This window comes from Burkholderia sp. 4NA327C6 (assembly GCF_005502655.1).
Classification (GTDB): domain Bacteria; phylum Pseudomonadota; class Gammaproteobacteria; order Burkholderiales; family Burkholderiaceae; genus Burkholderia; species Burkholderia contaminans.
This window is the reverse complement of record NZ_SCNZ01000008.1, coordinates 168,434-215,974: the sequence shown is the minus strand read 5'-3', so window position 1 is coordinate 215,974 and position 47,541 is coordinate 168,434. Positions and strand designations below refer to the sequence as shown.

At 66.2% G+C, this 47,541-nt stretch carries 41 protein-coding genes and 1 pseudogene (1 of these 42 running past the window's edge); 13 read left to right on the top strand and 29 right to left on the bottom strand.

Features of this window, described 5'->3' with window-relative positions; all coding sequences use genetic code 11:
- The 3 genes from FFS49_RS11465 to FFS49_RS42570 form a co-directional block, all read right to left on the bottom strand.
- A partial coding sequence (locus FFS49_RS11465; protein ID WP_137951004.1) for a nicotinate phosphoribosyltransferase occupies window positions 1-1,101 on the bottom strand: 1,101 nt, incomplete at its 3' end.
- A 210-nt stretch (window positions 1,102-1,311) separates the two neighbouring features.
- Complete coding sequence (locus tag FFS49_RS11460; protein ID WP_046546546.1) at window positions 1,312-1,761, bottom strand: CBS domain-containing protein; 450 nt, start codon at window positions 1,759-1,761, stop codon at window positions 1,312-1,314.
- Between the two features lie 210 nt (window positions 1,762-1,971).
- On the bottom strand, window positions 1,972-2,796 hold the full coding sequence (locus FFS49_RS42570) for a hypothetical protein (protein WP_224755697.1): 825 nt from the start codon (window positions 2,794-2,796) through the stop codon (window positions 1,972-1,974).
- 27 nt (window positions 2,797-2,823) lie between these two features.
- Here FFS49_RS42570 and FFS49_RS11450 point away from each other — a divergent pair, with 27 nt between their 5' ends.
- The 4 genes from FFS49_RS11450 to FFS49_RS11435 all read left to right on the top strand — a co-directional run bounded on the left by FFS49_RS11450 (window position 2,824) and on the right by FFS49_RS11435 (window position 5,206).
- Window positions 2,824-3,039 (top strand): hypothetical protein, encoded by a 216-nt coding sequence (locus FFS49_RS11450; protein WP_105815642.1) that lies wholly within the window; start codon window positions 2,824-2,826, stop codon window positions 3,037-3,039.
- Window positions 3,040-3,283: 244 nt separating this feature from the next.
- Entirely contained in the window at window positions 3,284-3,712 is a 429-nt protein-coding gene (locus FFS49_RS11445; protein WP_105815641.1) for a hypothetical protein, read from the top strand.
- A 127-nt stretch (window positions 3,713-3,839) separates the two neighbouring features.
- Complete coding sequence (gene phaZ, locus FFS49_RS11440; RefSeq protein ID WP_105815640.1) at window positions 3,840-5,054, top strand: polyhydroxyalkanoate depolymerase; 1,215 nt, start codon at window positions 3,840-3,842, stop codon at window positions 5,052-5,054.
- Complete coding sequence (locus FFS49_RS11435) at window positions 5,042-5,206, top strand: DUF4148 domain-containing protein (protein WP_137909830.1); 165 nt, start codon at window positions 5,042-5,044, stop codon at window positions 5,204-5,206. The genes phaZ and FFS49_RS11435 overlap by 13 nt, the downstream gene beginning before the upstream one ends.
- A gap of 276 nt (window positions 5,207-5,482) precedes the next feature.
- On the opposite strand, the gene FFS49_RS11430 is transcribed toward FFS49_RS11435, so the two are convergent.
- The 18 genes and pseudogenes from FFS49_RS11430 to FFS49_RS11340 form a co-directional block, all read right to left on the bottom strand.
- Entirely contained in the window at window positions 5,483-6,364 is an 882-nt protein-coding gene (locus tag FFS49_RS11430) for an endo alpha-1,4 polygalactosaminidase (RefSeq protein ID WP_171026754.1), read from the bottom strand.
- Window positions 6,365-6,710: 346 nt separating this feature from the next.
- Window positions 6,711-8,078 (bottom strand): chitinase, encoded by a 1,368-nt coding sequence (locus tag FFS49_RS11425; protein WP_224755698.1) that lies wholly within the window; start codon window positions 8,076-8,078, stop codon window positions 6,711-6,713.
- A gap of 430 nt (window positions 8,079-8,508) precedes the next feature.
- Window positions 8,509-9,219, bottom strand: a complete 711-nt coding sequence (locus tag FFS49_RS11420; RefSeq protein WP_223274397.1) for a lytic polysaccharide monooxygenase — start codon at window positions 9,217-9,219, stop codon at window positions 8,509-8,511.
- A 386-nt stretch (window positions 9,220-9,605) separates the two neighbouring features.
- A pseudogene (locus tag FFS49_RS11415) lies at window positions 9,606-9,860 on the bottom strand (LysR family transcriptional regulator); the annotation flags it as partial.
- 51 nt (window positions 9,861-9,911) lie between these two features.
- On the bottom strand, window positions 9,912-10,796 hold the full coding sequence (locus tag FFS49_RS11410) for a GNAT family N-acetyltransferase (protein WP_105815638.1): 885 nt from the start codon (window positions 10,794-10,796) through the stop codon (window positions 9,912-9,914).
- 81 nt (window positions 10,797-10,877) lie between these two features.
- Window positions 10,878-12,065, bottom strand: a complete 1,188-nt coding sequence (locus FFS49_RS11405) for a M20 aminoacylase family protein (RefSeq protein WP_105815676.1) — start codon at window positions 12,063-12,065, stop codon at window positions 10,878-10,880.
- A gap of 73 nt (window positions 12,066-12,138) precedes the next feature.
- Complete coding sequence (locus tag FFS49_RS11400; RefSeq protein ID WP_105815637.1) at window positions 12,139-13,596, bottom strand: aldehyde dehydrogenase family protein; 1,458 nt, start codon at window positions 13,594-13,596, stop codon at window positions 12,139-12,141.
- A complete protein-coding gene (locus FFS49_RS11395; protein ID WP_105815636.1) occupies window positions 13,593-14,870 on the bottom strand; it encodes an FAD-binding oxidoreductase in 1,278 nt (425 codons plus the stop codon). Before FFS49_RS11395 ends, FFS49_RS11400 begins: the two co-directional genes overlap by 4 nt.
- A 133-nt stretch (window positions 14,871-15,003) precedes the next feature.
- On the bottom strand, window positions 15,004-16,329 hold the full coding sequence (locus FFS49_RS11390; RefSeq protein ID WP_039356189.1) for an FAD-binding oxidoreductase: 1,326 nt from the start codon (window positions 16,327-16,329) through the stop codon (window positions 15,004-15,006).
- Window positions 16,330-16,337: 8 nt separating this feature from the next.
- Window positions 16,338-17,066, bottom strand: a complete 729-nt coding sequence (locus FFS49_RS11385; protein WP_105815635.1) for a cupin domain-containing protein — start codon at window positions 17,064-17,066, stop codon at window positions 16,338-16,340.
- 120 nt (window positions 17,067-17,186) lie between these two features.
- Window positions 17,187-17,636, bottom strand: a complete 450-nt coding sequence (locus FFS49_RS11380) for an AraC family transcriptional regulator (RefSeq protein WP_039356183.1) — start codon at window positions 17,634-17,636, stop codon at window positions 17,187-17,189.
- A 23-nt stretch (window positions 17,637-17,659) separates the two neighbouring features.
- Window positions 17,660-18,937: an FAD-dependent oxidoreductase gene (locus tag FFS49_RS11375; RefSeq protein ID WP_105815634.1), complete on the bottom strand. Its 1,278-nt coding sequence runs from the start codon at window positions 18,935-18,937 to the stop codon at window positions 17,660-17,662.
- Window positions 18,938-19,136: 199 nt separating this feature from the next.
- On the bottom strand, window positions 19,137-21,023 hold the full coding sequence (locus tag FFS49_RS11370; protein WP_105815633.1) for an ABC transporter ATP-binding protein: 1,887 nt from the start codon (window positions 21,021-21,023) through the stop codon (window positions 19,137-19,139).
- Entirely contained in the window at window positions 21,023-21,979 is a 957-nt protein-coding gene (locus tag FFS49_RS11365) for an ABC transporter permease (RefSeq protein WP_039356174.1), read from the bottom strand. Before FFS49_RS11365 ends, FFS49_RS11370 begins: the two co-directional genes overlap by 1 nt.
- Before the next feature lie 30 nt (window positions 21,980-22,009).
- Complete coding sequence (locus tag FFS49_RS11360) at window positions 22,010-22,963, bottom strand: ABC transporter permease (RefSeq protein ID WP_105815632.1); 954 nt, start codon at window positions 22,961-22,963, stop codon at window positions 22,010-22,012.
- A 79-nt stretch (window positions 22,964-23,042) separates the two neighbouring features.
- A complete protein-coding gene (locus FFS49_RS11355; protein WP_105815631.1) occupies window positions 23,043-24,626 on the bottom strand; it encodes an ABC transporter substrate-binding protein in 1,584 nt (527 codons plus the stop codon).
- Between the two features lie 705 nt (window positions 24,627-25,331).
- Complete coding sequence (locus FFS49_RS11345; RefSeq protein ID WP_039356168.1) at window positions 25,332-26,870, bottom strand: methyl-accepting chemotaxis protein; 1,539 nt, start codon at window positions 26,868-26,870, stop codon at window positions 25,332-25,334.
- Window positions 26,871-27,067: 197 nt separating this feature from the next.
- Window positions 27,068-27,736, bottom strand: a complete 669-nt coding sequence (locus FFS49_RS11340; protein ID WP_039356165.1) for a haloacid dehalogenase type II — start codon at window positions 27,734-27,736, stop codon at window positions 27,068-27,070.
- 479 nt (window positions 27,737-28,215) lie between these two features.
- On the opposite strand from FFS49_RS11340, the gene FFS49_RS11335 reads away from it, so the two are divergent.
- From FFS49_RS11335 to FFS49_RS11305, 7 genes are all read left to right on the top strand, one after another.
- Window positions 28,216-29,076, top strand: a complete 861-nt coding sequence (locus FFS49_RS11335; RefSeq protein WP_105815629.1) for a GNAT family N-acetyltransferase — start codon at window positions 28,216-28,218, stop codon at window positions 29,074-29,076.
- Window positions 29,077-29,087: 11 nt separating this feature from the next.
- Window positions 29,088-30,014, top strand: coding sequence for a glyoxylate/hydroxypyruvate reductase A (locus FFS49_RS11330; RefSeq protein WP_105815628.1), 927 nt, complete (start codon window positions 29,088-29,090; stop codon window positions 30,012-30,014).
- 160 nt (window positions 30,015-30,174) lie between these two features.
- Window positions 30,175-31,575 carry an aspartate aminotransferase family protein gene (locus tag FFS49_RS11325; RefSeq protein WP_105815627.1) on the top strand — a complete coding sequence of 467 codons (1,401 nt, stop codon included), beginning with the start codon at window positions 30,175-30,177 and terminating at the stop codon, window positions 31,573-31,575.
- Between the two features lie 91 nt (window positions 31,576-31,666).
- Window positions 31,667-32,158: a winged helix-turn-helix transcriptional regulator gene (locus tag FFS49_RS11320; protein ID WP_006749694.1), complete on the top strand. Its 492-nt coding sequence runs from the start codon at window positions 31,667-31,669 to the stop codon at window positions 32,156-32,158.
- Between the two features lie 109 nt (window positions 32,159-32,267).
- Window positions 32,268-33,740, top strand: coding sequence for an NAD-dependent succinate-semialdehyde dehydrogenase (locus tag FFS49_RS11315; RefSeq protein ID WP_039356144.1), 1,473 nt, complete (start codon window positions 32,268-32,270; stop codon window positions 33,738-33,740).
- 132 nt (window positions 33,741-33,872) lie between these two features.
- Complete coding sequence (locus tag FFS49_RS11310; RefSeq protein ID WP_105815626.1) at window positions 33,873-34,469, top strand: TetR family transcriptional regulator; 597 nt, start codon at window positions 33,873-33,875, stop codon at window positions 34,467-34,469.
- A 50-nt stretch (window positions 34,470-34,519) separates the two neighbouring features.
- A complete protein-coding gene (locus FFS49_RS11305; RefSeq protein WP_105815625.1) occupies window positions 34,520-36,001 on the top strand; it encodes an MFS transporter in 1,482 nt (493 codons plus the stop codon).
- 93 nt (window positions 36,002-36,094) lie between these two features.
- On the opposite strand, the gene FFS49_RS11300 is transcribed toward FFS49_RS11305, so the two are convergent.
- Window positions 36,095-37,570, bottom strand: coding sequence for an HD domain-containing phosphohydrolase (locus FFS49_RS11300; protein WP_105815675.1), 1,476 nt, complete (start codon window positions 37,568-37,570; stop codon window positions 36,095-36,097).
- A gap of 283 nt (window positions 37,571-37,853) precedes the next feature.
- Between FFS49_RS11300 and FFS49_RS11295 the strand changes: the two genes are divergently transcribed.
- Window positions 37,854-38,429, top strand: a complete 576-nt coding sequence (locus FFS49_RS11295; RefSeq protein ID WP_105815674.1) for a DUF308 domain-containing protein — start codon at window positions 37,854-37,856, stop codon at window positions 38,427-38,429.
- 221 nt (window positions 38,430-38,650) lie between these two features.
- Here FFS49_RS11295 and FFS49_RS11290 read toward each other — a convergent pair whose 3' ends face one another.
- The 6 genes from FFS49_RS11290 to FFS49_RS11265 form a co-directional block, all read right to left on the bottom strand.
- Window positions 38,651-38,977 (bottom strand): hypothetical protein, encoded by a 327-nt coding sequence (locus FFS49_RS11290; protein ID WP_105815624.1) that lies wholly within the window; start codon window positions 38,975-38,977, stop codon window positions 38,651-38,653.
- A gap of 143 nt (window positions 38,978-39,120) precedes the next feature.
- Window positions 39,121-40,410 (bottom strand): hypothetical protein, encoded by a 1,290-nt coding sequence (locus tag FFS49_RS11285; protein WP_137909921.1) that lies wholly within the window; start codon window positions 40,408-40,410, stop codon window positions 39,121-39,123.
- Window positions 40,411-40,918: 508 nt separating this feature from the next.
- Window positions 40,919-41,503, bottom strand: coding sequence for a hypothetical protein (locus tag FFS49_RS11280; protein ID WP_105815622.1), 585 nt, complete (start codon window positions 41,501-41,503; stop codon window positions 40,919-40,921).
- Between the two features lie 374 nt (window positions 41,504-41,877).
- Window positions 41,878-42,681 (bottom strand): hypothetical protein, encoded by an 804-nt coding sequence (locus FFS49_RS11275; RefSeq protein ID WP_105815621.1) that lies wholly within the window; start codon window positions 42,679-42,681, stop codon window positions 41,878-41,880.
- A 174-nt stretch (window positions 42,682-42,855) separates the two neighbouring features.
- Window positions 42,856-43,827, bottom strand: coding sequence for a LysR family transcriptional regulator (locus tag FFS49_RS11270; protein ID WP_105815620.1), 972 nt, complete (start codon window positions 43,825-43,827; stop codon window positions 42,856-42,858).
- A 643-nt stretch (window positions 43,828-44,470) separates the two neighbouring features.
- Window positions 44,471-45,121 (bottom strand): GntR family transcriptional regulator, encoded by a 651-nt coding sequence (locus FFS49_RS11265; protein ID WP_224755699.1) that lies wholly within the window; start codon window positions 45,119-45,121, stop codon window positions 44,471-44,473.
- 53 nt (window positions 45,122-45,174) lie between these two features.
- Here FFS49_RS11265 and FFS49_RS11260 point away from each other — a divergent pair, with 53 nt between their 5' ends.
- Entirely contained in the window at window positions 45,175-46,341 is a 1,167-nt protein-coding gene (locus FFS49_RS11260; protein WP_105815618.1) for a pyridoxal phosphate-dependent aminotransferase, read from the top strand.
- 204 nt (window positions 46,342-46,545) lie between these two features.
- On the opposite strand, the gene FFS49_RS11255 is transcribed toward FFS49_RS11260, so the two are convergent.
- Window positions 46,546-47,541: the 3' portion of an MFS transporter gene (locus FFS49_RS11255; RefSeq protein ID WP_105815617.1), read on the bottom strand. The gene runs 351 nt beyond the window's last position; the window shows 996 of its 1,347 coding nt (coding positions 352-1,347); its start codon lies off the right edge, out of view — the gene reads right to left on this strand; it ends in the stop codon at window positions 46,546-46,548.

Below are 47,541 nucleotides of genomic sequence, written 5' to 3'. Positions count from 1 at the left end.
ATCCGGGCCGTATTGCCGGAACACCTGCTTGCGGCCCGGCAGCGTCGCCTTTCCTTCCGAGCGCTTGCAGCGCGCCCGGCCGGCATACTCGACCAGCTTGTACGCGCAATCGAGGCAAGGCGCATCCGCCGACGTGCTCATCTGCGTGCCGATCCCGAAGCCGTCGATCGGTGCGTGCTCGCGGACCAGCGCCTGCAGCCGGTGTTCGTCGAGATTGCCGCTCGCGAAGATCGTGGCGTCGGCGAGGCCGCCCCGGTCGAGGATCACGCGAACGTTGCGCGCATGCGCTGCAAGGTCGCCGCTGTCGATCCGCACGCCCTTGATGCGGATCTGCTCGCGTGCGAGCCGTCTCGCCAGTTCGACCACCTTGTACGCCGCGCGCTCCGTGTCGTACGTATCGATCAGCAGCATCGCGTTGTCCGGCTGCGATCGCGCGAAGTGCTCGAACGCGAGCGTTTCGTCGTCGTGTGCCTGAACGTATGAATGCGCCATCGTGCCGTACGCGGGAATGCCGTACCGCAAGCCGGCAAGCAGGGTCGCCGTCCCGGAGAATCCCGCCAGATAGCTGGCGCGCGCCGACAGCATCGCTGCCTCCGCGCCGTGCGCGCGCCGCAGGCCGAAGTCCACCAGCAGCCTGCCGTGCGCGGCCAGCGTGACGCGTGCAGCCTTGCTTGCGACGAGCGTTGCATAGTGGAGCAGGTTCATCACGCGGCTCTCGACGAACTGCGCCTCGCGAAGCGGTGCCGTGATCCGCAGGATCGGCTCGTCGGCAAAGAACACCGTGCCCTCCGGCATCGCGTCGACCGTGCCCGTGAAACGGAGGTCGGCGAGCGATGCGAGGAAGTCCGCGCGAAGGCGCCGGGTTCCGGCCAGCCGTTCGAGCACGGCGGCCGGCATGCGCAGTCGCTCCAGGTAATCGAGCACGGGCGAGAGTCCCGCCGCCATCAGGAACGCGCGCGGTTCCGGCAGCGCCCGTACGAAGAATTCGAAGCTGGCCGTGTCGTTCATGCCGGCATCGAAGGCGGCCTGCAACATCGTCAGCTCATACCAATCCGTGAGCAACACGTCGCTCGCGTTCGCATCCTGCAAGAATCCATCCATCATCCGTTCTCCCGCGAGGCACGCCGCATCGACGCCGGCGGCCCGGTCGGCACAGCCCGGCATGGATTGCCGCCCGGCGCCCGAATTGCGCGAGATCAAGGGGCCGCGGCACGATCGCCGGAGCCTGTTCGCGCCCGCGCGGCGTTGACCGCGATCGACGGCATGTCCGCGGCACGACCGGCAGCGCAGGTGATCCGGTCGCGCGCCGCATCATCCACGCTGCTTCTCCTCGAAATACGGCTGACGCGCCGCCACGAGGCGCAATTCGTCGAGCAGCGCGGCGGCCGCGCGCAGCAGATCGTCGAGCGACACGATGCCGACCAGCTCGCCGTCATCGCCGACCACCGGCAGCCGGCGCACGCCATGCTGGCGCATCCGTTTCGCGAGCAGCCAGAGGTCGTCATCGACGTTCGCGACCGCGACGGGCGCCGACATGACGTCGCCGACGAACAGTGATCCAGCCGGTGCATCGGGGCTCACCACGGCGAGCACGATATCCCGGTCGGTCAGCATGCCGACCGGCTCGCACCGCCCTTCCCGTTCACGTACGACGACCAGGTCGCCGGCGTGGGCATCGCGCATCATCGCGGCCGCCTCGACGACGCTCGTCTGCGCGGAACACATGGCGACGTCGCGGGTGCAAAGCATCTCGGCATTCATGTTCCCTCTCCCTGCCCGGGCGACGCGGATCGTCGGCCGACGCCGCCCGAAGGTTCACGCAACGGGCATTCGATCGACCGTATCGTGCATGGCATCGATCTCACCCGACGTCCCTCTTCAGTTCGCCGCCGTTTTTCATGGTCATGGGCTGCTGCCCCATCCCATGACGACAACCGTAGATCCGGCAGCAGCGTCAGCGCTTGATACAGGTCAGCGTGGCGCACGCCGAGGCGTCTCGCTCGCGGTCCGGCCCGCCATCGTGAAATCGGCATGGCGACCGAGTCGCGGCCGGTCGCGCTCCGCGAGACGCGACACCATCTGCAGCCCCCGGTCCGACAGGCGCACGTGCGCGTCCGCGAGCGGCGCGGCATCCAGCCGGACGAGGCCGCGGTCCGCAAGACAATGAAGATCGGCAGGGTCGCCCTGCTGGCGTCGCGGCTCGCTGGCGAGCACCATCAGGATCGCGATTTCGTGGGGACTCAACAGGGAGTCGCCGTCGGTGTCGACCGGACGATTCCGGTGCGATGCAGCGGGCGGGACGTGCGGCGTCGGCTCGCCGGGCGGCATGACGATCTGAAGACTCGACGCGTGCGCGAACAGGGAAGGCATGATGGAGGCCCGTATCATGAACGTGAAGACGCAGACGGCACGGTGCATGTCGGCCCTCGATCGTGACCGGCACGCGCGAACCTCCATCATCGCGCGTGCCGCGCGAGCGGTCTTGATGCAGGTCATCAAGCGCGCGAACGCTCCCTCGACTACCCGCGATTCGTCTGACGCAATGCCCTCCGGCGCCCCGATTCGCGTGCCCGTCAGGAACCCGTCAAGTTGACCGATTAGCCTTTCATCGCCCGATCGAAACATCGCGATACCGTACGCATCCTCACGCCGGTTTTTTCGGGTGTTCGCTCCCGCTCTCGCTACCTCAACGAAGTACTCCGAATCACTTGGTTTTCTCAGATGAAACCGACGTCGTGTCCGGCTTGCGTGAGCTTGAGTGAAATCAATGCGCAGCGGACAGCGGGATTCCACCATGCATCATCGTCCTGGAGAGGTCCGTACATGAACTGGTATTACGAAGTCGAACGCGAACTCGCCCATATCGAAGGATCCATTCGCCTGCTCGAACAGACACGAGACTACTTCCAGACGAAGACGTCGATCAACGATCCCGCGTACTGGCGCGCAAGGCTGCACGCCGTCAGGGCGACCGCCGAGCAGGACAAGACGCTGTTGCGTCGAGCCGACGAGATCCTGGCGCTCCTCGAACGATTCTGACTCGTTCTCGCCGCCCGTTTGCGTTCGCGATGCGCAACGCATCGGACGATTCGGGCGACATGAATCCGGAACGGATGGCGCGCCTCGATCCATCCGTCGAATCCCTCCCGTCGGCGCGCTCGGTCGCATGTGGATCATGCCCGTGCAACCGCGATTGACCTCCGTCAACGTTCCATCTCGGCATCGCTCATAGATTGCAGGGAAGCACGCGGGACGATTCGCTCCGCGAAACCGGAAGCCGACCATGCCGAACGAAACCGACGCACGCCACGCGTTGCTCATGCATCTTGGCAGCATCTTGCGAACGCTCAGTTGCGTGCTCGAATACGAGCCGGACGACAGGACGATCGACTCGCTGCTGACGGCCCAGCCGATGCTCGCCGACGTGCCGCTGCTGAATCACGTGTTCGCGCACATGACCGTGCGCGAATTCACGCACGCGGTGCTCCACGCCTACTGCTTGTGGCCGCAGCGCCTGCTCGACAACCCGCTCGACCGCGACGCACTCGCCGAGCCCGTGTGCGCGTGGCTGTTCGCGGGCAACCCGGGTGGCTGGGCGCGCTACGTCGCATCGCTCGGCGCCGCGATCCCGTGGTTCGGCCAGGGCCTCGCGCCGTCACCGTCATCCGGCGCGAGCGGAAAGCGACGAGCATGCGTCGAGCGGCGTCCATGACCTGCTCCGTGCTTGCGTCCAGGATCCGAAGATCCGCTCCCCGACGCTGATGCAGGTCAACCCGCCACCGCGCCATCAGGCGACAGTAGACCTGTCCGAATTCCCGGCGGCTTCTCGCCGACGCGCCATGTGGTATGACCTGATCGAACAGCAACGGCAATGGTTGCGGACATGGGACGCGGCGGCACGATTCGCGCGCGGTTTCTGGCCCGGTGCGGCGGCGGCAAGTTACGCCGATCTGCTCGAGCCCCTGCTCGACCTGCATACCGGCGCGCCCCGGTTCGCGATCGAAGCGATCGCCCCGGACGGACGACGACTCGACGTCGACGAAACGATCGCCGCCCATACCCCGTTTTGCTCGCTGCGCCGTTTCACGCGCCCCCGTGCGCCGCGCGTGATCCTGCTTTGCGTACCGCTGGCCGGCCATGCGGCCGTGATGATGCGCGAGACGGTCGAGACGCTGCTGGCCGATGGTGACGTGTGCGTCACCGACTGGATCGATGCGCGTGACGTACCACCTGACGCGGGTCGATTCGGCCTCGACGAATACGTGGCGATGCTCGACGGCTTCATCGATGCGCTGCTGGCCGACGCTCGGCCCGTGCACGTCGTCGCCGTCTGTCAGGCGACGGTTCCGTCGCTCGGCGCATTCGCGCTGCGCGCGCAACGCGGAGCCGCCGTGCCGGCGAGCCTGACGCTGATCGGCGGTCCGCTCGATGCCCGGATCAATCCGAGCGCACTCGGGATCGCAGCCAGCTCGCATTCGCTCGCATGGTGCCGCTCCACGTTGATCGACACGGTGCCGCCCGGCTATGCCGGACACGGGCGGCAGGTTTTTCCGGCCTATCTGCAGCGCGCCGAGATCTCGATCGCGTACCCGCAACGCTACATGACGCTGCTCGATCGCTACCGACGCGCGGTGACGTGCGGCGATGCCGACACACTCGCGCAAGCACGCCGGGCCCTGCGCGAATACCTGACGCTCCTCGACATGCCCGCCGAGTACTTCCTCGATACGGTCGACATCGTGTTCCAGCGCGCCTGCCTCGCAACCGGCACCTGGGACGTTTGCGGCCGGCGTGTCGATCCCGCCGCGCTGCGCGCCGTCGTGCTCACGACCGTCGAAGGCGGGCGCGATGCGGTCACCGGTGCCGGGCAGACCCATGCCGCACTGGCCATGTGCAGCGGCCTCGCGGCGGATGCGCGGCAGCGCGTCGACATCGACGATTGCGATCACTACGGGCTGTTCACGGGCGAGCACTGGCGCACCGACGTTCATCCCGCCGTGCAGGGCGCATTTGCCCGGGCCGAAAGCGGCCGGCGGCACACGTGCGCGGCATGACGCCGGCATCCGGTCGATGCGGACGCGATCGCACGATTCCGCGCAACGGCGGCGACGGCAAGACACGCGAGCAGGTCCGGCGAGCGCTGGCGCAGGCCGAACGGGTGGGCGAAATGAAACGCATCGACCGGTTCTTCGGCAGCGGCAGCTGATTGCCATTGCGCCGGCCATGCCATGCGCTGCGCTTTTCGAAAGGGACCGTCGCCGATGCAGGTCAATCCGGGAATCGAACGGGTGGTCGCGATCGGCGTACGTCGCTCGGGCCCAACGCGCGATCGACGAAGTTTGCGGCGCGCGATGCGGCGACGCTGCGACCGCACGCGCCGGAGGGCTCTCGCGGCTCGGCGAGCCGGTGCCGGGCGCGACCCCGGTTCACGGCCATGCGATCGGCCCCGATCGCGAAGCCGCCCGTCATCCGCCCCCGCCGCTCACTCGAACCGGCAAGCCGCGCGCGGCAGCGCCGAGAGCGTGTCGCTCGACAGTTTCAGAATGCCGTCGAAATTGGCCTGGTTGTCCGCCGGGCAGAAATCCGCGAGCTTCATGCCGTCCGGGCGCGTGTACTCGACATTGAACACGGCCTTGTTCAGCGCGACGAAGCTCGCGTAGTCGCCGCACTCGTGGAACCTGTTGCATTGCTCGTTGAGCGCCCAGTCGGCCACTTTCGCCATCGCGACGGCGATACCCGAGCCGTTCTTCAGGCCCATCGACATCCCGCGATCGTGCGCGGCGGCGATCAGCGCCGTGTTGTACCGCAGCTGATCGTCGCGCGTCAGCGGAAAGCCCGTTTCCTGGCGATAGCTGTCGTCGAGGTCCGGCTCGATACCGTCGCAGCCCTTCTTCTTCGCCTGGTCGAGCCGCGCCAGCATCAGGGGCATCAGGATCGCGGTCTGGCGAATGTCCAGCCAGCGCTCGTGATCCTCGTATCCTTCGACGGGGTTGCCGAGCACGCTGTCCGGAAACTTGCCGGCGTCGCCACGCGTGTCCTCCCGCCCGCCCACTTCCATGTAGCAGACGACATAGATGCCCTTCGCTTTCAAGCGCTGGATCGTGCCGGCATCGGTCAGCTCCATGTCGACGTCGAACATCTTGCGCGGGTTGTTCACGCCGTCCAGCACCGTCTCGTTGATCCGGTTGCCGTCGATCTGCCATTGCCAGCTCGTGCCGGGCACGAGCGGTTTCCACGTGGCGACCTGCGACGCAGGCGCCGAGGCGGCAGCGAACGCGCTGCCGGGCACGGACGAATCGGAGTCGCCGCCGCATGCCGCGAGCAGCAGCATCAGCACGAATGAAGCGAACGATCTTGCGGACATGGCGAATCCTTTGCTCTGTTGGCGGCTTGTCAGGATGCGGCGGTGCGAGGAAGACGCGTGCAGCGCGATGCGGGCGATGTCGCGACCGATGCGGCATCGGTACGGGAATGCGCGAGGTACGTGCGGATGGTAGGCGGGAACACCCCGCCCATCTGTTCCGATTTGTCGAATTTTGTCGTCACGGCGGCCGCGATCCTGCGGTTCAGCGCGCATTCGGGCGGCAACGGCGGTTCAACGCCTGCACTCGGCGATGCCGCCGGTAGCCGATCGCGAGAGCCGGAAACCATGCGAAACTTCGTCGCCATGACACGGGCGCCCGCATGGTCTCCTTCCAGCCCGGCTGCGTTCACTTGCCGGGCGCGAGGCCGTTGGCAAACCGGTTCGTATAACCGAGCGTCCCGACACCGCCGATCGAATTGCACGTCGACGATGCGGCGCCGGGCGGACAATCGACGTCACGGTCGAACGACCAGAAGTGGACACCCGCGAGACCATTCTGTTTCACGAACTGCGCAACCGTGTCCGCATCTGCCGGCGTAAAGGTTTCGCCGACCACATCGTTGCCGCCGATCATCGGCGTCAGCTCGATCTGGCTGTACGGTACGCCCCAGCGATCGTGCAGGTTCATCGCCGCCTGGATCGCCGACTGGCCCATCTGGCAGGTGCCGTTCGCGACCACGCAGTTCCCCGCCCCGGCCGACCCGTAGTCCATCGTCATCAGGTCGATGGTGTAGTTCTTCAGGCCGGCCGCCTGGATCGCCTGCATGACCCAGTCGCCATACACGTTGAAGCTGTCGGGAGCGCTGGCGCCCCAGGAGCTGGCCGTGGTCGCGCCCGGCTGCGAAGGGGCCAGTGTCGCCAACGTAAAGCTGAAACGCAGGCCGGGATATTTCTGCTGGGCGACTGCCACGCGCCGGACGAGATCGTTGATCACCTGTTGCGTCTGGCCGCCCTCGATATCGAAGTCGATCCCGATCAGGTTGCTCGATGCATAGCGGTCGATGAAGGCCGCCATGCCCGCATCCGTCCCGCACGAGAACATGCCGGCCGCGCCGCCGGTGGAAATCACGTAATTCACGTTGGCCGCAGTGAAGAGCGGCACGTTGGCAGCCGCCATCGCGCCGCCGTCGACGCCCGCCCAGTTCTCGCTGCCGCATTCACCGGTCGCGAACGCGAGCGTCAGCGTCCGCACGCCGGGTGGCAGCACCGACAGCACCGGGCTCAACTGACCCGTGACGTTCGTCGAGATGACGTTCGTGTTCCAGTTCATCGAAATCGTCGCGTCCTTGTACGGGCTGTAAACGAATGCCGGCGCCGTGCCGGTACCCGCCCCGCCCGCCGCGGCCGCGCCGGTGCCGAAAGACGACCATGCCAGCAGAAGCGCCAGCGCGCCCCTCACGGTCGATCGCTTCATGATTCCAGTGTCTGGGTTGCGCTTCATTTTCATTCTCATGCCCTCGTCTCGTTTTACGCATGACCGGCACCTGACGTGCACGCCATTCGTGCCGGGGAATATTTCAGGGAGACGCATTTCGCCCACACGGGCGTAACGGGAAATGGAAACCCGCCACACAGCATGGACAGCCAGCGTCGGGACACTTGATATGGATTGCCAAATAAACATCGCGATCGGATCAAATCGCGGCGTCCCTCCGGTGATGGATCTCGACCTTTCACCGCCACGCAACTGCCAGCGGCGGCGCATCGGGTTCATGGACCGCGCGATGCAAGCGATATCGTGAAGTTGTCACGGCAACCTGAGATGACGGATCTGCCGCAATGTGGCGATACCGATATTTCGCGCCCCGATGTAGTGATGCTTCACTCCCGAGCCATCGCTTCGCTTTGTTATACTACATAATCATCAGGCAGCAACCCTGGAATCGATTATTTTCGCCAATATCGAAACCTGAAATATTCAAGCGATTGCATTACCCTTTTGCAATTGTCGCCATTCGATAATTCAAACAGATATCGCGCAGCCATCTGGCTGATTGTTCAAATAGACGAAATGCAGGCGATGCGATCCGCCGCACGACGGGATCGCGCGGGTGGCAAGAGAGGCATTCGTGGCGCGCTTGCGCAAGCTGCGCCGGTATTCATGACGCCCCGGCCATCGCCGGGCGCGTCATGTCGCGGCAATATCAGAACGGGCTGCGAGTCGTATCGCCGTTGGTGAACGTCGCGTCGACGACCTGATAGAACGCCATCGCCGTATCGGCGACTTCCCAGACCGCCAGGATGACGTGGTAACCGCTACGCATCGGCAACCGGCACTGGTGAATGGTCGGCTGCTGTGGCACCAGGTTCGCGTTCGGGTCCCAGTATGGCTGGCCGGGATTCTGGATCGTGCAGAACGGCGTGGGCTCGAACTGCGCGCGCGTGAGCTTTTGCGACGGGTTCCAGTCGGCGCGGGTAATGAAGTAGTTCCAGCGACGCGTCTTGTGCACGGCGCTGAATTCCCATTTGAAATTCTGCAACGCGCCCGGCCGCAGCGGGATCTTCTGCCAGCGGCTCGGCGACTGCTCGTTCAGCACGGGCAGCGGGCCATTCGTGCTGGCGCCGGCGATTTCGCCGTCGGGCGGCGGTGCGGCATTCTTCGCGTCGGCCGGCGCGAACGGATCGGACAGGCCGCTTTGCGTCGCGGGGAAGAACTTGCCGTTCTCCATCGCGTTCGCATGCCAGGCGTCGACGGGGCAGTTCGGATTCTGCCCTTGCGTGCACAGCACGATGCGCGAAGGCGGTTCGGTCAAGCGGCCGTGCGCGTGCGCACCGGCCGCCGCGACCAGCAGTGCCACGCCGGTCAATGTGCATGGCATCACGGAAGCAACGTATTTGCGGATGATCTTGTTCATGCGCCCTCATGACATTGATGTCGGAACGGATATGCGCATATCGGGCCTGCCGCAAGATCCCCGGCAGGGGTTCCTGTCGACACGTCGTCGCGCACACTGATCGGCAAAAGCGGCAACCCTGTGAAACCGCGGCACGCGATGATCAATCGCCGCGCTTTCTGACAAATCACTTTCACCGAACCGAACCTTATCCGCAAAAAACCGGAAAAATAAACGTTCCTTATTGATAGTTTTTTAATTTTGATCAAAAGCCTGATTCGTTATTAATTTCAACCGATTTTGGCTCGACTTCAATTGCGCGACATTGAATAAACCGCCAATTCATTAAAACACCGGCACCGATCGTTCGGCAGGCGGCTTTGCGCACCGCACTGGCCCTTCATGCTTCAAGCAGCCGATCCCGTCGATGAAGCAACCGTGAGATTCCGGTTGAACTGCGTCATGCAGTTCAGGTCGAGCGCGCGAATCTGCCCGGTCATGAAATCGACGAAGATCCGGATGCGCGTCGGCAGGGGTTGCCGGCTCAGATAGCAGATGGTGTGGCCGCGATCTTCGGGCACATGCTTCGCCAGCGCGAGGACGAGTTCGTTCGACGCGAGTGGGTCGCGAATCTGGTAGCCGGCCATCTGCGCGATCCCGGCGCGGCCGGGCTCACCGACCGTGCGAGGCAATCCCGCGGGCGTCGCCGCAGGCTACAGCATCGCCTGGCTGACGAGCGCGTACTGTCCGAAGGCCGGGTCGGCCGGCCCTTCGTGCGCTGTAGCCGGCGCGTTGCGCACCATCTTCGAACACGTATCGACCCGCGCCAGACCCTGTTCGGCCAGCCAGTCCGGCAAACGGGTGCCGTCCGGCACGTCGATGCGGACGAATTCGCCTTCCCGTTGCGTCAGCCAATGACTGATGAGCGCCTTCGCATACGCATCGTCGCTTGCGCGCGGTGCGGCCACCGGGCCGATCACGTCGCCGCGACCGAAGCGCCGCAGCACCGAAAATCCGACCACCTCGCCATCGCGTTCGAGCACGACGCTTTCACCGCGCTGGAACAGCGCGGCCATCAACTCATCGCGCTGGAGGCCGGACGCGCGCGCGTCCAGTTCGACGAGGCGCGGCCAGTCGGCCGGCGATCCGGCACGCAGCCGCACGCCATCGGGCAGGGCCACGTCGGCCGGCCGCACCACGTTCCCCTGATACTGGCCCAGCGATCCGCACACGGTGAAGCCGAGCTTTTCATAGAGCGGCCGGCCGGCCGGCGTCGCATGCAGAAACGTGATGCGCGGCCCCAGCTCGTCGAGGAGCATCTCCATCAGCTTGCGGCCGATGCCTCGCCCCTGATGCGCGTCGGACACGATCACATGCCCGATCGAGGCGCGATCGGCACCGTACTTCCAGCACATCGCCGTGCCGATCACCACGCCGTTTTCCTCGGCCGCGAACGCGGTCGACGTGTCCGCGGAAAACTGCCAGTCTTCCGCCCTGAACGGCCAGCGAAGCGCGACGGTAAGGGCATGGGCGGCGGGGACGTCCGCGGCGGTGAAGCGCCGGTAGCGAAGCGCCGGCATCGTGTCGGAATCGTTCATTTCGGTGTCCTGTTTCTTCAAGCAGTCGTTACAAAAGTGTCGTCGTGAGCCACGGCCCGACTTCAATGCCGGCTGCGCGCGTCATCGCGATCGCGCGAAGTAATGCTGCGCCAGCGCAACCCAGTACCGCACGCCGGCCGGAATGATGTCGTCGTTGAAATCGTATTTCGGGTGATGCAGCGCCGGCGTGTCCGCGCCGTCGCGCGCGTTGCCGATCAACACGTAGGCGCCCGGTCGTTCTTCGAGCATGAAGCCGAAATCTTCGGACGTCATGTTCGGCGGCACGTCGCGGGCCACGCGTGCGTCGCCGAACGTGTCACGAATCACCGTCTCGCACAGCGCGGTCTCGGCCGGCGTGTTGACCGTCGCCGGGTAATACTGGAAAAACTCCACGTCGACCTGCGCGCCATAGGCACTCGCCAGCGCCTCGCACATGAGCCGGACGTCGCGCTGCAACTGCTGCTGCAACGCCGACGACAGCGTGCGGATCGTGCCGCGCAGCTCGGCGGTGTCGGGAATCACGTTGTCCGTGGTGCCCGCATGAAACATGCACACGGAAATCACCGCGGGATCGACCGGATCCTTGTGCCGCGCGGCGATCGTCTGGCACTGCAGCACCATCGAGCACGCAAGCGGCACGGGATCGATGCCCAGGTGCGGCTGCGCCGCGTGCGCGCCCTTGCCCGTCACCGTGATCCTGAAGCGCGAGCCGGCCGCCATGATCGGCCCGGTGCGCAACCCGAAATGCCCGGCCGGCAGCCCGGGCCAGTTGTGCATGCCGAATACCGCCTCCGTCGGGAACTGGTCGAACAGCCCGTCCTCGATCATCCGGCGCGCGCCCGCGCCGCCCTCTTCGCCCGGCTGGAACACCAGGTGAACGCTGCCGGGCAACTGCGGCAGCGCCTTCAGCACGCGCGCGGCGCCGAGCAGCATCACCGTGTGACCGTCATGGCCGCACGCGTGCATGATCCCGTGCGTACAGGACGCATGCGCAAAATCGTTGGCCTCGTGGATCGGCAACGCGTCCAGGTCGGCGCGCAGCACGATCCCGCGCGCCGGATCGGCGCCGGGCAGGCTCGCGACGACGCCCGTGCCGCCCAGCCCGCGCGACACCGCATAGCCGAGCGCTTCGAGCTCGCTCGCGACGACATCGGCCGTCCGGTGTTCTTCGAATCGCAACTCGGGATGCGCATGCAGGTCGCGGCGCAGCTTCGCCCAGTGCGCGTGATGCGCTTGCAGCAACGGGTCGGGAATGACGGGGTTATCCAGTTCCAATTTCGGCACCTGCGGAAAGTAAAAGGGTTCAGCCGTACTGCCGGCGCGATCGCGCGCGGCGGGCGTGTCAGTCGTAAAAGCCGACGATCGACTTGATCTCCATATACTCCTCCATCCCTTCGATCCCGTACTCGCGGCCGTTGCCCGACTGCTTGTAGCCGCCGAACGGCGCCTGGGGATCCCATGCCGGGTAGTTCAGATGCACCTGCCCCGCCCGGATGCGGGCGGCCACCGCGCGGGCCTGCGCCTTGTCGGTGCCCTGCACGTGCGCGCCGAGCCCGTAGACCGTGTCGTTCGCGATCGCGACCGCTTCGTCGACGGTGTCGTACGGCAGGATCGCGAGCACCGGGCCGAAGATCTCCTGCTGCGCGATCGTCATGTCGGTGCGCACGTCGGAGAAAATCGTCGGCTGCGCGTAAAAGCCGCGCGCGAGCCCCGCGGGCCGGCCGGGGCCGCCGGCGATCAGCTTCGCGCGTTCGTCGATGCCCGCGTCGATCATCTGCGCAACCCGCCCGAACTGCGCGCGGTTGGCGAGCGGCCCGTGCGTCGTGGCCTCGGCGAACGGATCGCCGACGACGAGCGTGCGCGCCGCAGCAGCAGCCAACTCCTCGACCGCGTCGAGCACGTTGCGCGGCACGATCATGCGGGTCGGCGCGCTGCACGACTGCCCCATGTTGCGGAACGCGGCGGCCACGCCCGGCGGGATCGCACGCGACAGGTCCGCATCCGGCAACACGATATTCGGCGATTTGCCGCCGAGCTCCTGCGCGACGCGCTTGACGGTCGGCGCCGCCGCCTGCGCGACGAGCACGCCGGCACGCGTCGATCCGGTGATCGACACCATGTCGACCTCCGGGTGCGACGACAGCGCGGCGCCCACCGTGTCGCCGCTGCCGCTCACGAGGTTGAATACGCCGGCGGGCGCGCCCGCATCGGCGATGACTTCCGCGAACAGCAGCGCGCTGAGCGGCGACAGCTCGCTCGGCTTCAGCACGACCGTACAGCCGGCCGCAAGCGCGGGCCCGACCTTCGCGGTGATCTGGTAGATCGGCCAGTTCCACGGCGTGATCAGCGCGCATACGCCGATCGGCTCGCGCACGACCGCGGTCGTGCCGCGCTGCCTGACGAACGCGTAGTTCGCGAGGTTGTCGCGTGCGACGCGGACATGTTCGGCCGCGAGCGGGACGTGCGCGCCGCGGGCATAGCCGATCGGCGCGCCCATTTCCATCGCGAGCGCCGTGGCGAACAACTCGGCGCGCTCGAGCATCAATGCATGCACACGGTCGAGCAGCGCGGCGCGTTCCTGCGGTGACGTCGCGGACCAGCGCTCGAACGCGCGGCGCGCGGCCTGCACCGCGCGGTCGGCGTCGCGCGCGCTGCCGAGCGGGATCTCGCCCAGCGTGTCTTCGGTGGACGGGCTGACGACCGCGAACCGGTCACTTCCATCGGGCAACACCCAGTCGCCGTCGATGAAGAAGCGATCGAGCCGGCCGGCTTGCATCAGGTGAACAACAGGTGAATTCATTGCAAGGTGTCCTTGAGTCGATACCAGGCACCGACGAACGGCAGGAACCACGGTTTGCCGAAATGCCCGGGAATGGCCGGCCAGTCGAAGCCTCGCCACGGGTTGAGCTCCGCGCGCCCGTCCATGATTTCCGCCATCAGCGTGCCTATCAGCGTAGCCATGTGCGTACCGTGGCCGCTATAGCCCATCGAGTAGTAAACGCCGTCCCGCTCGCCCGCGCGCGGCAGCCGGTTGGCCGTCATGTCGACCATCCCGCCCCAGCAATAGTCGATGCGCACGCTGGCCAGCTCGGGAAACACGGCGGCCAGTTGATGCCGCAGGATCGCGCCGCTCTTTTCGTCCGAACGCGGGTTCGACGTGGCGAACCGCGCACGCCCGCCGAACAGCAGACGGCCGTCGGGCGTCGTACGGAAGAAGTTGACGAAGTTCTTCGTGTCGGTGGCCATCCGGCGCGTCGGCAGCAGGCGGTCGAGCAGCTCGCGCGGCAACGGCTCGGTGACGATGATGAATGCGCCCACGGGCACGACCCGGCGGCGAATCCAGCCGAACGGCCCGACGTGCGAAATGCCGCTCGCGAGCAGCACCTGGCGCGCACGAATCTCGCCGCGCGGCGTGCGGACCGCATACGCGCCGCCCGTTTGCCGCTTCAGTCCCAGCACCGGCGCCTGCTCGACGATGTGCGCGCCGCGCGCCTGGGCCGCGCGCGCCAGGCCGCGCACATATCGGCCGACATGCATCCCCGCGCTCTTGCCGAACAGCAGCCCGCCGTGATAACGATCCGAGCCGATCTCGTCACGCAGCTCGGCCTTCGTCACGAGGCGCGTGTCGGGGTCCACGCTCGTCGCGAGCAATGCGTGGCTGCGCGCGAGCTTGTCGTAGTGCTCGGGTTTCGCCGCGAGCTTCAGCTTGCCGGTACGGGCGAAATTGCAATCGATCGACTCTTCCCTCACGAGCCGCTCGACCGTGTCGACGCCCGCGTCGAACGCGAGATAGAGCCGGTTCGCCAGTTCCGTGCCGAGGCGCTGCGACAGCGATGCATAATCCTGCGCGAAGCCGTTGTTGCACATACCGCCGTTGCGGCCCGACGCCGCCTGGCCGACAGTGCCCGCCTCGCAGACGATCACGCGCGCGCCTTTCTTGGCCAAGGCCAGCGCGGCGGCCGAACCGGTGATCCCGCCGCCCACCACCAGCACGTCGCAGCTGCCGTCGGGCAACTCCGGCGATTGGCTCACGAATGGCTCCGACGTATCGAGCCAGTACGAACTGAAACGCATCAGGCACTCCCAAGCTGTCGCATCGCACTGCCGGGCCGGCGAACGTTCACCGCACCGATCCGGCCGCTTGCGGGCGGCCCGGCTCGATGCGCGTCGGATACAGGCGGCCTCTCATCCATGTGACGGCGTTGCATCAGAAATCGGCGACCTTGCCCCACGCGGATTCGCTGAACCGGCCGGGCCGGTACGGCGTCGGGTCCACGAACGGTTGCGCACCGGACGCCAGATCGGCGATCAGGTGCCCGGCGCCCGGGCCGATCCCGAAGCCGTGACCCGAAAAACCCGCCGCGAGAATCAGGCCCGGTACGCCCGGCACTTCGCCGATGCCCGGCACGCCGTCCGGCGTGCTGTCGACGAACCCGGCCCACGCGTGCGTGATCTTCGCTTCGCGCAGTTCGGGCAACAGTTCGGCCGCGCGGCGGTACGTTTCCGAAACCGTCGGCATGTCGGGCTTCGGATCGAGAATGCGCACGGCTTCCATCGGCGTCGGCGCGTCGAGGCGCCAGCGCTTCAGCGTTTCATGCCCGCCGCGCACGCCTTCGAGGCCGCCCGGCGCCAGGTTGCGCCAGCGTTTCGCGAACATCGGCACGAATTGCGGCGCGAAGCGCAGAAACTGCGGCGTCAGGTCCACGCGCGCACGGCCGCTGATCGCCAATGCGTAGCGTCCGTCGCTGCGGCGCGTGATGGACACGCCGGACGTGTACATCGCATCGGGCAGCGGTGTTTCGACCGGCGACACGCTCAGGATCGACTGACGGATCGACGCCTGCGGAAACCGGATGCCGAGCTGGCGGCAGAACGACGACGCCCATGCGCCGCCGGCCATCACGACCGTGCGCGTCTTGATGACGCCGGCCTCGGTGACGACGCCCGCGACGCGACCGCCTTCGAGTTCGATGCCGCGCGCCGCGCAGTGCTGGTGGACACTGCCGCCCAGCTTCATCAGCGCGGCGGCCACGGCCGGCGCGGCCTTGCCCGGATCGGCCGTGCCGTCGGTCGGCGAGAATACGCCGCCCTTCCACTGCCGCCCGGTCGCCCGACCGCGCTCGGCGGCCTGCTTGCTGTCGAGCATGTAGGTGGTCACGCCTGCCGTCTTCGCGAATTCGCCCCAGCTCGCCCAGCGGGACAATTCGGCTTCGTCATTGCTGAGATACAGCAGCCCGCAGCGATGAAAGCCGGTGTCTTCGCCGGATTCGGCCGCGAATCGCTCCCACAGGTCGATGCTCTTGCTGGCCATCGGCAACTCGCGTTCGTCGCGATTCTGCTGGCGGCACCAGCCCCAGTTGCGGCTCGACTGTTCGGCGCCGATGCGCCCCTTCTCGACGAGCGCGACCGATATGCCGCGGCGGGCCAGGTAGTAGGCGGTGAACACGCCGATGATGCCGCCGCCGATCACGACGACGTCGGCCGCGGCCGGCGGCGTGGACAAGGTTTCGATATGGCGCAGCGGAGGGGACATGCTCACTCTCATTCGGTGGAGGGTTTGACGTTCTGCATCACGTAGAACTTCGCCACGCGTTCGCTGCTTTCCCACCCGATCGACGCGCCGCGCGGCACGAACAGCGCGTCGCCGGTGCCGAGCGACTGCACGCTGCCGTCGGGCGCCGCGAACCGGACGCCGCCGTCCAGCAGGAACATGAACTCGTTCGCGCGATGCGGCCGCACGATCCGGTGATACGGCGTCGAATCCCAGGTGCCCGCGCAGTACCCGGCGCCGTCGTCGGTGAACACGTTGTCGCTGCGGCATTGCGGCGGGGGGCCGAGCAGCACCTCGGCCGGCAGCGTGGCGGACGGCTTGAAGTTCGCGTCCGCGTGCAGCGCGAAGACGCCGCGCTTCGTCGGTTGCGCGCACGCTGCCGCGCAGAACATCAGCAGCACCGGCGATTGCGCGGCGATGCGCAGCGCCGTGCCGCCGCCGATGACGGCGCCCTGCCCCGGGCCGACCACCAGCGGGGCGGCCCCGTCCGCGTCGAGCGTCAGCTCGCCCTGGACGACGACGAGGGTTTCGATGTGCGGAAAGCTCGCCACGTCCAGTTCGCCGACGAAGCCGATGCGCCCCGCGGCCATCGCGTCGGGGCCTTCCCACGCGATCTCGCGATGCGACGCGAACGGATCGCCCGCGCCGAACGCCGCTTTGCGGAACGCGGTGGAATACGGTGCGCCGTCGGCCCGGTGCAACACGAAAACTGCGGTCATTTCTGCTCCTGTGCAGTGCGTGACGGATTCGTTCGAAAGCGGTCACGCGATATCGGAAATCGTCGTTCGCCGGCGCTTCTGCCGGACGTCCTCAGCGGGGCACGTCGTCCCTGCCCATGCTTATGCCGCGTGACACGATGCATCGCGGCGTTCGCTGTGCAGGCGCGCCGATGGCACTCGCATCGGCGCGCCGCCCGTGCGGGCGACCACGTAATCGCGCGGCGTGATTCCTAGCGCACGCCGGAAATGCCGGCACAGATGGCTCTGGTCGAAGAAGCCGACGTCGGTCGCGACGACCGACGGCGCGAGACCGGCGCGCAACAGGTCCTGCGCCCGTCGCACGCGCACGAGACACAGATAGCGGTGCGGCGACAGCCCGGTTTCGCTGCGAAAGCGCGCGGTGAAACGCGACACGCTCAACCCGGCCACCGCCGCGAGCGTGTCCAGGTTCAGCGGCTGCGCGAACGACGCGTCGATCGTGCGCAGCACGTCGCCGATCGCCGGCGACACGGGTTGCGCGACACGCAGCGAGCCGGCGGAGCCAACCGAGCCAATGAATTGCACTGTCATATCGAATTCTCCCGGCGCTCGCTTCAATGCAGGAAATCCTGCATCCGGTAATACGCGCCGACGACCGGCAGGAACCACGCGTGCCCGAAATGGCCCGGTATCGCCGGCCAGTCGAGCTCGCGCCACGGGTTCGACGCGGCCGCGCCATACAGCACGTCGGCCATCACGCGGCCCATGTGCACCGACATCTGCACACCGTGGCCGCTGTAGCCCATCGAGTAATAGAGCCCGTCATGCTGGCCCGCGCGCGGCAGGCGATCGGCGGTGATGTCGACGAGCCCGCCCCAGCAGTAGTCGAGCCGCACGTTCGCCAGTTCCGGGAAATAGCCGGCCATGCCCGCACGCAGGATGTCGCCGCTTTTTGCATCGGAGCGCGGGCTTGACATCGCGAAGCGCGCGCGGCCGCCGAACAGCAGCCGGTTGTCGGGCGTCACGCGGAAGTAGTTGCCGATCTGGCGCGACGTCACGTATGCTCGGCGATGCGGAAACAGCCGGTTCAACTGCGCATCGGGCAGCGGCTCGGTCACGACGATGAAGCTGCCGACCGGCGCGATGCGCCGCCGGAACCACGCGAACGGCCCGTGCTGCGATGCGCCCGTCGCGACCAGCACGCGATCGGCGACGATCGTGCCGCGGGCGCAGGTGATCCGGTGGCGCTCGCCGTCGAGCCGGTCGAGCTGCGTGACGGCCGCGTGCTCGTAGATGCGGGCGCCGGCGCGCACGGCCGCCTGCGCGAGCCCGACGCCGAACTTGCCCATGTGCATCTGCGCGCCGTTGCGCTGCAGGAGCCCACCGTAAAAGCCGTCGGACGCGATTTCATCGCGGATGCGCGACGGCTCGATCAGTTCGATGTCCGGATCGACGTCGCGCCGCAATGCGTTGAAGGTCTTTTCGAGTCCGGCGAAATGCTGCGGCTTCGCGGCGAGCTTCAGCTTGCCCGCGCGCCGGAAATCGCAGTCGATCGCCTGTTCGGTCACGATCGTCTCGACGCTCTTCACCGCGCTTTCGTAAGCGCGATAGAAGTGCTTCGCTTGCGCTGCGCCGATGCGTGCGGCCAGCGACGCATAGTCCTGCGCGACGCCGGTATTGCACTGGCCACCGTTGCGGCCCGATGCTTCGCCGGCGATCTGCGCGGCTTCGAGCACGACCACCGACACGCCGCGCTGCGCGAGCGCGAGCGCCGCCGACAATCCGGTGAAGCCGCCGCCGATCACGACCACGTCCGCGCGCCCTTCGACCGGCCCTTCGCTGCCGGCGCGAAACGCGGGACGGGTATCCAGCCAGTACGATTCCAGTTTCATCGATTCTTCTCGAGCATTCCGGCGACGACGATCGGCGACCGTCCAATGAGAATCATTTAATCACCATCAAAAAGCGCAGTTGCCGCGTATTCGCGCACGCCACGCGCGCAATTTGCCGTTTTGCGCGCCTGCCGCAGCACACTATGCGCAACGTCGATCGTCGGCGCGGGCAGGCGCGATGAACGAACGACGGCGCGCATTACAGCCGGACCGGCTGCATCGTCGCGCCGCCTGCCGGCACCGGCTCCGCCTGGAACCGCGCGAGATCGTCCTCGCTGCGATGGCACAGCACCTGCGCGCCGTTGCCGAGCGTGCGCAGCGACGGGGCCGTGCGGTTGCACACGCCGTCCACGCGCATCGCGCAGCGCGACAGGAACGGACACAGCTCGGCCTCGTGCTCGCGCTCGCCGATCGGCACCAGCGGCCGGTGGCAACGCTCGGCCGCATCGTCGAGCCAGCCCGCGCGCAACTCCGGCGCGGACGACACGAGCAAGTGGGAATACGGGTGATACGGCGGCGCGCACAGCGCGTCGCGGCTGCCGGTCTCGACGCGACGGCCCGCGTACAGCACGACGATGTCGTCGCTGATCGCGCGCACCTTCGCGATGTCGTGCGTGATGAACACGTACGACACGCCGAGCTTCGCCTGCAGGTCGCGCAGCAGGTCCATGATCGCGGCGCCCACCACGGTGTCGAGTGCCGACGTGACTTCGTCGCACAGGATCAGGTCGGGCTCGGCCGCGAGTGCACGCGCGAGGTTCACGCGCTGCTTCTGCCCGCCGGACAATTCTCCGGTGCGCCGCCCGGCCACCGCCTGCGGCAGCCGCACGAGTTCGAGCAGTTCCGCGACGCGCTGCCGCGCCCGCGCACCGCGAATCCCGTGATAGAACGCGAGCGGCCGCGCCAGCGTGCGCTCGACGGTATGCACGGGGTTGAGCGCGGTATCGGCGTTCTGGAACACGATCTGCACGCGGCGATGCTGCTCCTTCGAGCGCTTGCCGATATCGAGCGCGAGCGGCTCGCCGTCGAGCAGGATCTGCCCGGCGGTCGCCGGCACGAGGCCCGCGATCACCTTCGCGAGCGTCGTCTTGCCGGAGCCCGACTCGCCGATCACGCCGACCGTCTGCCCGCGCCCGATGCGCAGGTCGACTTCATGCAGGATCAGCTTCGCGGGCCAGCCCTTCGCGGTCCGGCCGCCGTAGCCGGCGACCGCGCCGCGCACGTCGAGCAGCGGCGCCGGCGCGGCGGGCGCCGCTTTCGCAGCGCGTTCGGCGTCGGTCGGCGTCACCGCCGCGATCAGGCTCTGCGTGTACGGATGTGCGGGCGCATGCAGGATCTGCTCGGTGCCGCCCGTCTCGCGGATCACGCCGTCGCTCAGCACGACGATGCGATCGGCCATCTGCGCGACCACGGCCAGGTCGTGCGACACGTACACCGCACTCATCCCGCAGCGCCGGATCACACTCTTGAACGCCTGCAGCACGTCGATCTGCGTGGTCACGTCGAGCGCGGTGGTCGGCTCGTCGAGGATCACGAGCTCCGGATCGGTGATCAGCGCCATCGCGGCCATCAGCCGCTGCAACTGCCCGCCCGACACCTGGTGCGGATAGCGCTTGCCGATCGTCTCCGGCTCCGGCAGCGCGAGTGCGCGGAACAGCTCGACCGCCTTCGCCTGCGCATCGCGCTTCGTCATCGTCTTGTGGATCAGCGCGCTCTCGATCACCTGGTCGAGAATCGTGCGCGACGGATTGAACGCGGCGGCCGCGCTCTGCGCGATATACGCGACCTTGCGGCCGCGCAGCGCGGTCAGTGCCTGCGCGGACAGCGTGCACACGTCCGTGCCGCCGAGCTTCACAGAGCCGCCGGCGATCCGGCAGCCGGCGCGTGCATGGCCCATCAGCGACAGCGCGATCGTCGTCTTGCCGGAGCCCGATTCGCCGATCAGCGCGAGCACCTCGCCGCGCCCGATGTCGAAGTCGACGTCGTGGACGATCGTCGTTTCCGCGCCGCCCGGGCGGCCGCCGACCACGCGCAGCCCGCGCACCTCGACGAGCGGAGTCGATTCCGGAGTCGATTCATCTCGCATCAGTGTTCTCCCGCGGCGGCAGCCGCGCCCTTGCGGCGGCCGCGATGCGGCAGGCCGTCGATCAACAGGTTGACGCCCACCGTCAGGATCGCGATCGCGACCGCGGGCATGATCGCGACGGCCGAACCGTCGCCGAGGCTCGCGATGTTCTCGCGCACGAGCGAACCGAGATCCGCATACGGCGGCTGCACGCCGAGCCCGAGAAAGCTCAGGCCGCTCAGCAGCAGCACGACGAACGTGAAGCGCAGCCCGGTGTCCGCCAGCATCGGATGGATCATGTTGGGCAGCATCTCGACGCACGCGATGTACAGCGCGCTTTCACCGCGCGCCTTCGCCACCTGCACGAATTCGAGCGTGCTGATGTTGATGGCCAGCGCACGCGCGATCCGGTACGAGCCCGGCATGTAGCTGACCGCGGCGGTGAGCACCAGCAGCGGCAGCGACGAGCCGAACGCGGCGACGAACATCAGCGCGAACATCTTCGACGGAATCGACGTGAGCGCGTCGAGCAGCCGGCTCATCGTCTCGTCCACCGCGCGGCCGGAGACCGTCGCGAGCAGCCCGAGCGTCGTGCCGGTCGCCGCGGCGAGCAGCACCGCGGCGAGCGCGAGCAGCACGGTGAGGCGCGTGCCGTACAGGATCCGGCTCAACATGTCGCGGCCGAGGAAGTCCGAACCGAACGGCAGCTTCGCGCTGAACGGCGCGAACACGTCCGGCGTGACGATCGTGCCGACTTCGTGCGGCGCGAGCAGCGGTGCGAACACCGCGACGAACAGCATCAGGCCGACCATCGACAGGCCGACGCGGCCGCCGGTCGTCAAGGCGATGCGCACGGCACGGCGCTTGCGCGGCTGGTCGGGGGCGGGCGCGGCAGGCGGCACGCTGCCCCGCCCCAGGGGCGGGTCGCCGGATGGCGGCAGCGCGCTGCTGCGTTGAACGGGTTCGATCGGTTGCATGGGCGGCATCTCGGAAGGAAGACGAAACACTCAGGTGCGCAGTCGCGGGTTCGACACGATCGAGCACAGGTCGGCGAACAGCACGAGCGTCAGGTACGCGACGCAGAAGATCAGCGTGCACGCCTGGACCAGCGGGAAATCGCGGTTGCTGACGGCGTCGACCATCAGGCTCGCCAGGCCCGGATAGTTGAAGATCGTCTCGACGACGATCACGCCGCCGAGCAGATACGACAGGCTCAGCGCGATCGCATTGGCGATCGGGCCGATCGCGTTCGGCAACGCATGGCGCAGTACGACGCGTGCGGGGCTCGCGCCCTTGAGCACAGCCATCTCGACATACGACGCGCTCAACTGCTCGATCACCGCGGCGCGCGTCATGCGCGCCATCTGCGCGATCACGACCGCGCACAGCGTCAGCACCGGCATCGCGTACGCGCGCAGGAAGTCGTGCAGGCTTTCGATCGGGCCGCCGTACGACAGCGCGGACAGCCAGCGCAGCTTCACCGCGAACACGAGCACGGCGACCGTCGCGATCAGGAATTCCGGCGTCGCGACGAGCGACAGCGTGCCGAGGCTGATCACGCGATCGACCGCCGACTCGCGCTTGACGGCCGCGAGGATGCCGAGCAGCAGCGCGATCGGCACCGACACGGCGGTCGTGATCGCCGCGAGCGCGAGCGATTTCGGCAGACGTGTGCCGATCAGCTCCGACACCGGCATGTCGCCGGAAAACGAGCGGCCGAAGTCGCCGTGCATGAGGCCCGCGAGCCAGTGCAGGTAACGCACGTGCGCCGGCATGTCGAGGCCGAACTGCTGGCGCAGCGCGGCGACCGTCTCCGGCGTCGCCGACTGGCCGAGCGCGGCCTGCGCGGCGTCGCCCGGCAGCAGGTTCGTGATCGTGAAGATGATCGCGGACACGATCAGCAGCGTCAGCGCGGTGACCGCGATGCGCCGGCCGATCAGGCCGATGAGAATTCGGTTCATCGAGCGGCACTCCCGAAAAAACCGCGCGTGGCCGGCGCGGTGATCCGCACCGGCCGCGCGACGGCGGCCAGCCACAACGTCATGCGTTCCACCACACGTTCTCGGCGAACGTGAAGCCCATCATCGGCCCGGTCGGGATCGAACCGAGGCCCGCGAGCCGCTTGTCGTAGCCGTCGAGGAAGCTGATGAACGCCGGAATGCCGACCCGGCCCTGCTGCGCCACGATCACCTGCATGTCGCCGTACATCTGCTTGCGCTTCGCGTCGTCGGTTTCCGAACGCGCGGCGAGCAGCAACTGGTCGAACTTCGCGTTCTTCCAGCCCGACTCGTTCCACGGCGCATCCGACTTGAAGAACTGCGTGAACAGCACGTCGGCGCTCGAGCGCGGGTTGATGTTGCCGAAGGTGAGCGGGTGCTTCATCCAGTGGTTCGACCAGTAGCCGTCGGGCGACGCGCGGTTGACCTGCAGGTTCAGCCCGATCTTCTGGCCGGCCTGCTGCAGCAGCACGGCCATCTCGATCGACCCGTTCGCGTCGGACGTCGCATAGATCGGCGGCAACGTCGCGCCGAGCGCGCCCGCCTTCTGGAGCAGGAACTTCGCCTTGTCCGGATCGTGCGCCCGCTGCGGCAGCGACGCGTTGAAGTAGCGGTGCCCCGGCGGAATCGGCTGGTCGTTGCCGATCACCGAGTAGCCGCGGAACACCGACGTGCGCAGCTGCTCGCGATCGAACAGGTACTTCATCCCTTCGACGAAATCGGGACTCGAGACGATCGGGTTGTCGCTGCGCATGATCAGGTCGGTATAGAGGCCCGACTTGGTCTCCTTCAGCGCGTAGCCCGGCGTCGACGAGACCCGCTGCGTCGAGCGCGGGTCGATCGCGTTGATCAGGTGCACGTCGCCCGACAGCAGCGCGTTCAGGCGCGCGGCGCTGTCGCTGATGCCGATCAGCTCGATCTCGTCGAGATACGGCTTGCCCGGCTTGAAGTAGCTGTCGTTGCGCACGCCGATGGTCGACACGCCCGGCTTGAACGACTTCAGCTTGTACGGGCCGCAGCCGATGCCGGTCGAGAAGTCGGTCGTGCCGTCCTTGACGATCACGAGCTGCGGCGTCGCGAGGATCACCGGCAGGTCCGCGTTCGCGCTGGTGAGCGTGAGCGTGACTTCGTCCGGGCCGCTCGCCTTCGCGTCCGCGAACTGTTCGGCAAGCGTCTTGACCTTCGACGCGGTGGCCGCGTTCTTGTGGCGCATCAGCGAGAACACCACGTCGGCCGGGCCGACCGGCTTGCCGTCGTGGAACGTGACGCCCTTGCGCAGCTTGATGATCCACGTCTTCGCATCGGTCGTCTGCAGCGATTCGGCGAGGTTCATCTGCGGCGTGAGGCTCGCGTCGAGCTGCGTGAGGCCGCTGTAGAACATGAAGAAGCGCGTGTAGTCCGCGCCCGTCGAGCCCTTGGCCGGGTCGAGCGTATCGGCCGTCGAGCCGGCTTCGTTCGCGACCCGGATCTTGCCGCCACGCTTCGGCGCGGGCGCGGCGAATGCAGCGCCGGGGGTCATCAGCAGTCCGCCGGCGCCGGCGGCCATCATGCCGCCCGCCGCCATGACCTTCATCATGTCGCGGCGCGTGATGCCGCCCTTGCCGCCATTGTCGATATCGTCGCTCATCCGAACTGCTCCTGACTGTGGGAAGTAGGTCCAAGGGTCCAGCGTGGTTGTTCAGTCCCGCCGCGCCCGCTTGCTGGTGGCGGGCGCGACGTCGTACACATGCAATTCATTTAAGCATCGCCAAAATGCGGTTTGTCGCGATTCGGGCGCCCCGCACGATACGAATCGACCGTTTTGGGTGGCCTGCGCAGCATGATTAGCTGCGTGCGCGCACGTGTCGCCGTGTGCCCGGCGGCGTGTCGCGGCGGCTGCCGAACCCGTGTCGATGCAGGAAATCGTAAGGCCGCAGCCGCCGCAGATTGCGCCGACAAAATTGCCCGTTCGGCATCCGGCGCGCGTTTGGCTCGCGCAAACCACACGTTTGTGTCGAATGCGTGCGCGCCTGCCGACGACGGCCGAAACGAGCGGTGCGTCGCGACAGATCGCCGCCCGCACGGGCGTCGGCGATGGGGATCGCGACGGTGCGCCGCGCGGGAAAGTTCAGAAGAATGCCGCTCGATCGGAACGGCTTTGGGGGAAGGCGGAAGGATGACGGGGCTGCCCGGAAACCTGGCCAGTGCAGCCGTCAGAAACCGCGCCGCCAGGCGGCGACGCGTCCGTCACCGGCACATCACCGGCATGTCGGCGCGCACGCCGGGCGTGTGCCGGCGTGGCGTGAAGGCGGCGGGGGTGATGCGCTGGCGGGCAGTGAGCGGCACGAAGCCGTCACGCAGCGAGCCGGAAGACCGATACGGCGGCCCGCAGGCGCGCCGCCTGCTCGTCTAGCGACGACGCGGCCGCAGCCGCCTGCTCGACGAGCGCGGCGTTCTGCTGGGTGACTTCGTCCATTTGCGCGACCGCCAGCCCGATCTGTTCGATGCCGGTGCTCTGCTCGGCCGATGCCGCCGAAATCTCGCCCATGATGCCGGCCACCCGGTCGATCGACCGGACGATCTCCGTCATGCGCTCGCCGGCTGTCTCGACGAGCCGGCTGCCGCTGCCCGCCCGCTCGACCGACGCGTCGATCAATCCCTTGATGTCCTTCGCGGCCGCGGCGCTGCGTTGCGCGAGCGAGCGGACTTCCGATGCGACGACGGCGAACCCGCGCCCCTCCTCACCCGCCCGCGCGGCTTCCACCGCGGCATTGAGCGCGAGAATGTTGGTCTGGAACGCGATGCTTTCGATGACGACGGTAATGTCGGCGATCCGCACCGATCCGTCCGAAATCTGCCGCATCGTTTCGACGACCGCCTGCACGGCGGCGCCGCCGAGCTCGGTCGCATCCTTCGCCTGGGCCACGAGCGCATTCGCCTGGCGCGCGTTGTCCGCGTTCTGTTTGACCGTGGACGTCATCTGCTCCATGCTCGCGGCCGTTTCCTGCAGCGACGCGGCCTGCTGCTCCGTGCGCTGCGACAGATCCAGGTTGCCTTGGGCGATCTCGCCGGTGCCGGTGGCGATCGAGTGGGTCGTGGTCTGGATTTCGGCGATGGTGTCGGTCAGCCGCGCCTTCATGTCGCCGAGCGCGACGAGCAGGCTACCGGGCGCGGCGTGCGCCGTATCGAACTGCACGTCCAGTTCGCCGGCGGCGATGCGGGCGGCGATCTGCGTCGCATGCGCGGGCTCGCCGCCGAGCGTGCGCCTGACGCTGCGCAGCACGCCCCATGCGATGGCCGCGAGCGCCGCGGCGATGACGAGCGCGACGGCCCCGAGCACCATCGCGAGCCGCGCAAACGCCGCGTTGATGTCGTCGTAGAAAAATCCCGTGCCGATCCACCAGTCCCAGTCCGGAATCGCGACCACGCCCTGCAGCTTCGGCTCCAGGTCCGCGTCGGGGCTGCGCTTGATCAGCACGTCGACGAGCGCAAAATGCGACTGCGCCATGCCCGCGCGGTACGCCTCGCTGTCGGTCAGGCCGCTGGTCGTGCGGTTGCCTTTCGCGCGCGTGCCGATGAATTTCGCGTTCGGGTGGACCAGGTTGACGCCGTCGGACGTCGTGACCCAGAAGTAGCTCTTCGAATTCGCGTTGAGCGCCGCCAGCGCGGCCTTGGCCTGCTGCTGCGCCTGCTCCTGCGTGAGCGTGCCGCTGGTCTGCATCGCGCGATACGAATCGACCAGATGCTCGGCCTTGGTCAGCAGAATGACGATCTCGTCGCGCCGGCTGTCGATCAGCGCGTCGCGCAGCGTATGCAGCGACAACGCGGCGAGCAGGACGACGCCGAGCAGCGCCGCGGCGACGAGCATCAGCAGTTTGGTGGACAACTTCATGCGGGGCCTCGAAAGATTAACCGTTCGGTACATATATCGGCCCGCAACGCCGCCCCTTGAACCGCTCAATATCGGTAATTACCCTTGTTTCGTGCGCTGATCGAACGCGCGACGGGTCGCGATGCCCGCTGGCGGCATCGCGGCCGCGTCCCGTCCCGTCCCGTCGCGGCGATCGGCAATCCGCCGGCGCAGGCGGCTTACAGCCCGAGTTGCGTCGCGAGCTGGCCGATGTCCGACACTTCGTAATAGTTGTAGAACGGCGTGCCCGGCTCGTGGCCGCGGTTCACGAAGGCCTTGTGCCTGATCCCGAGATCCTCGGCCGTCATCAGGTCGTAGCGCAGGCTCGACGACACGTGCAGCACGTCCTCGGGCTTGCAGCCGAGCTTGTCGAACATGTATTCGAAGCCCTGCATCCGCGGCTTGTACGATTGCGCCTGCTGCGCGGTGAACACCGCATGGAACGGCGCGCCGAGCTTGTCGACGTTGCTCATGATCTGCTCGTCCATCGCGTTCGACAGGATCACCAGCTTGTACTTCGACGCCAGCCGCGACAGCCCGGCCGGCACGTCCGGGTGCGGGCCCCACGTCGGCACCGCATGATAGAAAAGCTCGGCCTCGGCTTCGTCGAACGGCACACCGACCCGCGCGCAGGTGCGGCGAACCGCGTTGACGACGACGTCGCGATACGGCTTCCATGCGCCCAGCACCTCGTCGAGCCGGTAGGCGGCGAACGCGCGCACGAAGGCCTCCATCGTCGCCGGCGACAGCCGGTCCGCATAGATTTCGCGCGCCGTCTCGGCCATCCGGAAATGGGTCAGCGTGCCGTAGCAGTCGAAGGTGATGTACTTCGGTTCAAACTGGATCATGGTGACGTCCTGTCGGTGTGAAGCCCCGGCAGGGCCGGGGATGGGCTGGGTTCAACGAAATTGAATCAGGGCAAAAAACCGTTCGCGCATCGTTCGGCGCCGCTCAAAACGCACAATCGCCGCAAGTTGCCCGGCGCATGCAGCACGATCTGCGGTGCGATCTGCGGCGCGATCGGGCTCGGCGCAGCGGGGCCGGCCGGTGGCCGCCGTGCTGCCGCAGCGGGCTCGCCTGCCGGTGCGGCCCTCCGGCAGGCGGCAGCGCCGCCGTGTATTGATCGTAGTGGTGTTCCCACAGCAGGCGTGGTGGAATTGATCGGCCGCGCCGGCACGATCGCCGCGTTCGTCCGCGTCGAACGAACGGGTTTGCGTCGATCTCGCGGGCGCGCCCGTCAGCGCCCGAAAACAGGCGAATCGTCCTATCCGCGCCGCGACCGCGCTGGCAGAGTGAATGCGTCATTTCCACCCATCCGGAGTCCGGCGTGTCCGACCTCAACCCTTCCCGCACGCTCACCTATCGCCCGTTCGCCGAAAGCGACCTGCCCGCCGCCCATCGGCTGTCGGAGGCGGTCAAGTGGCCGCACCGGCTCGAGGACTGGCGCTTCGTGCTCCAGCTCGGCGGCGGCTTCGTGGCCGAAGACGAGACCGGCGTCGTGGGTACCGCGCTCGGCTGGCGTCTCGGCGAAGCGCACGCGGCGCTCGGCATGCTGATCGTGTCGCCCGAGCGCGCGGGCGGCGGGATCGACCGCGAGCTGCTCGCCCGTGCGCTCGACAGCTTCGGCACGCGCACTGTCTTTCTGCATGCGATGCCGGAACGCGAGCCGCTGTACGCGGCGTTCGGATTCGAGCCGATCGATACGATCGACCAGCACCAGGGCGCGGCGTTCCGGCCGCCGCTGATCTCGCTGCCGCCCGGCGAGCGCCTGCGCCCGCTCGGCACCAACGACGGGCCGCGCCTCGCCGCGCTCGCCACGCGTGCGGCCGGCTACGAACGCGGCGCGGTGACCGACGCGCTGCTCGACGTCGCGAACGGCATCGCGCTCGATCGCGACGGCGAGTTGCTCGGCTTCGCGCTGTTCCGCCGCTTCGGCCGCGGCCATGTGATCGGCCCGGTGATCGCGCCGGATGCGCGGCGCGCGCAGGCGCTGATCAGCCACTGGCTCGCGCTGAACGAAGGGATGTTCGTGCGGCTCGACTTGCCCAGCGACAGCGGGCTGTCCGACTGGCTGGAGGGCCTCGGCCTGCCGCGCGTCGATACCGTCGTCGCGATGGCGCGCGGCGCCGTGCCGGTGGGCGACCCGGCGCTGCGCGCGTTCGCGATCGTGAGCCAGGCGCTCGGCTGAGGGGCACGACGATGAGCTTCCTGTACAAGGCCGACCCCGTGCGCGGCGCGCAGTGGGCTGCGCGCTTCGCGCAACGCGCGCCCGATCTGCCGTTCCGGATCTGGCCGGACATCGGCGATGCCGCGGCCGTCCGCTACCTCGCCGCCTGGCAGCCGCCGGACGACCCGGCCGCGCTGCTGCCGAATCTCGAAGTCGTGTTCTCCGTCGGCGCCGGCATCGACCAGTTCGACCTGTCGCGCGTGCCCGCGCACATCCCGGTCGTGCGGATGATCGAGCCGGGCATCGTCGAAGGGATGGTCGAATACGTGACGCAGGCCGTGCTGACGATCCATCGCGACCTGTTCGACTATGCCGCGCAGCAGCGCGAGCAGGTGTGGCACGAGAAGCCGGTGCGCGCGGCCGCGTCGCGGCGTATCGGCGTGCTCGGCCTCGGCACGCTCGGCCAGGCCGTGCTCGACACGCTGCGGCGCTTCGGTTTCCCGTGCGCCGGCTGGAGCCGCACGCCGCGCACGCTCGACGGCATCGACTGCTACGCGGGCGATGCGGCACTCGACGCATTCCTGGCGCGCACCGACATCCTGATCTGCCTGCTGCCGCTCACCGACGACACGCGCGGCCTGCTCGGCGCGCGCGTGTTCGACGCGTTGCCGGCCGGCGCGTCGCTCGTGCAAGTGGGGCGCGGGCCGCAACTGGATGCAGCCGCGCTGCTCGCGGCACTCGCGAGCGGCCGCGTCGACAGCGCGATCCTCGACGTGACGGACCCCGAACCGTTGCCGGCCGGCCATCCGTTCTGGGCCCATCCGCGCATTCGCATCACGCCGCACATCGCGAGCGCGACGCGCCCCGACACTGCGGTCGATGCGGTGCTCGCGAACCTCGCCCGCCATCGCGCGGGGCAGCCGATGATCGGCGTCGTCGATCGCGCGCGCGGCTACTGACGTCCATGTCCGGCCGCACGGGGCGCGCAGCAGAAAATGCCGAAGCGCCCCGTGCAAACGCCGCGTGCGTACGTTTCGGGCCGCAAATTGAAAACGCATGCGCACGGGTCGCCCGGTAGCATGACCTCACCGCTGACACCTGACGAGAGTCCCGCCTGCCATGAACCAAGCCGCGCTGATCGAAGCTGATCGTCAACACCTGATCCACCCCGTCGTCAATTACCGTACGCACGAGGCGCGCGGCGTCACCGTGCTCGAATCCGCTCAAGGCGTATTCCTGCGCGATGCCGCCGGCCATACGCTGCTCGACGCGTTCTCGGGCCTGTGGTGCGTGAACGTCGGCTACGGCCGCGACAGCATCGTGAAAGCCGCCGCCGACCAGATGGCCAGGCTGCCGTACGCAACCGGCTATTTCCATTTCGGCTCGCAGCCGGCGATCGAGCTTGCCGAACGGCTCGCCGCGCTCGCGCCGCCGTCGCTGAATCGCGTGTACTTCACGCTCGGCGGCTCGGATGCGGTCGACTCCGCGATCCGTTTCATCACGCACTATTTCAACGCGACCGGCCGCCCGTCTAAAAAGCACATGATCGCGCTGGAACGCGGCTATCACGGCTCGTCGTCGGTCGGCGCCGGCCTCACCGCGCTGCCGGCGTTCCATCGCCATTTCGACCTGCCGCGCGCGGACCAGCACCATATTCCGTCGCCGTACCCGTACCGCAACCCGCTCGGCAACGATCCGCAGGCGCTGACCGCCGCGTCGGTCGCCGCGCTCGAAGCGAAGGTCGCCGAACTCGGCGCGGACAACGTCGCCGCGTTTTTCTGCGAGCCCGTGCAGGGCTCGGGCGGCGTGATCGTGCCGCCGGCCGGCTGGCTGAAGGCGATGCGCGACGCGTGCCGGCGCCTCGGCATCCTGTTCGTCGCCGACGAGGTGATCACCGGCTTCGGCCGCACGGGCCCGCTGTTCGCCTGCGAAGCCGAACAGGTCGATCCGGACCTGATGACCGTCGCGAAGGGGCTGACCGCCGGCTATGCGCCGATGGGCGCGGTGCTGATGTCCGACGAGATCTACGAAGGGATCGCGGGCAGCCGCACCGAGTCGGCCGCGGTCGGTCACGGGCATACGTATTCCGCGCATCCGGTGAGCGCGGCGATCGGCCTCGAGGTGCTGAAGCTCTATCACGAAGGCGGGCTGCTCGCGAACGGCCAGGCGATGGCGCCCCGCTTTGCCGCGGGCCTCGACGCGCTGCGCGCGCATCCGCTCGTCGGCGACGCGCGCTCGGTCGGCCTGCTCGGCGCGCTCGAACTGGTCACCGACAAGGCGCACAAGACGCGCTTCGATCCGGCACTGAACGTGCCCGACAAGATCGCCGCCGCCGCGTACGCGAACGGCGTGGTGTTCCGCGCGTTCGGCGACGGCGTGCTCGGCTTCGCGCCGGCGCTGAGCTTCACCGCGGGCGAGTTCGACCTGTTGTTCGACCGCGTGCGCAAGACGCTCGACGACGTGCTGGCCGATGCGGGCGTGCAGCGCGCGCTCGATGCCGCGCACGCGCAGCCGGCCTGACGGGCCGAGGGAAAGCCGGGCTTGTGGCGGATATCTTTCGACTCTAAAGTAACCGGACATTCCATTTTTCCGACTCCCGACTCACGTGAACATGACGGACAGCAAGCTGGATCGCATCGACCTGCGCATCCTCTCCCAGTTGCAGAAGCGCGGCCGCATGACCAACGTCGAACTGGCCGACGCGGTCGGGCTGTCGCCAAGTCCATGCCTGATCCGCGTGAAGCGGCTCGAGAAGGCCGGCTACATCGGCGGCTACGGCGCGCACATTCAGCTCGAGAAACTCGGCGACGTGCAGGTCGTGTTCACCGAAGTCACGCTGGCCGACCATCGACGCGAGGATTTCGACCGCTTCGTCGCGGCGATCCGCAACGTCGACGAGATCGTCGAATGCCACCTCGCGAGCGGCGGCTACGACTATCTGCTGAAGTTCATCACGCGCAGCGTGAGCCATTACCAGACGATCGTCGAAGGGCTGCTCGAGCAGAACATCGGCATCGAGAAGTATTTCAGTTACGTGATCATCAAGTCGCCGTTCGTCAAACGGCACTACCCGCTCGAATCGCTGTTCGGCGAACGTCACTGACGCACCGCGCGCGGCACCCGCGAATACGGCAGCTTCGCTGTCCGTATGGGGGAGTCGCGCGCCTGCCGCGCCGCCGTCGTCGCCGAACCGCTTCATCCAAGGACTTGCCATGCCGCTTTCGCTGACCCGCACCGAACTCCTGCGCTCCGCCAACCTGATCGACGGCACGTGGCGCGACGCGCACGATGGCAGCCGTTTCGCCGTGACCGATCCGGCACGGCTCGACACCGTTGCCCACGCACCCGACAGCGGCGCCGCCGACGCGCGCGCGGCAACCGATGCGGCGGTACGCGCACTGCCCGCGTGGCGCGCGACGCCCGCTCGCGACCGCGCGGCGATCCTGCGAGCATGGCACGCGGCGATCGTCGCGAATACCGACGATCTCGCGAAGCTGATGTCGCGCGAACAGGGCAAGCCGCTCGCGGAAGCGCGCGGCGAAGTCGCGTACGGCGCGTCGTACGTACTGTGGTTCGCCGAGGAAGCGACGCGCACGTACGGCGACATCATTCCGCAGCAGCAGCGCGGCAAGCGGCTGAGTGCGGTGAAGGAGCCGATCGGCGTCGTCGCGGCGATCACGCCGTGGAACTTCCCGCTCGCGATGATCGCGCGCAAGATCGCGCCGGCGCTCGCGGCCGGTTGCACGGTCGTCGCGAAGCCCGCGGAGGACACGCCGCTCACCGCACTCGCGCTCGCGTTCCTCGCGCAGGAAGCCGGCGTGCCGGCGGGCGTGCTGAACCTGATCACGGCGTCGCGCGAGCGCGGCATCGACGCGGCCGCCGACTGGCTTGCCGACAGCCGCGTGCGCAAGATCACCTTCACCGGCTCGACGGCCGTCGGCAAGCTGCTCGCGCGCGATTCGGCCGCGACGCTGAAGAAGCTTTCGCTCGAGTTGGGCGGCAATGCGCCGTTCATCGTGTTCGACGATGCCGAGCTCGATGCCGCGGTCGACGGGCTGATGGCCGCGAAGTTCCGCAATGGCGGGCAGACGTGCGTATCGCCGAACCGCATCTACGTGCAGGCCGGCGTGTACGACGCGTTCGCCGCGAAGCTCGCGGCGCGCGTCGCCGCGCTGAAGGTCGCGCCGGCGACCGACCCGGCCGCGCAGATCGGCCCGATGATCAACGCGCGGGCGGTCGACAAGATCGCGCGGCACGTCGGCGATGCCGTCGAGCGCGGCGCGCGCGTGTTGACGGGCGGCAAGCGCCTCACCGAGCTGGGCCCGAACTTCTACGCGCCGACGGTGCTCGCCGACGCGAGCGCCGACATGCAGCTCACGTGCGAGGAAACGTTCGGCCCGGTGGCGCCGCTGTTCCGGTTCGACACCGAGGACGACGCCGTCGACGCCGCGAACGACACGCCGTTCGGCCTCGCCGCGTATTTCTACACGCAGGACGTGCGGCGCATCGCGCGCGTGTCGGCGCGGCTCGAAACCGGCATCGTCGGGATCAACGAAGGCGCGCTCGCGAGCGAGGCCGCGCCGTTCGGCGGCGTGAAGGAGTCCGGCTACGGCCGCGAAGGCTCGCGCTACGGGCTCGACGATTACCTGTCGATCAAGTATCTGTGCCAGGGCGGGCTGGATTGACCGGGCGGGCGCGCGCCGTCCGCGAGGGCGGCATCGCGCTGCCCGGCCCGAAAACGTGAATTGACATAGGAACCGATCGGTCCATATAATGCAATCCATTCCTGGACACCGCATCGTTTGCGAAACCGATCAATGGCAAATCCCGCCGGCGTGGGCCGCCCGCGCGAATTCGAACTCGAAGATGCCGCGCGCGACGCGATGGCCGTCTTCTGGGATCACGGGTACGAAGGCGCGTCCCTGCCCGACCTGATGGCCGGCACGGGCTTGTCACGCGGCAGCCTGTACAAGGCCTTCGGCGACAAGAAGGCGCTGCTGCTGGCGGCGCTCGACCTGTATATGGCCGACGGGCTCAAGGCAACCGCCGACATCCTGTCGCAACCCGGCACCGTGAAAGCGGCCATTCGCGACTCGCTGCTGCGCTATGCCCGCCTGTCCGTCGGCGAGGCGGGCCGGCGCGGCTGTCTCGCGGTCGCGATGACCACGGAACTGGCCGCCCGCGACCCCGATGTCGCGGAGCGTACCGGGCGCATGTTCCGCCGCCTGCAGCAACTCTACGCCGGCGCGATCGTGCGCGGCCAGGCCAGCGGCGAGATCGCCGAGCAGGACGAGCAGGTGCTGGCGCGCTTGCTCGTCTGCCAGGTCGAGGGCATGCGCGTGCTGGGCAAGACCGGCGTGTCCGAGGCCGACATGCTCGCGCTGGTCGACCGCACGATGCGCGTTCTCGATTGAAATTTTTTTACCCAATTTGGAACCGATTGGTTCCGTATGGAGAGCCGTTCATGTCACGGAATGATCCTGTATCGCCCGACCCGCGTCGGTGGGCCATGTTTGCGGTGCTGCTCGTCGGCGCGTTCCTGCCGCCGCTGGATTTCTTCATCGTCAATGTCGCGCTGCCGTCGATTCGCGCGGAGCTGGGTGCGTCGTCGTCCGCCGAGCAACTGGTGATTTCGTCGTATGCCGGCCTGTACGCGGTCACGCTGATCACCGGCGGGCGGCTGGGCGACCTGTACGGTCGCGGCCGCGTGTTTTTCCTCGGGTTGATCGGCTTTGCGATCGCCTCGACGCTGTGCGGCCTCGCAGGTTCGCCGGGGATGCTCATCGCCGGGCGAGCGTTGCAGGGTGTGACGGCCGCGATCATGGCGCCGCAGGCGCTCGCGTCGATCCAGGCGATCTTCCCGGAATCGGAAAAGCCGCTCGCGCTCAGCCTGTATGGCGCGGTCTTCGGCTTGGCGGCCGTGATCGGGCAGGCGCTGGGCGGGATCCTGATCTCGCTGAACCTGTTGAACCTCGGCTGGCGGACGATCTTCCTCGTCAACCTGCCGCTGGCGATGCTGGTCGTCGTGTTCGGCATTCCGCTGTTGAAGGAAACGCGTGCGCAGCATGCGCGCAAGCTCGACCTCGGCGGCACCGCGCTGTCGATGCTGACGCTCGGCGCGTTGATCGTGCCGCTGATCGAAGGGCGCGAGGCGGGCTGGCCCGTGTGGGCCCGTGCCTCGCTGATCGCCGCGCCGGCACTCGCGTGGGGCTTCTGGCGTTACGAGAGTCGGCTGGGCCACCACGGCGGCGCACCGCTGCTCGATCCGGCCGCGCTGCGCGCACCGGGGCTCGGCCGCGCGTTGCTGATCGCGCTGTTGCTGTACTCGATCGGCGCGTTCTTCCTGCTGTTCTCGGTGTATCTGCAGAATGCGTTGCACGTCGACGCGTTGAGCGCGGGCCTCGTGTTCTTGCCGTTCGGCGTGGGGTTTCTGCTCGGCCCGCTGTCGACGCCGTTGTGCACGCGTGCGATCGGCGCTTATGTGAATCCGCTCGGCATGGGCCTCGAGATCGTCGGGCTCGTCGGACTCGCCTGCTTGATCGACACGACGCCGACCGGGATGCCGCTCGCGTCCGTGCCGCTCGCCGCCGCGCTCTTCGTGATCGGGTTCGGACAAGGTCTCGCGCTGCCGACGCTGATGCGCATGGTGACCGGGCGCGTCGCACCCGCGGTGTCGGGGATGATCGCCGGTATCGCCAGCTCGACGCTGCAGGTCAGCACGTCGCTCAGCGTCGCGATCATCGGCGGGATTTTCTATACGGTTCTGGGCGCGCGCCAGGATCCGGCGGCCATTGCGCACGCGTTTATCGTCGCACTCCTGTCTATCTCAGCGTTCCTCGCCGTCGGCGCCGCGCTGGGCATCTCGCTCGCGCGTGCACCGGCCGCGCCGTCGTCGGTGCGCTCCGCCGGCCAGCCGGCATTCGGCCCCGCGCGCAAACGACCGTGATCGCCCGAGATCGCCCGTATCGACATTCGACGTTGCACGGAAGCGTATGCGCATCGCGCATCGCGCATCGCGCGTCATACGTCATGCTTAGCGTCAGAGCAACCCCATTGCCGATGCCTTGAGCGTCGCCGCGGCGCGTGTCGAGCATTCGAGCTTGCGAAACGCCTTCTCGACATGGGTGCGCACCGTGCTAGGACTCATCGAAAGCGCCTGCGCGACCTGCTTGTTGCTCGCCCCTCGGGAGATGGCCCGCAGTACGTCGATCTCCCGTGGCGACAGGCGCGGGCCGTCGTGCGACGCGCGAGCGGCCATGCGCCGGGCCGCAGGCGCGCCACCCGTGACGAGCGCCGCGACCACGTCGCCGCATAGCCGGCCGCGCGCCGCCTCTTCCTGCAATTGGCCGGCGGCGGCCGCATCGCTGAGCGCCGCCCGCCACGGGCGCGCCGAGCGCAACGCGACCCACGCCAGCGATGCCGCGAGTACGCGCGCTTCCAGCGTCAGCGCCGCATCGCGAGCGCCGCGGAAATAACCGGAACCGTCCTGCCGCTCGTACGCATACGACGCAAGCACCGCGGCTTCGCCGAGCGCGCCCGTCTGCCTGCCGGCGCGCTCCGTCCAGTACGGCACGAGCCGCACCTTTTCCCATGCACTTGCAGGCAGCCGCGTCGGCAGGTTCCACACGTCGTTCGGCACCGCGGCCCTGCCGATGCCATGAATCAGCCCGGCGCGGTACACGCGTTCGCGCGCGGCCGCGTCCGGCGACAGGCGCTCGTAACACGCGGCCGCCGTCACGGCGACCGAACGCGAGAACCCGGTCATCCACGGCAGTTTCAGATCGATGACGTCCGCGATCAATTCGGCGGAGGTCGCGCCTTGCATATCGGACGTGGCCAATGCGGCATCGAGACCGTCGGGCGACAGGTGATCGAGCGCCGCGAGCCAGCGCGCGGCGTCGTGCGCGGTCGCCTCGACGAGCGCGCTCGGATAGCGTGCGCCCGCGCGTTGCCCGATCCATTCGATGGCCTGCTCGAAGCCGTACGTGCGGCTGAATACGTCGAGATCGCCCGCGAGCGTGACGATCGACACGGCGGCCGGCACCTGTTCCCGCGCGAGCCGTGCGGGCAGCCCGTTGCCGTCCCAGCTTTCGAAAATGTGCCGCAGCGCGGTTTCCGCGGCGTGGGAGAGGCCCAGTATTCGCGCGACTTCGCCCGACACCTCGCAATGGATTTGCGCGAGCGGGATCATCGCGGCGCCGACGCGGCCGACCGCTTCGGCGAGACCGGGCCGGTTCTCGAGCATGGCGGCGCGGATTGCGACATCGTCGCCGAATGCCTGAGCGAAACCCGCGGCGTTCGCGGTACAGCCCGACCAGCGCAACAGCGCCACTTCGCGAGCCGTGTCGCACACCGCCGCGTCGAATCCCGCCGCGTGCGCGAGCTGTGCCGCCAGCCAGCCGGTGCGCAGCGAATGATCGGTCGGCTGCCCCATGCTGAGATCGCCGATGAAGGCCAGCGCGCGTACGGCGTCGAATATGCGCAGCGGGGCGTGACGGGCTTCGGCGTCGGGCATCGGATGGGGTGCGGGCATTCACGAGAACGGGAAAACGATCATACGCGACGACGTCGCGCCTTGCATGCGCGTGCGCGTGCGGATCGGCCGCGTGCCGCACCCGGCGTGAAGCGATGTCGGCCGCTGCCCGGGGCGCGCCTTCACCATCGGACATCTGACCGATGGCGGGCGACCGCGACGATCGCGATACTCGGTGCACCGGAGATCCGGTCGGCACGACGTCCGCGCGGCGGACACGCTGCACGCCGGCCGGAACGGCGATCCGATTTACGAAGGAATGCAAATGACTGACCACTCCCCCGAATTCCGTGCCCCCGCCGACGCACAATGGCTGAAACGGTACTACTTTTCCCGGGCGATATTCTCGCTGCTCTGGGTCGCGCTGGCATTCTCCGTCGGCCGGCAGAGCGCGGCCGGCGCGGCGATCCTGCTGATCGTTTATCCGGCCTGGGATGCGCTCGCCAATTTCGTCGACCTCGCCCGCAGCGGCGGAGCGGCGACGAACCGCACCCAGGCGGTCAACGTCGCGATCAGCGCCGCCACGACGCTGGCGGTTTTTCCGGCTTTGAATGCCGGCATGCACGCGGTGCTCACGGTATTCGGCATCTGGGCGATTCTTTCCGGCTTGCTGCAGCTCGGCACGGCGCTGCGTCGCTGGAAACAGGTCGGCGCGCAATGGGCGATGATCCTGAGCGGCGCGCAATCCGCGCTCGCGGGCGTGCTGTTCATCGCCCAAAGTCACGTGTCCATGCCGCCCGCCATCGTGAAGATCGCGGGCTACGCGGCGGTAGGCGCCGCCTATTTCCTGATATCGGCATTGTGGCTGCAGTTGCGGCGGGCACGACGCAGCGCGTCGTGAGCCGTCGATCGAGATGGAGATGTCATGCCACGGGGTGCCGTCGCCCTGGTTGCGGTCAAGGGCACACGTCGTGCAACGCATGCGCTCATGCAGATGATCGCAGTGGTGAAAACAGGGGGTGTTTCGCGGTCGCGAATGGCAGGTGTTGGGCGATGCGAACGGGTCTGAACGGCCCGAAGCGGTCCATCAATTCGACGAAAACCGGCCATTCGTCTTGCAACCTATCGTGGTAGAACCGTCCTGTAATTCCAGCCTCGCGCCTGTGTTAGCCATTGATCGTACGTCCTTTGGCGATCTACCAGCGCCATGCTCAGCGCTGCCATGGCCATATACTCCAGCACGCGCCAGTTCGCATCGTCTCCCTTCCTGAAAGAAGCTTCGATGGCGTCCAGCGCCAGTTCGAACTCGTTGTGATTCAAGAGGTCCTCAAATTCGGCGATCTTATCCGTGCACACTCCCTCGGCTGTTTCGGAGAGGTGAGCTCGCGCCTCGCGAAGATACTCCGAGGTCTTGCTCCAGTTCGAGTGGAAATCGCGTTCAGCCGGCATATGAGTTCTCTATAGGTCGGACGTACCCAATTGTCGGCAATTTCAGCCCAAGTGTCGACTGACCGAAACCCGAGCCGGTCATTAGGTCGGGCGATCTTAATCGGCCGCAAACGACTGCAGTCCGGCCGTTGCCGCGACGCGATTCAACGCTGCTTGGCATCCAGTGTCGCACGGAGGGACCGTGTCAAAGCCTCCGGCCCACCCAACTGTCCTTCTGAATACAAAATTTGCTTCGCCGCCCCATGCGAGAGTGTCTGGACGTTCATAAAACAAACACAACAATCCGAGAGGAATCGATATTTCCTGATAAAGGGCCGGGTTTGTCTTCCCGATCGTGGAAACTCGTCATCCTCATCGCCGCAAGAATCATCGTACATATTTTCTGCGTCGAGAACCCTATAAATTTCCTGTTTCTCCCACTTTTCCGATCCATCGTCAACAAACTCAATACCACCTTGCGTCTGGTAGCCAAAGTTTTCGGAGAGTTCAGGATCATTTCCCAGCACTGACGACGTCTTGGCATATATGAATATAAGCGGGGATGTGCCCCCCTCCACCTGTGGAACGTAGACGACTAAGTGGGAGAATTGAAACGCATACCGAACTTGAATATCCGCCGCGTACAGTTCAATGACGCCTTCACGATCAAGCTTCGATACCTGCATCTCGCCGGAACAATGAAGGTTGATCATGTCGGCGCCATAAGTTATTCCATCACCTTGCATGTTTGACAGAATAGAATACGCCTTTGCAGCGTCGTTAGTGGCAAAAACGCCTGGCGCGGTGACGGACTTAATGTTGTTTTCTCGCAGTGAACGTATTAGTCGCTCAATTACGGCGGACTTCGTTGCGTTGGGATGCTCTCCATATACTTTCTTGAACAAGCGGAACGCACGATCTAGCTCGCTACGGCCTTGCCCCTGCACATAAGCATCGCCTATCGTTGGACTAAAAAAGTCATCGAGCCGCGGCATCAATCGAGCGAGAACACCAGACACTTCCTGCTCGTTCTGAAGGATCGCAGCGTGCGTGATACTGTTCCGCCACTTTTCAACTTTCAACAAATCTTTGCGTAATTTCTCCGAGATTTCCAACCCGCAAATGTCATTCAGGCGATCAATGGATTCTTTGAACGTGACAGTGTGGACATCGTCGTTATCGTATAGGTGCTCAATATCACCGGCACGACGCTTAGCGTACGCGGCGCGCAGTTTTTGGTTGATCTCTGAAAATAGCAGGATTTCGTTCCGTGAACTCAGCAAATATTTTAGAAGTATCTCGATGCCATGCTGCATGCTGAGGATGGCATCCTTCAGTTTGAAAAAACGCTGAACCTCCTCCGCCCCTGCTTCGCGCAAATCCTCATATTCTTTAAGAAACGAGTAGGCCTTTCTGAGAGAGTCGAGGCCGTTATCAATCAAGGATATTTTCATGAACTGTTACCGTTTGCTTCAACAGGCAGGAATCAACCGAACGACGTGGCTTACCTAGGCGTGGGTTGATGCGCACTATAGCAGAGGGCAGTCGTCAATCCTTATGCACGCTGATGCTCAGTCAGGCGACGGGGTTAAGGAGCAGACATCGATGCCGCGAGATTTCGCTTTGGCTCTACGGTGGAGCGCTTGTTACTACGTGCCCAGATAGCTCAGAGCGGCCGTTACGTTGCGCATAGCCGACGCCCTAACGTGTAGGGCGGCGTATGGGCGAACGTCTGTAGTTGGCTGCAGATTCAACCCGTCGATGCAACGAATTGATGAAAGCGCTCCGCCGGTGTATCGAAGTCTAGCGTCTTTCGAGGACGCGTCATCGCTCGATGCCTGCATTGAGACGTTGCTAGTACAGAAAAGAATTGTATTACTTGTTAGTTCGATCCGAATGACGGCAATGACGCACCGTAGCTGACCTATTGCAGGTAATTTTTGTCGATCGCCCAGTTGGCTGTCACTGTACCTCGTACTTGTAGCTGTTGCCATAACGTCCCATCTGGGTCCCCCCAAAGTGCCGGTCTCCAACGTTGAGTAGCCGTGGCAGTTGAAGAAGCTCGCCGTTGCGTCCCGGCTCTTCGTAGAGGTGTAACACTGCAACGAAGAGCGCGGCTACCGAGTTGACGCAGTTCTTTAAGTTTGCCTTTGGAAAAAATTCGTCGCGGTGATGTTTGACCTTGTTATGGTCTTGCCACCAAATGGGCGGCACCCGTTCCGCCCAATCGATCCAAGGGTGAAGAGTCAGGCCATATCGGGGAATTTGAACTTCGAATCCAATGAAATTTGGACACGCCTTGGAAACCTCTCCAAAGTAGGCGTTAATGCTTTCTGCGCGTGATTCTCGATTGTGTTTCCGGCAGAGCTGCTTGAGCACCACATCGACCTCTGAACTCGCACCGAGAAACAGGCGCGCGATCTCAATCGAATAGGTCGCGTCGTTGCCCCCGGCAAGGTCCACGTATCGTGAGAGCCGATCTAAATCTTCTTCAAGCGCGAGGAAGTAGTTCCAATGGACATATGAGTGAGATCTAAGTATGGTCACGATGTTCCCCTTAGCTATCGTCCGCGTGATATGCCGCCTTGGCAGATTACACCAGATTCATATTTTCGCGATTAACAGACCATTCGCAGGCGCATTTTTCAAACCGAAAATCAAACTCTGTAGTTTTTTTGGTTAATTTAAAGTCACTACACTCGCTTTCTATACGGTGAAGGACAGCCGATTGTCACCGATCTGAGCGTAGACATCGACCGTCCGGTTCTGGCCGCATGGCGCCACTACCGCATCGCAACGTACGGAAAAACAGGGAAACCCCGTAATCCGACGACATTTGCAAGCACTAACCGCCCAACGAGGCAACGGACCACCGCTCATCACTCAGCCACCGCCGACGATCTGCTCAAGGTCAACTTCGGTCAGGGTTTCTCATTCCCTTGCCTGGCGCCGCTGGCCGCGGCAATGCGGCTTTGCGCGGCGACGAGTTGGTCATCCGTAGTCGCTACCAGCCACAGACGTGCCTGCTCCTCGATTTGGCGGTTGTGATCCTTCAACGGGCCCATCGCGGTAGCGGCCTTCCAGACGACAGGGGCGATTCGGCTTTTCCTGCCTGACGGCGCGCCCACCAGCAGGCAGTAAGGCCCCAGCGGGAGCGATACAAACGGAAGTGCCGGGCTGGCACGCACGCGCCAGTCGATGAAGGGCGTGTCGCCGATAAGCAGCGGCATGGGCAAGCCGTAAAGCACACTGAAATCGTACAGCGCCAGTTGCTCCCGCATGCCGGCGTAAATTCGCCGGATGTCGTCGACAACCGCCGCGCGTATCTCGTCATCGAACATGGGTTCCTGCGCGTATCGGGCAAACGCCTTGCGAGCCGCCCATTGATATGCGCTGAACAGGCCAATCTCCACGCAGTCCTGCACCGCGCGCTGGACATCCGCTACGGAACCGGCTTCCTCCGGCGTACCCAACTGCGCGGCCCGCAAAAACCGGGCAAGTCCAGCCTCATGGATCGCAGGCCCCTCCGCCGATGCATCGTCTTCAGCGCCCTTGCCAAGGGGCACATAGATATATTTCTCGGCCGCAAAATGCGACTTCTTGCCCTCGTCAAACCTGATTTCGCCATCTACGCAGTCGAGATAGCGAGTCCCGATTCGACCATGCTCCCAAACCCAGTTTTTCAGGAGCGGACGTAGTGGATGCAGTCTGTCGTGATCGGTCATGGAAGCCTCCAGGTTGCCCAGTATAGTTCCAGGTTGTCGATTGTTCGTGGAGGACATGGCGATCAATCGATCCACTACCGCCGTTGGAGCAAGGTTCAGTGCCAAGCTGACCTTCGAACGTCCAACTGCATGCACCGGCGAAGGTCCTCAGACAGTCGCACTGACGGGCTGTCACTACGCGCTTTGGTAACGGACTGCGCAAGCGGGCGCCCCGGGCTGCCCTTTACTCTCTTGACGCGGCGTCAGGAGCCGTTCAAGCAGATCGGCGCTGTCCAGTTGCGCAATCCACCAGTTCAAAGCGTTCCCCACCTTGTCCTCGCGCCAAGCGAGGTAGCCATTCGTGAACTCGCGCACACCCACGATGCGACGCGCGACCAGCCTGCCTTCGTGTATCGGTTCTTTCGCTACGAGATCGGGCAGCATCCCGACAGCGATACCTTCGCACAGTGCTTGCAGTTTAGCTGCGAGCGTCGGCACGATGATCAGAGGCTGTCCGTCACGGGTGGCCACAGATTGCGGTTGCAGTTCGCGAGAAGTGTCACTGATGACGACACCCCGATATCTTGCGATCGTTTCGCTCTCCAACGGCTCGGGCATGCGGGCGAGTGGATGATCCGGTGCCACGACAAAAACGTGCCGGATGGTTCCGATTGGCCGGGCCGCAATATTGGCGGCATGCGGCGGCTCGCCGAACGCCCCTATCGCGAGATCGGCACGCCGCGTAACCAGGGCATCCCACACGCCCCCAAGCACCTCGGTGGAAAGACTGAGCTGGGTATTCATCTCCAGGTCGTAGAAGGCATGGACATACGGCCATAAGGACTGGATCGGCAAGATTGCATCGACGCATAGTCGAAGCTCCGATTCCCAACTGTCTCGAATACCTTTTGCTTTGACCTCCAGGCGTCGAGCCGCGTCTAAAAGTCGACGCCCGTCTTCCACAACAGCACGCCCCGCTTCCGTGAGTCTCGCCCGTCTGCCGCTGCGATCGAACAGCTCGACATTCATGTCGCTTTCCAGCTTTTGCACGAGGTAAGTGAGCGTGGACGGAACTCTATGCAACAACTCGGCCGCATCGGCGAATGTACCGGTCCGGTCAATTGCATCCAAAACTTCGAGAACTTCAAATGACAGCTTGGTCGCCATACAGCATCCTTAGATACTTCTATCGTTCACAGGCTTTGCCGCAGCAACGCTTCCATACGGTTGCCCAACCTTTCGGGACTTGCTCGGATGCTGATCAGTTGGACAAAGGCGATGTCGTCCCTGCACCGGATGCGTCTCCCGGATGCTCTCGTTGACGAAGCCTTCAGCCACTCAATGGTCATTGCGGCAAGAGTCTAAGGTACACGCTGCCGTTTGTCTGCTCGTGGCGTGACGCACAGTTAGCCAGGCGCACGATTCTGCTCGCGTCAATTTCGTTGTCGCCCCGTCAGTGCAACCACGGGCTGTTTATCGGTAGCGGCGAGCGGCGGCCGAGTCGCATTCCGGGTCAAGCGCCACGGCATCGATCGGTGTCCGGTGCGCGTGTTCCAGGACGATCGGACACGCCCACATTCGCGCCTTCGCGTACAGCGCGTGGCGTGCCGCGACGGATACGATTGGCACACGTATGTGCCTTGGCAGGGTACAGCCGACGTTCAAATGGCTGCTTGAGAGCGATTGCCTACGGCTGTCGATGAACAAATGCCACCCAACGCATTCGACTGCCCCCACCCCGAAGAAAACACCAGCCATTCCCAAACCGAGCCTTTTGGCCCCCTTGACGACACCAGCTTGCCCCCCGCGCCTACCGGCTACGCAACGCCTGAGCCAGCGCGTCGCCCGCAGCCAGAATATGCGCGGACAGCGCCGCACACGCGGCGTCCACGTCACCATCGCGTATCGCCTGAACGATGTCCCGATGCTCGTCGTTCGAGCGATGCTGCCAGTCGAGTTGCTGCCACGTCGCGTACAGATGCCGTGAGCTGGCCCGATGCATGTCGCCGATTGCGTCGAGGAGCCGCGGCATCCCGCACCGCGCGGTCAATGCGCGATGAAACCTGAGGTTCAGCGTGCCGAGCACGGCGATACCGCGCGCCGCTGACTCCTGATCGAGGATCGCATCGAGCTCCTCCAGCGCACGTGCGTCGAGAGCGGGAATCGCCTCGCGCAGCGCCAGCGCCTCGAAAGCAGCGCGCATCTTTGCCATTTCAAGCACGTCCGCCGGCTCGAGCGGCGCCGCCCGCACGCCCCTTCGCGGTTCCACCACGGCCAGCCCTTGCGCTTCCAGCCGTCTGAACGCCTCGCGTACCGGCACATGGCTCGCGCCGAATTCGGCGGCGATGTGGTCCTGACGCAGCCACTCCCCCGGCGCGATGACGCCCGAGATGATTCGATCCGCCAATGCGCCAGCGATCCGATCAGCCAGCGAGCGATCTTCCTTGACTCCGAAATCCATTCCGACCACCATGCATATATTATCTATTAAATTGTAACAAAGCCGGAGGCTCGATGCGCCACCACCGTCCTGCGCGTCTGCAGCACATTGCCGGCATCGGGGTCGATCGCATGGGTTCGATCGCCGATCATGCCGACGTCGACCTGTTGCGACTCGAAAATCTCGATACCGACATCCCGCCCACTGCAGAGGCGCTCGCCTTCACCCGAGCGGCAATCGAGCGCGACTCGGCCAACTCCTATTTGCCATTCGTCGGTCAAAATCGGCTGCGCGCGAGCGCCGCCGCCCACGTGTCGGCGCTTTCGGGGCAGCGCTTTACGGCCGACCAGGTGGTGGTGTCGGCGGGCGGGCTCTCCGGCATTCTGAACACGCTGCTTGCCACCGTCGAGACTGGCGACGAAGTGATCGTCACCGATCCGACGTACGCGGGCCTGCTGAACCGCGTCCGCCTGGCCGGCGGCGTGCCGCGGCAAGTCCCGTTCGCCTTCACGCCGGGCGGCGAATGGAAGCTGGACCAGGCCGCGCTGCGGGCGGCAATCGGCCCGAAAACGCGGGCCATGCTGCTGATGTCTCCGTCGATGCCTTCGGGCGGTGTCTTCGACGCGTCCGACTGGCAACTGATCGCGAGCCTGTGTGTACGGAACGATCTGCTGCTGATCCTCGACAGTGCGATGGAGCGGCTGCTGTTCGATGGACGCACGGTCATCCATCCCGCCGGCCTGCCCGGCATGGCCGAGCGGACGGTGACGGTCGGCGCGGCGTCGAAGGAACTGCGCATGATCGGCTGGCGGGTAGGCTGGATCGTCGCGCCGGAATGGCTGATTCCCGATCTGGTGGCGGTGTCGCTCGCCAATGTCGTGGTACCGGTCGGCATTGCCCAGGAAGCTACGGCGGTTGCGCTCGAACATTCCGCGTCCGATCTGCCCGGCTACGTGAGCGAACTCGAAAGGCGACGTGACACGATCGCCGCCGAACTGTCCGGGCTCCCGTTCGGCATGCCGGCGGGCGGCTGGTCGATGCTGCTGCGTGTCTCCGACTTCGGCCTGACCGGATCGCAGATGTCGGAGCGGTTGCTGAGCCGCGGCGTATGTGCGACGGCGATGACCGGATGCGGCGTCGCACACGGCGAGCAGTATGTCCGTTTCGTGTTCTCGAACGAGCCGGTCGAACGGTTGCGCACGCTCGGAAACAAGGTGCGCCTCGCTCTGGAGGACGCATGACGGCCGCTCACGAGAAAGCCGAGTACTGCGCCGAGCGTCCGTGGCTCGAGTTACCCCGCATGTCGCGCGGGATGGTCGAACGAACTCACGCGAGATCGTGTTTTTGCCGAAAGTCTCGCTTGTGACGATGCACGTGCCGTAAGACATCCGAGGCCGGACAGCGCGATGCCCGGCCCCGGCCGACCGTCACATCGGCCGAACGCCCTACCGCCCTGCCGGCGGCTGCAGGATGTCGCGCGGAATCGCCGCGATCAGCACGCAGCTGACCAGCAGGCACGCGCCCAGCGCATAGGTGCCGTTGTTGATGTCGCCGGTCACCTGCTTGGCGACGCCGGTGATCATCGAGCCCGTGAACCCGGACAGGTTGCCCACCGAGTTGATCAGCGCAATGCCGGCCGCCGCGGCCGTGCCGGAGAGGATCTGTCCCGGAAAGGTCCAGTAGATCGGCATCAGCGCGAGGATGCCGCACGTCGCGATGGTCAGGAATACGATCGACAGCGCGACGTTGTGCGCCAACGCCGCGCTCGCGATCAGGCCGACCCCGCCGATCAGCGCGGGAATCGCCGCGTGCAGGCGGCGCTCGCCGGTCTTGCGCGAGTGCGACGCGTTCCACACCATCGCGAAGATTGCCGTCAGGTACGGAATGGCGGTCAGGACACCGATATGCAGCGGGCTCTGCACGCCCGACGCGCGAATGATCGACGGCAGCCAGAACGCCAGCCCGTAGAAGCCGGTATTGAACGTGAGCAGGATGAAGGTGAGCAGCCAGACGCGCGGGCTGCGCAGCGCGGCGCCGATGCTGTGCGACTTGTGCGCGGCTTCGGTGTCGAGGTTGCGCGCCAGCCGCGCCTTTTCGTCGCCGGACAGCCACTTCGCCGACTGCGGGCCGTCGCCGAGGCACGCGAGCACGATGAACGCCACCACGATCGACGGCAGCCCTTCGAGCAGCAGCATCCATTGCCAGCCGCTCATGCCCGACAGCCCGTGCGTGTGCTCCATCAGCCAGCCGGACACCACGCTGCCGAGCGTCAGGCTCAGCGGGATCGCGACCAGGAAGCCCGACATGGCCACGCTCTGGCGGCGCGCCGGAAACCAGTAATTCATGTACAGGATGACGCCCGGAAAGAAGCCGGCTTCGCACAGGCCGAGCAGGAAGCGCAATGCATAGAACATCGTGGACGTCTGCACGTGGAAGAACTG

Excerpts from the sequence above, each read along its gene's own strand:
- FFS49_RS11285 (WP_137909921.1), bottom strand. The coding sequence starts at position 40,410 with ATGAAAATATCCTTGATTGATAACGGCCTCGACTCTCTCAGAAAGGCC.
- FFS49_RS11290 (WP_105815624.1), bottom strand. The coding sequence starts at position 38,977 with ATGCCGGCTGAACGCGATTTCCACTCGAACTGGAGCAAGACCTCGGAG.
- FFS49_RS11365 (WP_039356174.1), bottom strand. The coding sequence starts at position 21,979 with ATGCAACCGATCGAACCCGTTCAACGCAGCAGCGCGCTGCCGCCATCC.
- FFS49_RS11395 (WP_105815636.1), bottom strand. The coding sequence starts at position 14,870 with ATGCGTTTCAGTTCGTACTGGCTCGATACGTCGGAGCCATTCGTGAGC.
- phaZ (WP_105815640.1), top strand. The coding sequence starts at position 3,840 with ATGTGGTATGACCTGATCGAACAGCAACGGCAATGGTTGCGGACATGG.
- FFS49_RS11355 (WP_105815631.1), bottom strand. The coding sequence starts at position 24,626 with ATGAGCGACGATATCGACAATGGCGGCAAGGGCGGCATCACGCGCCGC.
- FFS49_RS11385 (WP_105815635.1), bottom strand. The coding sequence starts at position 17,066 with ATGACCGCAGTTTTCGTGTTGCACCGGGCCGACGGCGCACCGTATTCC.
- FFS49_RS11330 (WP_105815628.1), top strand. The coding sequence starts at position 29,088 with ATGAGCTTCCTGTACAAGGCCGACCCCGTGCGCGGCGCGCAGTGGGCT.
- FFS49_RS11460 (WP_046546546.1), bottom strand. The coding sequence starts at position 1,761 with ATGAATGCCGAGATGCTTTGCACCCGCGACGTCGCCATGTGTTCCGCG.
- FFS49_RS11325 (WP_105815627.1), top strand. The coding sequence starts at position 30,175 with ATGAACCAAGCCGCGCTGATCGAAGCTGATCGTCAACACCTGATCCAC.
- FFS49_RS11375 (WP_105815634.1), bottom strand. The coding sequence starts at position 18,937 with ATGAAACTGGAATCGTACTGGCTGGATACCCGTCCCGCGTTTCGCGCC.
- FFS49_RS11450 (WP_105815642.1), top strand. The coding sequence starts at position 2,824 with ATGAACTGGTATTACGAAGTCGAACGCGAACTCGCCCATATCGAAGGA.
- FFS49_RS11315 (WP_039356144.1), top strand. The coding sequence starts at position 32,268 with ATGCCGCTTTCGCTGACCCGCACCGAACTCCTGCGCTCCGCCAACCTG.
- FFS49_RS11270 (WP_105815620.1), bottom strand. The coding sequence starts at position 43,827 with ATGGCGACCAAGCTGTCATTTGAAGTTCTCGAAGTTTTGGATGCAATT.
- FFS49_RS11390 (WP_039356189.1), bottom strand. The coding sequence starts at position 16,329 with ATGTCCCCTCCGCTGCGCCATATCGAAACCTTGTCCACGCCGCCGGCC.
- FFS49_RS11445 (WP_105815641.1), top strand. The coding sequence starts at position 3,284 with ATGCCGAACGAAACCGACGCACGCCACGCGTTGCTCATGCATCTTGGC.
- FFS49_RS11420 (WP_223274397.1), bottom strand. The coding sequence starts at position 9,219 with ATGAACAAGATCATCCGCAAATACGTTGCTTCCGTGATGCCATGCACA.
- FFS49_RS11425 (WP_224755698.1), bottom strand. The coding sequence starts at position 8,078 with ATGAACCCGATGCGCCGCCGCTGGCAGTTGCGTGGCGGTGAAAGGTCG.
- FFS49_RS11305 (WP_105815625.1), top strand. The coding sequence starts at position 34,520 with ATGTCACGGAATGATCCTGTATCGCCCGACCCGCGTCGGTGGGCCATG.
- FFS49_RS11295 (WP_105815674.1), top strand. The coding sequence starts at position 37,854 with ATGACTGACCACTCCCCCGAATTCCGTGCCCCCGCCGACGCACAATGG.
- FFS49_RS11300 (WP_105815675.1), bottom strand. The coding sequence starts at position 37,570 with ATGCCCGACGCCGAAGCCCGTCACGCCCCGCTGCGCATATTCGACGCC.
- FFS49_RS11260 (WP_105815618.1), top strand. The coding sequence starts at position 45,175 with ATGCGCCACCACCGTCCTGCGCGTCTGCAGCACATTGCCGGCATCGGG.
- FFS49_RS11360 (WP_105815632.1), bottom strand. The coding sequence starts at position 22,963 with ATGAACCGAATTCTCATCGGCCTGATCGGCCGGCGCATCGCGGTCACC.
- FFS49_RS11320 (WP_006749694.1), top strand. The coding sequence starts at position 31,667 with ATGACGGACAGCAAGCTGGATCGCATCGACCTGCGCATCCTCTCCCAG.
- FFS49_RS11430 (WP_171026754.1), bottom strand. The coding sequence starts at position 6,364 with ATGTCCGCAAGATCGTTCGCTTCATTCGTGCTGATGCTGCTGCTCGCG.
- FFS49_RS11380 (WP_039356183.1), bottom strand. The coding sequence starts at position 17,636 with ATGACAGTGCAATTCATTGGCTCGGTTGGCTCCGCCGGCTCGCTGCGT.
- FFS49_RS11275 (WP_105815621.1), bottom strand. The coding sequence starts at position 42,681 with ATGACCGATCACGACAGACTGCATCCACTACGTCCGCTCCTGAAAAAC.
- FFS49_RS42570 (WP_224755697.1), bottom strand. The coding sequence starts at position 2,796 with ATGGTGGAATCCCGCTGTCCGCTGCGCATTGATTTCACTCAAGCTCAC.
- FFS49_RS11345 (WP_039356168.1), bottom strand. The coding sequence starts at position 26,870 with ATGAAGTTGTCCACCAAACTGCTGATGCTCGTCGCCGCGGCGCTGCTC.
- FFS49_RS11265 (WP_224755699.1), bottom strand. The coding sequence starts at position 45,121 with ATGGATTTCGGAGTCAAGGAAGATCGCTCGCTGGCTGATCGGATCGCT.
- FFS49_RS11410 (WP_105815638.1), bottom strand. The coding sequence starts at position 10,796 with ATGAACGATTCCGACACGATGCCGGCGCTTCGCTACCGGCGCTTCACC.
- FFS49_RS11310 (WP_105815626.1), top strand. The coding sequence starts at position 33,873 with ATGGCAAATCCCGCCGGCGTGGGCCGCCCGCGCGAATTCGAACTCGAA.
- FFS49_RS11340 (WP_039356165.1), bottom strand. The coding sequence starts at position 27,736 with ATGATCCAGTTTGAACCGAAGTACATCACCTTCGACTGCTACGGCACG.
- FFS49_RS11400 (WP_105815637.1), bottom strand. The coding sequence starts at position 13,596 with ATGAATTCACCTGTTGTTCACCTGATGCAAGCCGGCCGGCTCGATCGC.
- FFS49_RS11370 (WP_105815633.1), bottom strand. The coding sequence starts at position 21,023 with ATGCGAGATGAATCGACTCCGGAATCGACTCCGCTCGTCGAGGTGCGC.